The sequence below is a fragment of the Roseomonas sp. GC11 genome, from assembly GCF_024437745.1.
Taxonomy (GTDB): Bacteria; Pseudomonadota; Alphaproteobacteria; order Acetobacterales; family Acetobacteraceae; genus Pseudoroseomonas.
Genome location: NZ_JANFNY010000001.1, coordinates 1 through 56706, shown reverse-complemented (window position 1 = coordinate 56706; position 56706 = coordinate 1). Strand labels below are relative to the sequence as shown.

50 protein-coding genes and 2 tRNA genes (1 of these 52 only partly in view) are annotated in these 56706 nt (G+C 70.9%); 21 read left to right on the top strand and 31 right to left on the bottom strand.

Annotated elements, in window-relative coordinates; translation table 11 throughout:
* Both NON00_RS00265 and NON00_RS00260 read left to right on the top strand, forming a co-directional pair.
* Positions 1-443: the end of a M20 family metallopeptidase gene (locus NON00_RS00265; protein WP_256016234.1), read on the top strand. The gene continues 757 nt to the left of window position 1, outside the view; 443 of the gene's 1200 nt are visible here — the last part of the coding sequence; its start codon lies beyond the left edge, outside the window; its stop codon occupies positions 441-443.
* A 236-nt stretch (positions 444-679) separates the two neighbouring features.
* Positions 680-1660 carry a ketopantoate reductase family protein gene (locus tag NON00_RS00260; protein ID WP_256016231.1) on the top strand — a complete coding sequence of 327 codons (981 nt, stop codon included), beginning with the start codon at positions 680-682 and terminating at the stop codon, positions 1658-1660.
* Between the two features lie 112 nt (positions 1661-1772).
* Here NON00_RS00260 and NON00_RS00255 read toward each other — a convergent pair whose 3' ends face one another.
* Positions 1773-2762, bottom strand: a complete 990-nt coding sequence (locus tag NON00_RS00255; RefSeq protein ID WP_256016228.1) for a DUF429 domain-containing protein — start codon at positions 2760-2762, stop codon at positions 1773-1775.
* 14 nt (positions 2763-2776) lie between these two features.
* Here NON00_RS00255 and NON00_RS00250 point away from each other — a divergent pair, with 14 nt between their 5' ends.
* Positions 2777-3328 (top strand): cytochrome b, encoded by a 552-nt coding sequence (locus tag NON00_RS00250; RefSeq protein WP_256016225.1) that lies wholly within the window; start codon positions 2777-2779, stop codon positions 3326-3328.
* 119 nt (positions 3329-3447) lie between these two features.
* Here NON00_RS00250 and NON00_RS00245 read toward each other — a convergent pair whose 3' ends face one another.
* The gene (locus tag NON00_RS00245) at positions 3448-3654 is read right to left on the bottom strand and encodes a hypothetical protein (RefSeq protein WP_256016222.1); all 207 of its coding nucleotides are present in this window, start codon (positions 3652-3654) and stop codon (positions 3448-3450) included.
* A 133-nt stretch (positions 3655-3787) separates the two neighbouring features.
* Between NON00_RS00245 and NON00_RS00240 the strand changes: the two genes are divergently transcribed.
* Both NON00_RS00240 and NON00_RS00235 read left to right on the top strand, forming a co-directional pair.
* Positions 3788-4120 carry a DUF1491 family protein gene (locus NON00_RS00240; protein WP_256016220.1) on the top strand — a complete coding sequence of 111 codons (333 nt, stop codon included), beginning with the start codon at positions 3788-3790 and terminating at the stop codon, positions 4118-4120.
* Positions 4117-4785, top strand: a complete 669-nt coding sequence (locus tag NON00_RS00235; protein ID WP_256016218.1) for a glutathione S-transferase — start codon at positions 4117-4119, stop codon at positions 4783-4785. The genes NON00_RS00240 and NON00_RS00235 overlap by 4 nt, the downstream gene beginning before the upstream one ends.
* Before the next feature lie 108 nt (positions 4786-4893).
* Here NON00_RS00235 and NON00_RS00230 read toward each other — a convergent pair whose 3' ends face one another.
* Positions 4894-6318, bottom strand: a complete 1425-nt coding sequence (locus tag NON00_RS00230; protein ID WP_256016215.1) for a M20 family metallopeptidase — start codon at positions 6316-6318, stop codon at positions 4894-4896.
* 132 nt (positions 6319-6450) lie between these two features.
* On the opposite strand from NON00_RS00230, the gene NON00_RS00225 reads away from it, so the two are divergent.
* Positions 6451-6804 carry a flagellar basal body rod C-terminal domain-containing protein gene (locus tag NON00_RS00225; RefSeq protein WP_256016212.1) on the top strand — a complete coding sequence of 118 codons (354 nt, stop codon included), beginning with the start codon at positions 6451-6453 and terminating at the stop codon, positions 6802-6804.
* 78 nt (positions 6805-6882) lie between these two features.
* Here NON00_RS00225 and NON00_RS00220 read toward each other — a convergent pair whose 3' ends face one another.
* Positions 6883-7566: a Fe2+-dependent dioxygenase gene (locus tag NON00_RS00220; RefSeq protein ID WP_256016209.1), complete on the bottom strand. Its 684-nt coding sequence runs from the start codon at positions 7564-7566 to the stop codon at positions 6883-6885.
* A gap of 83 nt (positions 7567-7649) precedes the next feature.
* Positions 7650-9869, bottom strand: coding sequence for a TonB-dependent siderophore receptor (locus NON00_RS00215; RefSeq protein WP_256016207.1), 2220 nt, complete (start codon positions 9867-9869; stop codon positions 7650-7652).
* 134 nt (positions 9870-10003) lie between these two features.
* Here NON00_RS00215 and NON00_RS00210 point away from each other — a divergent pair, with 134 nt between their 5' ends.
* The 7 genes from NON00_RS00210 (at position 10004) to NON00_RS00180 (ending at position 16720) form a co-directional block, all read left to right on the top strand.
* Positions 10004-11293, top strand: coding sequence for an imelysin family protein (locus NON00_RS00210; protein ID WP_256016205.1), 1290 nt, complete (start codon positions 10004-10006; stop codon positions 11291-11293).
* Between the two features lie 155 nt (positions 11294-11448).
* Complete coding sequence (locus tag NON00_RS00205; RefSeq protein WP_256016203.1) at positions 11449-12825, top strand: di-heme oxidoredictase family protein; 1377 nt, start codon at positions 11449-11451, stop codon at positions 12823-12825.
* The gene (locus NON00_RS00200; protein WP_256016200.1) at positions 12825-13964 is read left to right on the top strand and encodes an imelysin family protein; all 1140 of its coding nucleotides are present in this window, start codon (positions 12825-12827) and stop codon (positions 13962-13964) included. Before NON00_RS00205 ends, NON00_RS00200 begins: the two co-directional genes overlap by 1 nt.
* 4 nt (positions 13965-13968) lie before the next feature.
* Positions 13969-15054, top strand: coding sequence for a DUF1513 domain-containing protein (locus tag NON00_RS00195; RefSeq protein WP_256016197.1), 1086 nt, complete (start codon positions 13969-13971; stop codon positions 15052-15054).
* Positions 15055-15410: 356 nt separating this feature from the next.
* Positions 15411-15614 (top strand): hypothetical protein, encoded by a 204-nt coding sequence (locus NON00_RS00190; protein ID WP_256016195.1) that lies wholly within the window; start codon positions 15411-15413, stop codon positions 15612-15614.
* A gap of 290 nt (positions 15615-15904) precedes the next feature.
* Positions 15905-16354, top strand: coding sequence for a DUF892 family protein (locus tag NON00_RS00185; protein WP_256016192.1), 450 nt, complete (start codon positions 15905-15907; stop codon positions 16352-16354).
* Positions 16355-16447: 93 nt separating this feature from the next.
* The gene (locus NON00_RS00180) at positions 16448-16720 is read left to right on the top strand and encodes a hypothetical protein (RefSeq protein WP_256016189.1); all 273 of its coding nucleotides are present in this window, start codon (positions 16448-16450) and stop codon (positions 16718-16720) included.
* 60 nt (positions 16721-16780) lie between these two features.
* Here the strand turns inward: NON00_RS00180 and NON00_RS00175 are convergent.
* From NON00_RS00175 to NON00_RS00145, 7 genes are all read right to left on the bottom strand, one after another.
* Positions 16781-16856, bottom strand: a tRNA-Lys gene (locus NON00_RS00175).
* Positions 16857-16904: 48 nt separating this feature from the next.
* A tRNA-Lys gene (locus tag NON00_RS00170) sits at positions 16905-16980 on the bottom strand.
* A 77-nt stretch (positions 16981-17057) separates the two neighbouring features.
* Complete coding sequence (gene rodA, locus NON00_RS00165) at positions 17058-18203, bottom strand: rod shape-determining protein RodA (RefSeq protein WP_256016494.1); 1146 nt, start codon at positions 18201-18203, stop codon at positions 17058-17060.
* 84 nt (positions 18204-18287) lie between these two features.
* Positions 18288-20330 (bottom strand): penicillin-binding protein 2, encoded by a 2043-nt coding sequence (gene mrdA / locus NON00_RS00160; protein WP_256016186.1) that lies wholly within the window; start codon positions 20328-20330, stop codon positions 18288-18290.
* 63 nt (positions 20331-20393) lie between these two features.
* Positions 20394-20930 (bottom strand): rod shape-determining protein MreD, encoded by a 537-nt coding sequence (locus tag NON00_RS00155; protein WP_256016183.1) that lies wholly within the window; start codon positions 20928-20930, stop codon positions 20394-20396.
* 30 nt (positions 20931-20960) lie between these two features.
* Positions 20961-21824: a rod shape-determining protein MreC gene (mreC, locus tag NON00_RS00150; RefSeq protein ID WP_256016180.1), complete on the bottom strand. Its 864-nt coding sequence runs from the start codon at positions 21822-21824 to the stop codon at positions 20961-20963.
* Positions 21825-21864: 40 nt separating this feature from the next.
* Positions 21865-22908 (bottom strand): rod shape-determining protein, encoded by a 1044-nt coding sequence (locus NON00_RS00145; RefSeq protein ID WP_256016177.1) that lies wholly within the window; start codon positions 22906-22908, stop codon positions 21865-21867.
* 185 nt (positions 22909-23093) lie between these two features.
* Here NON00_RS00145 and NON00_RS00140 point away from each other — a divergent pair, with 185 nt between their 5' ends.
* Positions 23094-23333 (top strand): YMGG-like glycine zipper-containing protein, encoded by a 240-nt coding sequence (locus tag NON00_RS00140; protein ID WP_256016175.1) that lies wholly within the window; start codon positions 23094-23096, stop codon positions 23331-23333.
* A 195-nt stretch (positions 23334-23528) separates the two neighbouring features.
* Here NON00_RS00140 and NON00_RS00135 read toward each other — a convergent pair whose 3' ends face one another.
* Positions 23529-25127: an ABC transporter substrate-binding protein gene (locus tag NON00_RS00135; RefSeq protein WP_256016173.1), complete on the bottom strand. Its 1599-nt coding sequence runs from the start codon at positions 25125-25127 to the stop codon at positions 23529-23531.
* Between the two features lie 300 nt (positions 25128-25427).
* Here NON00_RS00135 and NON00_RS00130 point away from each other — a divergent pair, with 300 nt between their 5' ends.
* Complete coding sequence (locus NON00_RS00130) at positions 25428-28883, top strand: indolepyruvate ferredoxin oxidoreductase family protein (protein ID WP_256016170.1); 3456 nt, start codon at positions 25428-25430, stop codon at positions 28881-28883.
* A gap of 39 nt (positions 28884-28922) precedes the next feature.
* On the opposite strand, the gene NON00_RS00125 is transcribed toward NON00_RS00130, so the two are convergent.
* The 4 genes from NON00_RS00125 to NON00_RS00110 are packed head-to-tail and all read right to left on the bottom strand — an operon-like array spanning position 28923 to position 34437.
* The gene (locus NON00_RS00125) at positions 28923-30863 is read right to left on the bottom strand and encodes an acetyl-CoA carboxylase biotin carboxylase subunit (RefSeq protein WP_256016167.1); all 1941 of its coding nucleotides are present in this window, start codon (positions 30861-30863) and stop codon (positions 28923-28925) included.
* Complete coding sequence (locus NON00_RS00120) at positions 30863-31654, bottom strand: enoyl-CoA hydratase-related protein (protein ID WP_256016164.1); 792 nt, start codon at positions 31652-31654, stop codon at positions 30863-30865. The genes NON00_RS00125 and NON00_RS00120 overlap by 1 nt, the downstream gene beginning before the upstream one ends.
* 7 nt (positions 31655-31661) lie before the next feature.
* Complete coding sequence (locus NON00_RS00115) at positions 31662-33269, bottom strand: carboxyl transferase domain-containing protein (protein WP_256016161.1); 1608 nt, start codon at positions 33267-33269, stop codon at positions 31662-31664.
* Between the two features lie 10 nt (positions 33270-33279).
* Positions 33280-34437 carry an isovaleryl-CoA dehydrogenase gene (locus NON00_RS00110; RefSeq protein ID WP_256016158.1) on the bottom strand — a complete coding sequence of 386 codons (1158 nt, stop codon included), beginning with the start codon at positions 34435-34437 and terminating at the stop codon, positions 33280-33282.
* A gap of 202 nt (positions 34438-34639) precedes the next feature.
* Between NON00_RS00110 and NON00_RS00105 the strand changes: the two genes are divergently transcribed.
* The 4 genes from NON00_RS00105 (at position 34640) to rocD (ending at position 37980) form a co-directional block, all read left to right on the top strand.
* Positions 34640-35233, top strand: coding sequence for a TetR/AcrR family transcriptional regulator (locus NON00_RS00105; protein WP_256016156.1), 594 nt, complete (start codon positions 34640-34642; stop codon positions 35231-35233).
* Entirely contained in the window at positions 35230-35661 is a 432-nt protein-coding gene (locus tag NON00_RS00100; RefSeq protein WP_256016153.1) for an Lrp/AsnC family transcriptional regulator, read from the top strand. The genes NON00_RS00105 and NON00_RS00100 overlap by 4 nt, the downstream gene beginning before the upstream one ends.
* Positions 35662-35798: 137 nt before the next feature.
* Positions 35799-36737 carry an arginase gene (locus NON00_RS00095; RefSeq protein WP_256016150.1) on the top strand — a complete coding sequence of 313 codons (939 nt, stop codon included), beginning with the start codon at positions 35799-35801 and terminating at the stop codon, positions 36735-36737.
* Between the two features lie 13 nt (positions 36738-36750).
* Positions 36751-37980 (top strand): ornithine--oxo-acid transaminase, encoded by a 1230-nt coding sequence (rocD, locus tag NON00_RS00090; protein ID WP_256016148.1) that lies wholly within the window; start codon positions 36751-36753, stop codon positions 37978-37980.
* Between the two features lie 191 nt (positions 37981-38171).
* On the opposite strand, the gene NON00_RS00085 is transcribed toward rocD, so the two are convergent.
* The 8 genes from NON00_RS00085 to miaA all read right to left on the bottom strand — a co-directional run bounded on the left by NON00_RS00085 (position 38172) and on the right by miaA (position 49511).
* Positions 38172-39758, bottom strand: a complete 1587-nt coding sequence (locus tag NON00_RS00085; RefSeq protein ID WP_256016146.1) for a 2-isopropylmalate synthase — start codon at positions 39756-39758, stop codon at positions 38172-38174.
* 313 nt (positions 39759-40071) lie between these two features.
* A complete protein-coding gene (locus NON00_RS00080; RefSeq protein WP_256016143.1) occupies positions 40072-42384 on the bottom strand; it encodes a methyl-accepting chemotaxis protein in 2313 nt (770 codons plus the stop codon).
* Positions 42385-42619: 235 nt separating this feature from the next.
* Positions 42620-43546 carry an allantoinase PuuE gene (gene puuE, locus NON00_RS00075; RefSeq protein WP_256016140.1) on the bottom strand — a complete coding sequence of 309 codons (927 nt, stop codon included), beginning with the start codon at positions 43544-43546 and terminating at the stop codon, positions 42620-42622.
* A 34-nt stretch (positions 43547-43580) separates the two neighbouring features.
* The gene (locus NON00_RS00070) at positions 43581-44648 is read right to left on the bottom strand and encodes a putative zinc-binding metallopeptidase (RefSeq protein WP_256016137.1); all 1068 of its coding nucleotides are present in this window, start codon (positions 44646-44648) and stop codon (positions 43581-43583) included.
* Positions 44649-44863: 215 nt separating this feature from the next.
* Complete coding sequence (gene ilvC / locus NON00_RS00065) at positions 44864-45880, bottom strand: ketol-acid reductoisomerase (protein ID WP_256016134.1); 1017 nt, start codon at positions 45878-45880, stop codon at positions 44864-44866.
* 180 nt (positions 45881-46060) lie between these two features.
* On the bottom strand, positions 46061-46585 hold the full coding sequence (gene ilvN / locus NON00_RS00060) for an acetolactate synthase small subunit (protein ID WP_256016131.1): 525 nt from the start codon (positions 46583-46585) through the stop codon (positions 46061-46063).
* A 52-nt stretch (positions 46586-46637) separates the two neighbouring features.
* A complete protein-coding gene (locus NON00_RS00055; protein WP_256016128.1) occupies positions 46638-48434 on the bottom strand; it encodes an acetolactate synthase 3 large subunit in 1797 nt (598 codons plus the stop codon).
* 60 nt (positions 48435-48494) lie between these two features.
* A complete protein-coding gene (miaA, locus tag NON00_RS00050; RefSeq protein ID WP_256016126.1) occupies positions 48495-49511 on the bottom strand; it encodes a tRNA (adenosine(37)-N6)-dimethylallyltransferase MiaA in 1017 nt (338 codons plus the stop codon).
* Positions 49512-49537: 26 nt separating this feature from the next.
* Here miaA and serB point away from each other — a divergent pair, with 26 nt between their 5' ends.
* Positions 49538-50431: a phosphoserine phosphatase SerB gene (gene serB / locus NON00_RS00045; RefSeq protein WP_256016123.1), complete on the top strand. Its 894-nt coding sequence runs from the start codon at positions 49538-49540 to the stop codon at positions 50429-50431.
* A gap of 156 nt (positions 50432-50587) precedes the next feature.
* Here the strand turns inward: serB and NON00_RS00040 are convergent, their stop codons facing one another.
* The 4 genes from NON00_RS00040 to hflK form a co-directional block, all read right to left on the bottom strand.
* A complete protein-coding gene (locus NON00_RS00040) occupies positions 50588-52120 on the bottom strand; it encodes a DegQ family serine endoprotease (protein ID WP_256016120.1) in 1533 nt (510 codons plus the stop codon).
* A gap of 203 nt (positions 52121-52323) precedes the next feature.
* A complete protein-coding gene (locus NON00_RS00035; RefSeq protein WP_256016117.1) occupies positions 52324-52515 on the bottom strand; it encodes a DUF2065 domain-containing protein in 192 nt (63 codons plus the stop codon).
* 12 nt (positions 52516-52527) lie between these two features.
* Positions 52528-53520: a protease modulator HflC gene (hflC, locus tag NON00_RS00030; RefSeq protein WP_256016115.1), complete on the bottom strand. Its 993-nt coding sequence runs from the start codon at positions 53518-53520 to the stop codon at positions 52528-52530.
* Positions 53517-54794, bottom strand: coding sequence for an FtsH protease activity modulator HflK (gene hflK, locus NON00_RS00025; RefSeq protein ID WP_256016112.1), 1278 nt, complete (start codon positions 54792-54794; stop codon positions 53517-53519). The genes hflC and hflK overlap by 4 nt, the downstream gene beginning before the upstream one ends.
* A 187-nt stretch (positions 54795-54981) precedes the next feature.
* Between hflK and NON00_RS00015 the strand changes: the two genes are divergently transcribed.
* Positions 54982-56136, top strand: a complete 1155-nt coding sequence (locus tag NON00_RS00015) for an Mrp/NBP35 family ATP-binding protein (RefSeq protein ID WP_305123130.1) — start codon at positions 54982-54984, stop codon at positions 56134-56136.
* A gap of 124 nt (positions 56137-56260) precedes the next feature.
* On the opposite strand, the gene NON00_RS00010 is transcribed toward NON00_RS00015, so the two are convergent.
* Positions 56261-56479: a hypothetical protein gene (locus NON00_RS00010; RefSeq protein ID WP_256016490.1), complete on the bottom strand. Its 219-nt coding sequence runs from the start codon at positions 56477-56479 to the stop codon at positions 56261-56263.
* 15 nt (positions 56480-56494) lie between these two features.
* A partial coding sequence (locus tag NON00_RS00005) for a hypothetical protein (RefSeq protein ID WP_256016109.1) occupies positions 56495-56706 on the bottom strand: 212 nt, incomplete at its 5' end.

Here is a 56706-nt window from a genome sequence, read left to right as displayed (position 1 = left end):
CCTACAACATCATCCCCGAGCGCGTGCACCTGAAGGGCACCGTCCGCACCCTGCACCCCGAGGCGCGTGACACGGCCGAGGCCGCGCTCCGCCGCCTGATCCAGGGCATCGAGACGGGGATGCGCGTCTCCGCCACCTTCGAATACCGCCGCATGGTGCCGCCGCTCGTGAACAGCGACCGCGTGCTGGACCCCGCGCTGCGCTCGCTGGCCGCCCAGTTCGGGGCGGAGGCGCTGGTGGAAGGCCAGCCCAGCATGGGCTCGGAGGATTTCTCCGCCTTCGCCGAGCGCGTCCCCGCCTTCCAGCTCGGCATCGGCAGCGCCGCGCCGGGCCGCAGCGACCGCCTGCACAATGCCGATTACCAGCCGGATGAGGGCTGCATCCCGGCCGGGGTCGAGGCTCTCTCCCGCATCGCGCTCGACCTGCTGAGCCAGGCCGCCTGACTGTCTGTTTGAAAACCCTTGCCGCTTATGGCCTTGAGGGGGCTTTGCCCCCTCAAACTCCCCCAGCAGGGGACAGGGTCCCCTGCACCCGCCATCCGTTTAAAATTCAGACAAATGGGTTTCCAAAGGCCTCAGGCCTTTGGTGGGGAGAGTTTGAGAGGGGCAAAGCCCCTCTCAAGAGCGGGCGATCGGTTTTCAAACGGTCTCTGAGGCATCCAGAAACTGAAAGAAATCCCATGAAGATCTGCGTGTTCGGCGCCGGGGCGATCGGCGGCCATGTGGCGGTGCGGCTGGCCATGGGCGGGGCGGAGACCAGTGTCGTCGCCCGCGGCGCCCAGCTCGCCGCCATCCGCGAGAAGGGCCTGACCACCGTGGCGCCGGATGGCACCCACACCGCCCACGTCGCCGCCGGCACCGCGGCCGAGCTCGGGCCGCAGGATGCCGTCATCGTCACCGTCAAGGCCCCCGCCCTGCCCCAGGTGGCGGAGGCTATCGCCCCGCTGCTCGGGCCGCGGACGGTGGTGGCCTTCGTGATGAACGGCATCCCCTGGTGGTATTTCGACCGCCATGGCGGGCCGCTGGATGGCCGCCGCCTGCCCGCCGTGGACCCGGGGGATGCCATCCGCCAGGCCATCGGCGTGGAGCGCACCCTGGGCGGCGTGGTCTATGCCGCCTGCACCGTCACCGAGCCGGGGGTGATCAAGGTCGAGCACGCGAACAACCGCGTCATCCTGGGCGAGGTGGATGGCAGCGCCTCCCCCCGCGCCCAGGCCATCGCCGATGTGCTGAACCGGGGCGGCATCTCCGGCGAGGTCACCCCGGCCATCCGCCGCGAGATCTGGATGAAGCTGATGGGCAACCTCGCCCAAGGGCCCTTCACCATCCTCTCGCGCCAGGGCATCGGCGGCACGCTGGCGGACCCGGCGGTGCGCGCGGCCATCAAGCGGGCCATGCAGGAATCCATGGCCATCGCCGACGCCCTCGGCCAGGGCTTCGAATTCGACCTGGAGAAGCGCCTCACCGCCTCGGCCAGGCTGGCGCACAAGCCTTCCATTCTTCAGGACCTGGAGCTGGGGCGGCCGATGGAAATCGACGCCCTGTTCCGCGTGCCGCTGGAACTGGCCCGCATGGCCGGGGTGGAAACGCCGACGCTCGACCTCTCCGTGGCCCTCGCCACCCAGGCTGCCACGGCGGCGGGGCTGTATACGCCGGCGTGACCGCCTCCCTGGGAGGGTCCGCCCTCCCAGACCCAAACGGAAAGAAAACTGGGAGGGCTCCGCCCTCCCAGACCCTCCGGCCGGGGGGACAGGGTCCCCCCGGACCCCGCCATCAGTGAAGTTCCAAACTGAAAGCGGGGTCTGGGGGGATCTTATCCCCCCAGCCTTCCGGCAACGCCGTCTGCCCCAGCACCCAGCCTTCCCAGCGGCGGACCCACGGATCATCCGGCACGAAATCCGGCCGCGCGCCATCCAGCACCGCCACGACGCAGAGCAGGCCCAGCAGGCTGTCGAAACGGTCCTCACCAGGGGCATCGGCCCCGAAGCCCTCCTCGATCGCCCGGCGCAGCGGCGCGCCGGCCCGCACCCGCAGCCGGGCCAGCGCCGCGCGCAGTTCCGGCGCGGCGGCGCGGCGCACCTCCGGCACGCGCTTGCTGCCCGACAGGCGCAGGCCGAGATGGCGCAGCGCCTCGGCCGGGTAGACCTCCGCCAGCACCGCCCGCCCCGGCGCGAGCAGCGCATGCAGCCCGCCCTGGAACGGCCAGAGCCGCAGCGGCGCCCCCACCGACAGCGCCGGCGCCAGCCAGTCCCGCCAGGCGGAGATCGCCGCCTTGCCCGTCTGGTTGGCGCCCAGCGTCCAGAACAGCGGGGCACCGGCCGGGCGCTCAGGGGTGGCGAGGTCACACCAGCGGTTCAGCGCCGCCGGCCCCGCCAGCCCCAGCGCCGCGGCATGGGCGGCGCGCGTCATGCCGCGCAGGCCGCGCGCGGGGTAGAAGGGGCGCTCCGGCCCCACCGTCGCCAGGGTGGGGCTGACCAGGAAGAAATCCGGGCTGCCCGTCAGGCCGCGCAGGAAGGCAGGGAAATCCGCCTCGCGCCGGGTGGCGGCATGGCCGCGCGGCAGGCCCAGCGGCAGGTCCAGCCCCAGCACCACCGGCACGCCCTCGGCCAGCAGGGCGGCCACCAGGGCGGCGGGGTCACCCACCGGGCGCGGCGCCTCGGCCCGCCATTCGCCCCCACGCCGCCGCGCGATGCTGACCCAGCGCTTGCGCGGGTCCATGCTCCAATCCGCATGGGCGGCGATCAACGGTGTATCATCGGCCATCGGAGGAAACCCCCATGCGCTACACCCTCACGGCCCGGCTGCTGCACTGGGGCACCGCCCTGGCCCTGCTGATGGTCGGCCTGATCGGCCTGTGGCTCGCCTGGGCCGCGCCGGAGGACGAAGCCTTCAAGCTCCGTCTTTATAACCTGCATGAAAGTTTTGGGATCAGTCTTTTCACGCTGACCCTGCTGCGGCTGCTCTGGCGCTGGCGGAATCCGCCGCCGCCCATCACCCCGCCGCTGCCGCCGGCCATGGCCCGCCTGGCCTTCGCCACCCATGCCGCGCTCTACGCGCTGCTGCTGGCCCTGCCGCTGGTGGGGCTGATGGCGACCAATGCCTGGGGCTTTCCGCTGGCGGCCTTCGGGCTGCTGCCCATCCCCAGCCCGGTGGGGAAGAATGCCGCCCTGGCCCCGCTGCTCTCCACCCTGCACACCAGGCTGGCGCTCGCGCTCGGCCTGCTGGTGGCGCTGCATGCGGGCGCCGCGCTCTGGCACCATTGGGGGCGGCGGGATGACACCCTCACCCGCATGGGCTTCCGGCGCCCCGGCGGCGGGGAGGGGATTTGAAACGCACGGGGGACTCTTGAGAGGGGCTTCGCCCCTCTCAAACTCTCCCGACCAAAGGCCTGAGGCCTTTGGAAACCCACATGGGAGTCCCACCGGGCCGCGCGGCAGCCCGGGAAAAATCAGATGGGCTTCTGGGCCTTTTCGAGGAGGCGGGCGAAGAAGCCCGGCTTCTTCGGGGCGGCGGCGGCCTGGGCGGCCTTGCTGGCCAGGGCGTCGCGCTCCTGGGCCTTCATGCTCAGCCACTTCTCCAGGCTGACGCCGGCCTTGGCCGCGCGCTTCGCCTCATAGGCCCGCTGGCCCTCGCTCATCCGAACCTGTTCCGCCATACCATCCCCCGTCCTGCCCGGGGCGGCTTTCCCCGGGGTGTCCTGGCGGGTGGATGCCGCGCCGCGCGCCGCCGGGCAAGGGGGGTTCTGCAAGCCCCTTGCAAGCGGCGCGGGCTGCGTCACCTTGTCGGGCATGGAAGCGAAAGTGAAGGCCGGGCTCTGGGCCCAGATGGCGCTGCGGCTGGCCGACATAGCGGGCCGCCCTGGCATGGTGCTGCGCAAGGGGGACCCGGATTCGGGCGGCATCCTCTGCGTGCTGCGCGGGCGGGCGGGCTGCATGGTGCTGAGCCAGGCGCGCGATGGCGAGGGCCGCCCCGCCTGGGTCCGCGGCACCGGCAAGGACCCGGTGCCCGAAGCCCAGGCCGAGGCCTATGTGGAGCGGCAGGTGAAGCGCGACCCCGATCTCTGGGTGCTGGAATTCGAGGCGCCCGACCTCCTCCCCCCCTTCGAGGCGAAGATCCTGTGAGCGAGCTGACGATCCACCACCTCAACAACTCCCGCTCCCAGCGCGTGCTGTGGCTGCTGGAGGAGCTGGAGGTGCCCTATGCGCTGAAGCTCTACCAGCGCGACCCGAAGACGATGCGCGCCCCGCCGGAGCTGCGCGCGGTGCACCCGCTGGGCCGCGCCCCGGTGCTGACCGAGGGGCCGCACACGGTGGCGGAGACGGGGGCCATCCTCGAATACATCCTGGACCGCCATGATGGCGGCCGCCTGCGCCCGGCGGCGGGGAGCGAGGCGCATCTGCGCTACCGCTACTGGCTGCATTTCGCCGAGGGCTCGGCGATGCCGCCGCTGGTGATGACGCTGATCCTGCGCCGCCTGCCGGCGCAACTGCCCATCCTGCTGCGCCCGCTGGGCCGGGCCATCTCGCGCGGGGTGGAGAAGGGCTTCCTCGGCCCGCAGGTGAGCGACAACCTGGCCCTGATGGAGGCCGCGCTGGAACAGGGCTGGTTCGCCGGCGACAGCTTCTCCGCCGCCGATATCCAGATGAGCTTCCCGGTGGAGGCCGCCGCCAGCCGCTTCGGCCTCGCGGCCTGCCCCCGCCTGGCGGCGTGGCTGGAGCGCATCCAGTCCCGCCCCGCCTATCGCCGGGCGCTGGAGCGCGGCGGGCCCTACGCCTACGCCCGCTGAGCCGCGCGCCCTGCCCTTGAGAGGGGCTTCGCCCCTCTCAACTACCCCCCCTGATGGCGGGTGCAGGGGACCCTGTCCCCTGCTGGGGGTTAAGGGGGCAAAGCCCCCTCAGGCCGTCTCCGCCATCCTGATCGGCGGCATCAGGTCTGGCGGCAGCGGGCAGACATAGGGGTGCTCATCCGTGCGCCCCTTATGATCCGCCTTGGCCGCCGCGATCAGCCCCGGGTCGCGCAGCGCATCGACGGCGACGCCGGCCATGACCTTCGCCACATGCACCATGCCCTTATGCGCCAGGGGCGACTGGCCCTGGGCCGTGAGCTGCCAGGAATGCCCCGGCGTGCCGATGGCATAGGTGGCGCCGCGCGCCTGCACCGTGGGCACCGCCCAGGAGACATCGCCCACATCGGTGGAGCCGATCATGGCCACGCCCTTGGCCTCCAGCGGCACGATCTGGTCCGCCAGCGGCACGCCGCGGCGCAGCGGCATGCCGACGCGCTTGAAGGCGCTGGCGATGTCCTCATCGCTCAGGGTCTTCTGGATCTCGGCGGCGAAGGCGCGGTCGGCCTCGTCGAAGGGCGGCGGGCCGAGGCGGTCGAGATTGGCCTGCATCGCCTTCTCCAGCGGCAGGTTGCCGAGCAGGTTGGAGACGGCGGAGACCACCTTGGTGGTGACGCTGGTTTCCGTCATCAGCGCGGCGCCATCGGCGATCTTGCGCACGCGCGCCACCAGCGCCTGCAGCCCCGGCAGGTCGTTGGAACGGATGAGGTAGCGCACCGTGGCCTTGCCCTGCACGACATTGGGCGCGATGCCGCCGGCATCGAGATAGGCATAGTGGATGCGCGCATCGCTCGGCATATGCTCGCGCATGTAGTTGACGCCGACATTCATCAGCTCGACGGCATCCAGCGCGGAACGGCCGAGATGCGGCGCGGCGGCGGCGTGGCTGGAGCGACCGGTGAAGGTGAAGTCGATGCGCGTATTGGCCAGCGAGCGCGCCTCGTTCACCGCCGCCCAGGGCGCCGGGTGCCAGGAGATGGCGATGTCCACATCCTCGAAGCAGCCTTCGCGCACCATGAAGGCCTTGGCGGCGCCGCCCTCCTCGGCCGGGCAGCCATAATAGCGGACGCGGCCCGCGATGCCATTGGCGGCCAGCCAGTCCTTCACCGCCGTGGCGGCGAGCAGCGCGCCGGCGCCGAGCAGGTTGTGGCCGCAGCCATGGCCCGCGCCATCGCCCGGCAGGGGGCGGTGCTCGGCCACGCCGGCTTCCTGCGACAGGCCCGGCAGGGCGTCATATTCGCCGAGGATGGCGATGACCGGGCCGCCCTCCCCCGCCTCGCCCATCACGGCGGTGGGGATGCCGGCCAGATTCTCGGTGATGCGGAAGCCCTTGGCCTCCAGCATCGCCTTGTGCTCGGCGCAGGAGCGGCGCTCGGCATAGGCCAGTTCGGGCATCTCCCAGACGCGGTCGGACAGGCCGATCAGGTCCTCCTGATGGGCTTCGACCAATTGCCAGATCTGTTCGCTGTTCTGCACGGGGTGTCTCCGGGGCCCATGGCGGGGGGCCAGGGGCAGGCGGGGCAGAGCCTGCGTCCGGGGGGGCGGCTTGTCGAGGGGCGGCGGCACGTCCTTCACCGGGCGTAAAGAAATGTCCCATTAAATGGGAACATGTCTCTCACAGCGATCCAACCCGGCGGCCTGACGGCCGCCACGCAAGACGCCCTCTCCGGCCTGCGACAGGCGGAGGAATTGCTCACCGATACCGCCAGCGCGGTGGTCCGGGAGAGCACCAGCACCCAGGTGAAGGTGGTCACCGGCCCGCCGCCGGATGATTACGGGGACGCGCCACAGCGCCCCTCCACCGCCGAGCCGCAGCACGAAAGCAGCGGCCCGCCGGATTTCGATGTCGCCTATCACCAGATCGCCCTGGTCCAGGCGCAGCGGGCCTATGAGGCCAATATGTCCGTGCTGAACGCGGTGGACATCATGGGGCAGCGCCTGCTGCGCAGCCTCGGGCAGTAAGCGTCAGGGTCTTTGTTCTTTTTTGAAAAAAAGAACCAAAAAACTTTTTTCTGGAAAGGGGCTCGAAGGGTCCGGGCGTTACATCTCGACCCACTGGCGCAGCAGGTTGTGGTAGGCGGCGGTGACGCCCAGGACACCCGGATGGTCGTCCGGCAGCGCGGCACGGAGCTGCATGATGGACTTGTCCATCTCATGCAGCAGGCGGCGCTGGCTGTCCTCCTTCACCAGGGACTGCGTCCAGAAGAACGAGGCCCAGCGGCTGCCGCGCGTCACCGGCTCCACCCGGTGCAGGCTGGTGGCGGGGTAGAGCACCATATCGCCGGCCGGCAGCTTCACCCGCTGCGTGCCATAGGTGTCCTCGATCACCAGCTCACCGCCCTCATACTCCTCCGGCGCGCTGAGGAAGAGGGTGGAGGACACATCCGTCCGCAGCCGCACCCCCGTGCCGGGGACGAAACGCAGCGCGCTGTCCACATGCGCCTGGAAGGTCATGCCCACGTCATAGCGGTTGAACATGGGCGGATAGACCCGCAGCGGCAGCGCCGCGCTGGTGAAGAGCGGGTTGCGCCCGAGCGCGCGCAGCACCAGCTCGCCCAGCTCCCGCGCCTGGGGCGAGCCCTCGGGCACCTGGAGATTGCGCTTGGCCTGCTGCGCCTGCTCGCCAGCGGTGACGCGGCCATCCACCCATTCGGCGGCCTCCAGCACGCGGCGGCAATGGAGGACTTCATCGGGCGTCAGAACCTGGGGGAGGTGCACCAGCATGGCGGGCTCGCTCGGGAGGAGAAAACAGGAAAGGGGAGGCCGCGCGCGGCCTCCCCCCGGTCAGCATCCGGCCTGTGCCGGGCTCAGAAGTCGGCGGCCAGGGTGAACAGCACGGTGCGCCCGGCGGCCGGCACCACGCGGGAGCCGAACAGCGCGTCATAGTTCAGCGCGTTGCCGAGGTTGTAGCCATTCACCTGCACGCGCAGATGGTCGTTGATGCGGTGCGAGACCATGGCGTCGAAGGAAAGGTTGGACGGCGCCTCGGCGGTGTTGGCGGCATTCAGGTAGACCTGGCTGCGCCACGTCACGCCACCGCCGAGCGAGAGGTTCAGCGGCTCGCCCTTGTTGATGTCATAGGTCGTCCACATCGAGGCCGCCTGTTCCGGCACATACTGGACGCGCTTGCCGACATTGGCGGCGGTGGTGGACTTGCGGGTCTCGCTGTCCATCGCCGTATAGCTGGCGTTGATCGTCCAGTTCGCCAGGATCTGGCCGGTCAGGCCAACCTCGAAGCCCTGGTTCCGCTGCTCGTCCGCGGTCTGGGTGACGGTGCCGGTGGTGGCGTCCGTCTCCGTCGCGTTCGACTTGTCGATGCGGTACAGCGCGCCATAGAGGCCGAGCCGGTCGCCGAACAGGCCAACCTTGGCGCCGATCTCATATAGCGTGTTGCGCTCCGGGTCGAGATTGGCCGTGGTCGCCGAGGCCGTGCTGGGCTGCGTCGTGTAGAGCGAGCCGGGCGGCGTCGTCGAGGTCGAGTAGGTGGCGTAGAAAGTCTGGTTCGGACGCGGCTGCCAGATGATCGAGGCGCGCGGATCGACCCGCGTGCTCTCCGGGCTCAGGCTGGTGCGCGCATTGGTGCTCAGCGTCAGCGCGTCATACTCGACCTCGTAGCGGCTGATGCGCGCGCCGGCGAGGATGGAGAGTTCCGGCGTCAGCCACAGCCGCTCGTTGAGGAAGGCGGCATAGGTGTTGATCGTGGTCTCGCGCGTGTTGTTGACGCTGCCACGGTCCATCCACAGGTCGCCATCGCCGCCATAGATCGAGGCGGTGGCGCGGGTGTTGGCGTAGTTGTAGCCGGTGCGCTGGACGTTCTCGTGCGAGAGGTCGATGCCCGCGATCAGCTCGTTCTTCAGCCCGCCCAGCGTGAAGCGCGCGGTGGCCGAGGCCACGTTCTGCAGCGCCCAGGTGTCCTGGTGGTAGGGGTTGCCCGCGCCGCTGAGCGCAACCAGCGCCGGACGGCCGGCGAAGAAGTTGGTCAGGCAGGGATTGGCGGTGGTGCTGGGGCAGGACGCGATGGAATAGGCGAAGTCGCGCTCGATGAAGCTGAGGCGCGTATCGTTCTGCAGCGTCAGCCAGTCATTGGCCTTGTGCGTCAGGTTGGCGGTGAAGGTATCCACCGTCACCTTGTCGCGGTCGCTGTCCGTGCCGTACCAGGTGGAGCGCGGCAGGCCATACTCGGTGGCCGGGCGGCCGATCGTGGTGCCCGGCTTGGTGATCACCGGAATGCCCGCATCGGTCGTGTTGTTGTACTGGTAGTGCTGGTAATGCAGAATCAGCGTCGTGTCGGTGCCGAGGCCGAGGCCGAGCGAGGGCGCGATGCCGAAGCGGCGGCTGTCCACATTGTCGCGGTCCACCACGCTGCTCGACTGGCCCATGATGTTGAGCCGCAGCGCGCTGGTCTCGCCGATCTGCTGGTTCAGGTCGATCGTGCCGCGCGCATAGGGGCCCATGCCGCCCGTCGCCGTGGCCGAGTAGCTGTTGCCCAGGTGCGGCACCCGCGTGCCCACGGCGATGCCGCCGCCCACCGCGCCCGTGCCCAGCGCGAAGCCGGACGGGCCCTTGATGACCGAGACATCCTCATAGGTGAAGGCATCGCGCGTATAGGCGCCGAAGTCGCGCAGACCGTCGATGTAGATGTCGTTCTGCGCGGCGAAGCCGCGGATGCGGAACTGGTCGCCATTGACGCCGCCATTGCCCTCGCCGATCGACGAGGTGATGCCCGGCACGTTGCGCAGCGCCTGGTCCAGCGTGGTGACGTTCTGCTGCTCCATCACCTCGCGCGGGACGACGTTGATGAGCTGCGGCGTGTCCTGCACCGTGCCCGGCAGGCGGCCGATCGGCACCTCGCGCTGGAGCGTGTTCGCCGGCGCCGCGCCCTGCACGTCCACGGAGGGAAGGGAAACCGCGTCATTCGCCGCCGGAGTGGCCGCGCCCTGCGCCAGGGCCGCGCCCGGCAGGCCAAGCGCCAGACCCGCCACCCACGCGGCCTGCCCGGCTGCCTGCTTTCCGCTCTGCCTGTTCATGCTGCTTCCTGAGAATGAGAATGCTTCGCAGCTTCTATGTGACGGGCTGTAACGGGTCAATGCCCTGCGCAGCTATCTTGCAAATGAGAGTGGCTTGCAATACCCCCGCCGCACCTAAAGACCGGAGACACGCCATGCAGCGCCGCACCCTGGCCGCCGGATTCGTCCTCCTCCCCGCCACCCTCCTGGCCGGGCAGGCCCAGGGACAACAGGGCGGGGCGCAGCAGGCGGGCGGCAGCGCCGAACAGCGCGCGGTGCTCCGCTTCTACGCCGATCTCGGGCAGGCCATGTTCGAGGATGCCCTCACCGCCGCCCGCGCCCTCCAGGCCGCGATCGGGCACTTCCTCGCCACCCCCTCGGAACAGGGCCTCGCCGCCGCCCGCCGCGCCTGGGTCGCCGCCCGCGCGCCCTACGCCCCCACCGAGGCCCTGCGCTTCGGCAACCCGGAAATGGACGAGCGCGAGGGCAATGTGAATGCCTGGCCGCTCGATGAAGGGCTGATCGACAAGGTCGATCCCCGCTACGGCACGGAAAGCGACGAGAACCCGCTCTACACCGCCAACATCATCGCCAGCCGCAGCCTCGCCTTCGCCGGCGAGACGCATGACCTCTCCACCCTGACGCCCAGGCTCCTGCGCGACCTGCACCAGGCCGCCGGGGTGGAGGCGAATGTCACCCTCGGCTACCACGCCATCGAGTTCCTGCTCTGGGGGCAGGACCTGCACGGCACCGGCCCCGGCGCGGGGGAGCGCCCCTTCACCGACTACACCACCGCCGACCATGCCGGGCGCCGCGGCCAGTATCTCCGCATCGCCGCCAGCCTCCTGGTGGAGGATCTGGAGGATATGCTGGCGCAGTGGCAGCCGGGTGGCGCCATCCGCCGGCGCCTCGCCGCCAGCCCGGCACCGCAGGGCATCGCCGGCATGGTCACCGGCATCGGCAGCCTCGCCTATGGCGAGTTGGCGGGGGAGCGCATGAAGCTCGGCCTCCTCCTGCACGACCCGGAGGAGGAGCAGGACTGCTTCTCGGACAACACCCACAACAGCCATCGCGGCAATGTGCTCGGCATGGCCGCCATCTGGCGCGGGGAATGGACGCGGCTGGATGGCACCACCCTGCGCGGCCCGAGCCTGCGCAACCTCGTGGACCGCGCCAATCGCCGCCTGCGGGAGGAGGTGGATGCCCGCTTCGCCACCACCCTCGCCGCCTTCGACGCCCTCCGCCAGCGCGCCGAGACCACCGAGGCCTATGACCAGATGCTGGCCGAGGGGAATACGGCGGGCAATGCCACCATCCAGGCCGGGATCGATGCCCTGCTGGCGCTGACCCGCAGCATCGAGCGCGTCGCGGCGGCACTGAAGCTGCCCGCCATCCGCTTCGAAGGCTCGGACAGCCTCGACGACCCGGCCAAGGTGTTCAAGTGATCCGGGGAGGCTCCGCCTCCCCAGACGACTCCATCACTCTGGGGAGGGCTCCGTCCTCCCCAGACGAACCCATCACTCTGGGGAGGGCTCCACCCTCCCCAAACGACCCTATCACTCTGGGGAGGGCTCCGCCCTCCCCAGACCCCTCCGCCGGGGTGGCAGGGCCACCCCGGACCCCGCCTTCCGTATGGGGGCTGCTGCTGGCCTGCCTCGCCCTGCCAGCGGCGGCGCAGGCACCGCGCGACGCCTTCCGCCAGCCGGACGCACCGCTCGGGCTGGAATTCCGCCTCGGGGAAAGCGTCTTCCGCCGCCTCTGGGTGGAGGCGCCCAGTTCCACCCGCCACGCCGACGGGCTGGGGCCGCTCTATAACGCCCGCTCCTGCCAGAGCTGCCATCCCCGCGCCGGGCGCGGCCCCCGGCCGGAGGGAGAGGAACCGCCCGCCGCCCTCATCCTCCGCCTCTCCGTGCCGCCCGCCACACCGGAACAACAGGCGCTGCTGGAGACCCACCGCGCCAGCACCATCCCGGATCCGTCTCTCGGCACGCAGCTCCAGCCCCTCGCCACGGCCGGGCTGCGCGGGGAAGGGCGCGTCCGACTGCGCTGGCACACGGAAGAAAAAACCCTCGCGGATGGCACCCGCATCCCGCTGCGCCGGCCGGAACCCCGGCTGGAAGGCCCCGCCGCGCCGGGGCGCAGGCTCTCCCTGCGCATGGCCCCCGCGCTGATCGGCCTCGGCCTGCTGGAACAGGTGCCCGAGGCCGCCCTCCTCGCCCTCGCCGACCCCACGGACCGCGATGGCGATGGCATCCGTGGCCGCCTCAACCGTGTCTGGAGCCAGGCGGAAGGGCGCGTCCTGCCCGGCCGCTTCGGCTGGAAGGCCGGCGAGGCCACCCTGGCCGACCAGAACGCCGCCGCCTTCTCGGCCGATCTCGGCCTCTCCACCCCGCTGCGCCCCGCCCCCTGGGGCGATTGCACCGCGGCCCAGCCGGAATGCCGCGCCGCCCCCCACGGCCTCACCCCCCACGGCCCGGCCTCGGCGGAGGAGAGCGAGGTGGAACCGCGCCTCTTCGCCCTGCTCACCCTGTTCACCCGCCATCTGGCCGTGCCGCCGCGCCCGCCGGCGCCAGGGCCAGGGGTGGCGCCAGGGGTCGGGCGGGAGGTGGCGCGGGGGGAGAAGCTGTTCGCCAGCCTCGGCTGCGGCGCCTGCCACCGCCCGCGCCTGCCGCTGCCCGATGGCCGCGCCATCGCTCCCTATACCGACCTGCTGCTGCACGACATGGGCGAGGCCCTGGCCGACCACCGCCCGGAAGGCGAGGCCGGCGGGCGGGACTGGCGCACACCGCCGCTCTGGGGCCTGGGGCGGGTGGCGGCGGTGTCCGGCCCGCCGGGGCTGCTGCATGATGGCCGGGCCCGCTCTGTGCTGGAGGCCATCCTGTGGCATGGTGGCGAGGCCCTCCCCGCCCGCGAGCGGGTGCGGGCCCTCCCCGCCGCCGACCGCGCGGCCCTGCTGGCCTTCCTGGATTCACTCTGATGCCGCTGTCCCGCCGCGCCGTCGGCCGCGCCACGCTCAGCCTCCCCTTGGGCCTCCCCTTGGGCCTCCCCTTGGGCCTCCCCCTGCTGCTGCGGGCCGGCCCCGCCCGCGCCGTGCCGGATGATGCCGCCTGCCGCGCCCTCAATCGCACGGCGGTCGAGGCGGTGCTGCTCCCCGCCCAGTCCCGCTTCACCGAGGCCACCCTGGCCCTGGCGGCGCGGCTGGACGAGCTGTCCCGCACCGCGCGGGAGGAGGCCGCCCTGGCCGCCGCGCGCGCCGCCTTCCGTGCCGCGATGCTCGCCTGGCAGGCCATCCAGCCGCTGCGTGCCGGGCCGGTGGCGCTGTTCAGCCGGCATGAGCGCATCCAGTTCTGGCCCGACCCGCGCAATGCCATCGGGCGCGACCTCGCCACCGCCATTGCCGCGCGCGACCCGGCGGCGCTGGAGGCGCGCCCCAACAGCCTGGGGCAGGTCACCACCCAGGGCCTGCCCGCCGCCGAGCGCCTGCTTTACGGGGATGAGGCGGTGGCGCGGCTGCGCGCCGGTGATGCCGAGGCCGCCTATCGCCTCGCCCTGCTGCGCGCCATCGGCGCCAATCTGGCGGAACTCGCCCGCGCCATCCTGGCCGGCTGGACGGGCGGGGAGCACCCCTTCGCCGCCGCCCTGGCCGAGCCGCGCGCCCCCTACGCCACCCCGCGCGAGGCGACGCTGGAACTCTTCAAGTTTCTGTATGCCGCCATCGAGGCGGTGGCGGACCGCAAGCTGGGCCGCGCCCTCGGCGGTTCCGCCGCAGCCGCCCGGCCGCAGGGGCTGGAATGCTGGCGCAGCAGCCTCTCCGGCCCGGCGATCCAGGCCAACCTCGCCACCGCCCGCGCGCTCTTCGACACCGCCTTCGCCCCCGCGCTGCGGGCGGGCGGGGAGGAGGCGCTGGCCGGCCTGCTCGGCCGCGCCTTCGCCCAGCTGGCGGCCAGCGCGGCGGCGCTGCCCCTGCCGCTGGAGGCCGCCCTCTCCGACCCCGCCCGGCGCGAACCCATCCAGGCCGTGCAGCGCGAGGCCGCGGCGCTCAAGGCGCTGCTCGCCCAGCGCATGTCGCCGGCGCTGGATATCCCCCTCGGCTTCAACGCCCTGGACGGGGACTGACCCGGTGCGGCGGCGCGAACTCCTCCTGGCCACGCTGCTCGCCAGCCGGCCCCTCGCGGCGCGGGCGGAGGAGGAGGGGCTGCTGCTCGGCGCCTGGCGGGAGGCGGCGTTGGGCCAGGATCATGCCGGCGCCCTCTCCCCGGCGACGGGGCGCGTGGTGCTCGACCTCGGGCTGGAGGCGCGCGCCCATGGCTTCGCCGCGCATCCCACCCGCCCCTGGGTGGTGGTCTTTGGCCGCCGCCCGGGCTGGGAGGCCCTGGCCGCCGATCTGGCGCGCGGCACGGTGACGCACAGCTTCGCCCCGCCAGAGGGCCGCCATTTCAATGGCCATGGCCTGTTCTCGCCCGATGGCCGACTGCTCTATGCCAGCGAAACCCGCATCGAGGACGGGGCGGGGCTGCTCGGCGTCTATGACGCCGCCGGGGATTTCCGCCGGGTGGCGGAATTCGCGACGGGCGGGCGCGACCCGCATGAGCTGCGCCTCTCCCCGGACGGCACGGCGCTGGTGGTGGCGAATGGCGGCATCCTGACCCACCCGGATGCGCCGCGCGCCAATCTGGACCCGGAGCATATGGACCCTTCCCTGGTCCATCTCGACCCGCGCGACGGGCGGCGCCTGTCGGTGGCGCGCTTCGCGCCGGAATGGTCACGCCTGTCCATCCGGCATCTGGCGCCGGTGCCGGGCGGCACCGCCGTGGCCATGCAGTATGAGGGCGATGAGCGCGCGCCTGTGCCGCTGCTGGCGGTGCAGCAGGGCGCCGGCCCGCTGCGCCCGCTGGATCTGCCGGAGCCGATGCGCGCCGCCTGCCGCAACTATATCGGCAGCGTCGCCACCGATGCGGCGGGGCGCGTGCTGGCCGCGACCAGCCCGCGCGGGGGTGTGGCGCTGTTCTGGGATCTGGCGGAGGGCCGGGCGCTGGGCATGGCGCGGCTGGAGGATGTCTGTGGCCTGGCGCCCGCGGCGGTGCCGGGGCGCTTCCTGCTGGCCAGCGGGCAGGGCGCGCTGGTCGAGGCGGCCCATGATGGCACGCTGCTGCGCAGCGTGCCGGGACCCCGGCGCGCCTGGGACAATCATTTGTTGAGATTATAATTCCCCCAGGATTTTTTAATTTCGTATTGCGCCCTGGCTCTCCAGCGAGCGGCAAAATGGAAAAAGTTTTTTGGTTCTTTTTTCCAAAAAAGAACATTTCTTTTCATAAATTCTTCACCCTCCCCCTACCTCACGCCCCTCAACCAAAAGTGAAGCGGCGCCCGGAATTCTTCCCGCGCCACGGCATGCAACACATTCCCGTTCTGCAAGGCCCGGAGGGGCTTTCGCTGTTGCATCGGCCCGGCCGGGCGGGCATTTGAGCCGCCCCGGACGCCGGCCCCTGTGGCGGCGCCCGGCTGGCTGCTTCCTTTTCCCTCCCCCGTGGCAGGGCCGCCGGCCCGCCCCAGGATTGTGTCATGATCAGATCCCGGCCCGTCGAGATTGACGGCCGCCTTGTCGGAATTGCCATCGCCCAGGATGGAGCGTGGCGTTTCCATGCGACGGACCCCGCCGCCAGCGCGGCGGAGGGCCAGACTTTCCCTGGCCTGCCCGAGATGCAGCGCCGTGTGCATGCCGCGGTGATCGAAAGCCGCCTGCCACCCTTGCGCCGCCCCGCCTGAGGGCGGCCCCCGGGCGCCGCCCGGCTCTTTCTGGCCGGGGGGCTCCTGGCCTTCTTCTCGTTGCGAGAGAAAGAAGAACCGGGAGGGCGCTGCCCCCCGGACCCTAACTGATAGAAAACTGGGAGGGCGCTGCCCTCCCAGACCCTCCGGCCGGGGTGGCAGGGCCACCCCGGACCCCGCCTTCCGTCTTCAAGCCCTCTTCGGACAGCCTCGGGAACGCCGGGGACATGGCCCGGTTCTGTCTCGGCACGCGCCCCCACGGCGCCCATCCATCCGAGAGGAAACAGAGCATGGTCACCACCGTTGGCACCGAAACCACCTTCCCCCGGCTGGTCCGCAACCTGCTCCTGCTGGAGCATGACGCCATCGCCGCCTATGAGCAGGCCATCGCCCGCCTCGACAACCCGGCCTTCAAGCAGCAGATCGCCGCCTTCAGGAGCGACCATGACCGGCACGTGCAGGAACTGACCCGCATCGCCGACAGCCTGGGCACCGAAGCGCCCCTGGAAGGCGACGCCAAGAAGCTCCTCACCACCGGCAAGGTCGCCCTCGCCAGCCTGCTGGGGGATAGCGCCACCCTGATGGCCATGCGCTCCAACGAGGAAGACACCATCACCGCCTATGAGCGGGCCTGCCAGCACAGCACCGTGCCAGCCGAGGCCCGGCGCCTCTTCGAGCAGGCCCTGCAGGATGAGCGTCGCCACCACGCCTGGATGGACCAGACCGCCAAAGCCGCCTGAGGCCCCTGCCCCGGCCAGCACGGAAACGGGCACGGGCAGGCATCACGCAAACGCGCCTTGCGGCGGGGGGGCTTTGCCTGCTCATCTGGGCGGGTGACGCATCATGCCCCCCCCCGTGGCGGCACCTTTCCCGATCCCGCGCCGGCATCGCTTCCGGTCTGGATCCCGAAGCTGTCAGACCTCACCCTCTGCCTGAGCGGATATCCCATCCGCATCCGCCTGCATGTCGGGCGGGCCCGGCCCTATACGCTGGAATGTGATGGGGAGGCGGAGCGGCTTTATTTCTCGCTCGGGCAGGCGCGCATCGATGCGCTGCGCAGCGCCGCATGCTGGGATGCGCGCGTGGCTCTGGCCCTGGCGGAGTAGGAGGCCCCTGGCCTCAACCCCGCGCCGTCATGTCTTGGAAAAACTGGGAAAGAGGTCCGGTGGTGGGCGCACTAGGGCTCGAACCTAGGACCCGCTGATTAAGAGTCAGCTGCTCTACCAACTGAGCTATGCGCCCGGACCGGGATGAGGCTTTTGCCTCAGAACATCCCACAAAAAGGTGGGTTGGTGGGCGCACTAGGGCTCGAACCTAGGACCCGCTGATTAAGAGTCAGCTGCTCTACCAACTGAGCTATGCGCCCCACCGGGAAGAAGCGGCGTTTGCCTCGTCTTCCGTGGGGGCGGCTTTTAGCGGATCCAGCGCGGAGCGCAACCCCTTTCATTCACGGGCTGCGCCAAATTCTGCATTTCTGTGAACCCAGACGGAGAGCAGCAGGCCGAAGCCGACCATGGTGGTCAGCATGGCCGAGCCACCATGGCTGATGAGCGGCAGCGGCACGCCGCCCACGGGGATGCTGCCCGTCACCATGGCGATGTTGACGAAGATATACAGAAAAAAATTGACCCCGAGCCCGACCGCCACCAGCCGCCCGAACTGGTGCCGGCAGCGCAGCGCGACGAGCAGGGCGAAGGCCACCACCAGCGCCAGCAGGGCCAGCACCGTCAGCGCGCCGACCAGGCCGAATTCCTCCGAGATCATGGTGAAGATGAAGTCCGTCTGCTTCTCCGGCAGGAAGTTCAGGTGGCCCTGCGTGCCCTGGAGGAAGCCCTTGCCCCAGAGCCCGCCCGAGCCCAGCGCGATCTTCGACTGGATGATGTTGTAGCCGGCGCCCAGCGGGTCGCTCTCCGGGTCGAGGAAGGTCTGGATGCGGGCGCGCTGGTAGTCGTGCAGGTGCTCATAGGCGATGGGGGCGATGCCCATGGCGGCGCCGATCAGGATGGCGAATTTCCACCACCGCACCCCGGCCGCCCAGAACACCGCGCCGCCGATCATCAGCGTGATCATGCCGGTGCCGAGGTTGGGCTGCTTCAGGATCAGCCCCACCGGCACCAGGGTCGCGATCACCGGCGGGATGAGGAAGAGCGGGTTGCCCACGCGCTCCCAGCTCGCCCGGTGGAACCAGTGGGCGAGCGCCAGGACCAGCATGATCTTCATCAGCTCGGAGGGCTGGAGCTGGATGGGGCCGAGCTCCACCCAGCGCTGCGCGCCCTTGCCCACCTGGCCATGCACCGCCACCAGCACCAGCAGGCCGAGGCCGAAGAGCCAGCCCACCCAGGAGAGCCGCGCGATCACCCGCACATCGATCATGGCGATGGAGAGCATCATCACCACGCAGAAGCCGAAGCGCAGGGCGTGGCGGCTGGCATAGGGCTCGGGCGCCCCGCCGCCGGCGGAGTAGAGCGCCACATAGCCCGCCGCCGCGATGGCGCAGAGCAGCAGGACGAAGGTCCAGGGGATCAGCCACAGCTTTTCCAGCACGCCGGCCCCGCGGTCGCGGGTCAGCAGGCGGCGCTCGAAGACCATCATGGGTGGTTCACCACAGGGTTCGGAACAGGGAGAGGCGGGACAAGGAGGGGCGGGCCACGCCGCCGCCCTGGCGAGCCGGCCTCAGCGGCGGGGCGGCGCATCGGGCCGGGAGGAATCAGAACGGGAGGGATCAGAACGGGAGGGATCAGAACGCGAAGGCTCGACGCGGGCGGCATCGGCGCGGGGGGCGGCGGGCCGGGCCGCGGGCGGGGCCTCGGCCAACTGCGGGCCGGCCGGCGCCGCCTCGGTGGTGCGGCCGGGCGCCCCGGGGGTGCCGGGCGGCTGCGCCACCGGGGTGGCCGGCTGCGGGCGCAGGCGGTTCATCACATCCACCATCACGTCCCGCGCCAGCGGCGCGGCGGCGGCGCCGCCGCTGGTGCCGTGCTCCACCACCACGGAGATGGCGTATTGCGGGTTGTCATAGGGGGCGAAGGCGACGAAGAGCGCATGCGGGCGCCATTCGCGCGGCTGGTTCTCCGCCCGATAGCCGCGCTCGCGCTGCTCGCGCGTCACGCGGCGCACCTGGGTGGAGCCGGTCTTGCCCGCCAGCACGCCATAGCCGGGGGGAAGCCTGGCGATCTTGGCGGTGCCGCCCTCCTCGTTCACCACGGCCCACATGCCCTCGCGCACCAGGCGCAGGTCGCGCTCGGGGATGCCGAGGCTCGGCCAGTCCTCCGCCCGCACGCCGCGCACCGTGCGGCCGCTGATGGCATGGGTGAGGTGCGGCTGCACGGCGCGCCCGGTGGCCAGCCGCGCCGTCATGGTGGCCAGCGAGAGCGGGGTCAGCTGATAAAAACCCTGGCCGATGCCATGCACCACCGTGTCGCCCAGGTTCCAGGGCTTGCCCTGGGCCTGGCGCCATTCGCGCGTCGGCACGAAGCCGGCCTTGGTGCCCGGCAGCTCGATCTCCAGATCGACGCCGAGGCCCAGGCGCCGCGCCATGGCGGCGATGCGGTCGATGCCGACGCGCTTGGCCACCTCATAGAAATAGACGTCGCAGGAGTTCTTCAGCCCGCCGCGCAGGTCGAGATTGCCGTGGCCGCTGCGCAGCCAGCAATGGAAGCGGCTGTCGCCCAGGTCGTAATGGCCGGGGCAGAAGATGCGCTCGCCCGGCGTCACCACCTTGGCCTCCAGCGCCGCCAGCCCGACCACCATCTTGAAGGTGGAGCCGGGGGCGTAGAGGCCGTTGGTCGTCTTGTTGATCAGCGGGGTGGAGCGGTTGCGCGTCCATTCCCGCCACTGGGTGGCGGAGATGCCGGAGCTGAACAGGTTGGGGTCGAAGCTGGGCTGGCTGGCCATGGCCAGCACCTCGCCATTGCGCGCGTCCATGACGACGACGCTGGTGCCCTCCTCGATCCGCGCGCGCACGGCCTTCTGCAGCTCGGCATCGATCGAGATCTGCACATCCTGGCCGCGCGTGCCCTCGCGCCGGTCCAGCTCGCGGATGACGCGGCCGACGGCGTTGACCTCCATCTGCACCGTGCCGGCGCGGCCGCGCAGCAGGCGGTCATGGTGCTTCTCGATGCCGGAGCGGCCGACGCGGATGCCGGGCAGGGCCAGCAGCGGGTCGCCATCGATGTCGCTTTCCGCCGGCGGGGCGACATAGCCCACCACATGCGCCAGGTGCTCGGTATAGGGGTAGAAGCGCGTGGTGCCGACATCGACGCTGATGCCCGGCAGGTCCGGCGCGTTCACCTCGATCTTCGCCATCTCCTCCCAGGAGAGGAATTCGCGCACCACGACGGGGACGAAGCGGCGGCGGCGGCGGATGTCGCGCTCGATGCGGCCGCGCTCGCTCTCGGAGAGCGGGATGATGCGGGAGAGCGTCTCCAGCGTGGCCGCCACGTCCTGGGTCTGCTCGGCGGTCAGCAGCACGCGCCAGTTGAGGTCGTTGGCGGCGATGACGCGGCCATCGCGGTCCATCACCCGGCCGCGCGGCGGGGCGAGCAGGCGGGTGGAGACACGGTTCTCCTCCGCCATGGTGGCGTAGCGCTCGCCCTCCTGCACCGTCAGCTTCTGCAGCCGGTAGGACAGGAAACCGAACAGCCCGAGCTGCCCCGCGCCCAGCAACAGGGCGCGGCGGGTGAACACGCTGCGGCGGCGCTCTTCCTCGCGCTTGCTCAATCTCCGCTCCCGCTTGTCATGCCGGCCGGCCCCCGCCTCGGGTGGCCGCCCGCGAAGCCCCTTTTAGGCCAGATCCTCGGCCCGGCGCATCGCCCGGTGGAGCCGCGTCAGCAGCGCGGCGATCGCGGGGTAGAAGCCGGCGCTGAGCGCGAACTGCACCAGCGCCGGGGCGAAGGGCGGCAGGCGGAGGTTCAGCACCGTCTGCAGCACGAAGCCCAGCGCCGCCGTGCCGGCGGCGAAGCCGGCGAAGACCAGCCATACCACCAGGAAGGACTGCCGCGCCAGGAAGCGCCGGAAGCGCAGCACCAGGCCATGCACCAGCAGCAGGCTCAGGATACCGGTGCCGAGCGGGGCGAAGCCCAGCAGATCCTGCAACAGCCCTATGCCGAAGCAGACAGGCGGCGACATGGCGGCGGGGCGGAAGACCGACCAGAAGAAGACACAGCCCAGCGCCACCGCCGGCAGGGCGGAGGGCAGCCCGACCGGCGTCGAGGTCAGGATCATCAGCAGCGCCGTGCTGACCGCCGGGAAGGCGGCCCGGGCCAGCGCGTCCAGCCGGCGCAGCAGGCCCATGGCGGGCTGCGGCCGCCCCTTCGCCATCGCGGTAGCCCTTTCCCGGCGTGGCGGCGCTCAGCGCCGCGGGCGCGGCTCCGGCCGCGCCACCGCCTCGGGCGGCAGGATGCCGGAGAGGCCGAAATCAAAGATCCGCAGCAGGTCCAGCTTGTCCAGCCGCGCGAAGAGCTCGACCTCCGGCGCGCCGCCCTCCGACCAGCGGACGACCCCCACCGGCAGCCCGGCGGGGAAGACCCCGGCCTCGGCGCTGGTCACCACGCGCTCGCCATCCTGCGGCGGCGTGCCCTCGGGCCAGTGCTGCAGGCGCGGGCGCTCGCCATTGGTGCCGGCCAGGATGGCGCGGGAGCGGCTGCCCTCCAGCACCACCGGGATGCGGCTGTTCATGTCCGTCACCAGCAGCACGCGGGCGGAGCGGTTGCCCACCTCCGTCACCCGCCCGGCGAGGCCGCGCTCATCCAGCGCCACCTGCCCCTTGCGGAGCGCGATGCCGGGCTGGAGGGAGAGCAGCACGGCGCGGGCATAGGTGCCGCCGGCATCGGCCACCACCTTGGCGGTGTGGAAGCTGGCCGGGGCCTCGGGCATGTAGCGCAGCTGCCGGCGCAGCAGGCCGTTCTCGGCCTCCAGCGCCAGGGCGGCGGCCTGCCAGCGGTGCAGCCGCTCATTCTCCTCGCGCAGGCGCGCATTCTCCTCGCGCATGGCGGCGAGGTAGCGCAGATCCTGCACGGCCTCGCGCAGCGCCGCCACCGGCTCGGACAGCACGCCGTAGATCGGCGCCAGCGCATCGGCCAGGGCCATGCGGCTGCGCTCGACCAGGACGGTGTCCGCCTTGCCCAGCAGCATCGTGCCGAAGGCGGCGGCAATCAGCACAGGCATCGTCAGGCGCGACAGCGCCTGACGCAAGGGGATGCTGAGACGGATCACGCAGCCTCCTGGCGCCCGGGCTCACCCCCGGGCGGCGTGCTCAGTACATGGAGGAGAGAACGTGGCGCAGACGCTTCATCTCATCAAGGGCGCGCCCGGTGCCCAGTGCGACGCAGGCCAGCGCGTCCTCCGCCACGGAGACGGGCAGGCCGGTGGCCTCGCGCAGCACCTGGTCCAGCCGCTGCAGCAGGGCGCCGCCGCCGGTCAGCACGATGCCCTTGTCGACGATGTCGGCGGCCAGCTCCGGCGGGGTGTTCTCCAGCGCCACCTTCACCGCCTCGACGATCTGGCTCACCGGCTCGGCGATCGCCTCGGCGATCTGGCGCTGGCTCACCACCACCTCGCGCGGGACGCCGTTCATCAGGTCGCGGCCCTTGACCTCGGTCATCGGGCCTTCCTCGCCATAGTCGGGGAAGGCGGCGGCGCCGATTTCCATCTTGATGCGCTCGGCCGTGCTCTCGCCGATCAGCAGGTTAAACTGGCGGCGGATATAGCTGATGATCGCCTCGTCCAGCTTGTCGCCGCCCACGCGCACGCTGCGGGCATAGACGATGCCGCCCAGGCTGATCACCGCCACCTCGGTGGTGCCGCCGCCGATATCGACGATCATGGAGCCGGAAGGCTCGGTCACCGGCAGGCCGGCGCCGATCGCGGCGGCCATCGGCTCCTCGATCAGCAGCACCTTGCGCGCGCCGGCGCTCTCCGCGCTCTCCTGGATGGCGCGGCGCTCGACGGCGGTGGAGCCGGAAGGCACACAGACAATGATCATCGGGCTGGCAAAGCCGCGGCGGTTGTGCACCTTGCGGATGAAATGCTTGATCATCTCCTCCGCCACCTCGAAATCGGCGATGACGCCGTCGCGCAGCGGCCGGATGGCGGCAATGTTACCGGGCGTGCGGCCGAGCATCTGCTTGGCTTCCTCGCCCACCGCCAATACCTGCTTGCGGCCGCGGATATCCGCGATGGCGACGACCGACGGCTCATTCAGCACGATGCCCCGACCCTTGACATAGACCAGCGTATTGGCCGTGCCGAGATCGATGGCCATGTCGGCGGAGAGGAAGCCGAACAGGCGAGAGAACATGCAGCGAACCTTCCAAGGTCAATCAGCCAGGGTGCCCCGCGTCTTTCCGCGCCTGGGGCGAAGGGCGCCGTGGCTTACCGTCCCAGGCGCCAAGGCTCAAGCGGCAATCCGCGCGCCGGGGCGCAACCTTCGCGGGCCTGCTGCGTTACAGGCGCATCCGAGCGTGAACTCCGAGGAACGCACCCATGCGTAAGACCACCCTTGCCCTCCTGGCCCTGGCCAGCCTTGGCCTCAGCGCCTGCGGCTATTCCACGGGCGACCGTGCGGCCTCCGGCGGCCTGCTCGGCGCGGGCGCCGGCGCGGCCATCGGCTCCCTCTCCGGCAATGCCGGCGCGGGCGCCCTGATCGGCGGTGCCGCCGGCGCCCTCGGCGGCGCCGTCACCAGCCCCAACCAGGTCAATCTCGGCCGCCCCGCCTGGCGCTGAGCCTTTCCTGGGGAGGCTCCGCCTCCCCAGACAGGGTTTTTTTGTTCTCTGGGGAGGCTCCGCCTCCCCAGACCCCTCCGCCGGGGTGGCACGGCCACCCCGGACCCCGCGATCCGTTGGCGCTTTCTGATGGCGGGGTCCGGGGGGACCCTGTCCCCCCGGCGGGGGTTCAGGGGGCGGAGCCCCCTGCCCTCTTCAGGCGGGCCGGATATTCCAGAAGGTGGCGAAGCCGCCGAGCATGCCCGTCAGGCTCGTGCGGTACGCGGTCGGCTGGATGTAGTTTCCCAGCGGATAATAAGGCACCTCTTCCAGGCTGATCTTCTGGATCTCCCGGCAGATGGCCTGCTGCGCCGCGAGATCGGGCGCCGCGAACCAGGATTGCCGCAAGGCTTCCGTGCGCGGGCTGACGGACCAGCCCGGATAGGCCGTGCCATTGCCGCGCAGCGCCAGATGCACCGCCGGGTTCAGCCAGTCCGTCCCGGCCCAGGAGCTGACGAAGGCGTTCCACCCGCCCTGTTCCGGCGGGTCCTTGCGGTTGCGGCGGGCGAGCAGCGTGCCCCAGTCGGTGGCGAGGTAGTCCACATTCATGCCGGCACGGCGCAGCATATCGGCCGCCACCTCGCCCTGTGCCTTCAGACCCACCGAGTCCGCCGGCACCAGGAGGACAACCTTCTCCCCCTTGTAGCCGGCGGCGGCGAGGTCGCGCTTCACGTTCTCGTAATTCCGCTCGCCTTCCAGGAAGCCCAGCCCCTCGCTGCTGGCCATCGGCGTGCCGGGGGCGAAATAGCCCAGCGGCGTGCGGTACATGCCAGGGTCGGCCCCGGTGATCGCCTCCATGAAGGCGCGCTGGTCCACCGCGCCGAACAGCGCGCGGCGGATCGCCGGGTTGTCGAAAGGCGGCTGGAGGTGGTTGACGCGCAGCATCGTCACCATCCCCGTCGGGTCGGGCACCGAGACACGCACCTGCCGGTTGCGCTTCAGCAGCGGCAGCATGTCGTGATAGGCGTATTCCATCCAGTCCTGCTCATTGGCCAGCAGGGCATTGGCCGCCGTGGCGGCATCGGGCTGGGTGGTCCACACCACGCGGTCGAAATGCACCTGCTTCGGGCCGGAGGTCCAGTTCGCCACCCCCTCCCCGCGCGGCTGGTAGCGCTCGAACCGCGCATAGACATTGCGCGCGCCGGGAACCCGCTCCTCCGCCACATAGCGGAAGGGGCCGGAGCCGATGACCTCCGGGATCTGCTTGAACGGGTCGGTCTCCGCCAGCCGCGCCGGCATCATGGCCGGCATGGGCGAGCCCGGCTTGCCCAGCGCCATGGGCAGCAGCGGGAAGGGCCGCTTCAGCCGGAAGCGGATGCTGCGGTCATCCGGGGCGGAGAGCTCGTCGGTCGCGGCCATCAGCGCCTCGCCGAAGGGGTCGCGCCGGGCATAGCGGCGGATGGAGGCCACGCAGTCGCGCGCCAGCACCTTCTCCCCGTCATGCCAGAGCAGGCCCTCGCGCAGCGTCAGCGTCCAGAGCCGCCCTTCCTCCTCCACCACATGCCCCGCCACCATCTGCGGATGCACGTTGAAATCGGTGTCCACGCCATACAGCGTGTCAAAGACGAGATAGCCGTGGTTCCGGCTGACATAGGCGGTGGAATAGACGGGGTCGAGATAGGCGAGGTCGAGCTGCGGGATGAAGCGCAGCGTGGTGGCGCCGGCGGCACGCACCAGGGCGGGCGCGGCGACGGTACCCAGGGAGGCACCGAGGCTTGCGGTCCCCAGGCCCTGCAGGAAATTGCGGCGCAGCATGGGCGGTTCCTTCTGTCAGGGACCGGCGTTGTTCTCCCGGAGGCCGCACCATGGCCCTGGCGGGGGCCTTCTGGCAACCGCGCGATCTGAAGAAGTTTCGTGTATCGCACAGCGATCCGGCAAAAAATCCTGCCGGATGAGGCACCGATGCTGCGCTGCTTCGGAAGATGCTTCGCCGCCGCCTGCCCTAGGCTTTCCGCCAACGAGAACAGGGAGGAAGGGAGCGTCCGCGCCCCCTGCGCGGCGCCCCCTCCGCCCGGCCATGCCGAACGGCGTGGCTGGCAGGGAGGTCCGCACCCAATGCTTGATGCCGCCATCGGTCCCGCCACGCGCCCGGGCAACACCACGGCCCGGCATTACCTCTCCGGGCTGCAGGCGCTGGCCCGCCTGCCGCTGCTGCAACGCCAGCGCGATGCCGCGGCGGGGCTGAACACGGCGGGCTTCGTCTCCGGCTACCGCGGCTCGCCGCTCGGCGGGCTGGACCAGGCGCTGTGGAAGCTCCGCCCCGAACTCGACGCCGCCACCATCCGCTTCCTGCCCGGGCTGAACGAGGATCTGGCGGCCACCGCCGTCTGGGGCACGCAGCAGGTCGGGCTCTTCCCCGGCGCGCGCCACCAGGGCGTCTTCGCCCTGTGGTATGGCAAGGGGCCGGGCGCCGACCGCAGCGTGGATGTCTTCAAGCACGCCAATGCCGCCGGCACCGCCCCCTTCGGCGGTGTGCTGGCCGTGGTGGGGGATGACCACGGCGCCAAATCCTCCACCCTGCCGCACCAGAGCGACCACATCTTCGCCGCCAGCATGATCCCCGTGCTGAACCCGGCCACGGTGCAGGAGATCATCGAATTCGGCCTGCATGGCTGGGCCATGTCGCGCTTCACCGGCAGCTGGGTGGCGCTGAAGGCGGTGTCCGACACGGTGGAAAGCTCGGCCGCGCTGAACCTCGACCCCTTCGCCATCGCGCCCCATATCCCGGCCGACATCGCCTTGCCGCCGGACGGGCTGAACATCCGCTGGCCCGATACGCCGATGGCGCAGGAATACCGCCTGCAGCGCTTCAAGCCCTATGCCGCCATGGCCTATGCCCGGCTGAACGGGCTGAACCGCGTGGTGCTGGACAGCCCGCGCGCCCGCTTCGGCATCGCCAGCACCGGCAAGTCCTGGCTCGATGTGTGCCAGGCCCTCGCCATGCTCGGCATCGACGACGCCCGGGCCGCCGCCCTCGGCCTGCGCCTCTTCAAGGTCGGCATGCCCTGGCCGCTGGATGCCGAGGGCACGCGCCACTTCGCCGAGGGGCTGGAGGAAATCCTCGTCGTCGAGGAAAAGCGCCAGCTCATCGAATACCAGCTGAAGGAACAGCTCTACAACTGGCGGGAGGATGTCCGCCCCCGCGTCATCGGCAAATACGCCGACCAGGGCGAATGGGATCTTCCTGTCCATGACTGGCAGCTTCCCGCCGCCGGGGAATTGTCCCCGGCGCTGATCGCCCGCGTCATCGCCCGCCGCCTCGCCCGCATCGCCCCGGATGCGGAGGTCGCCGCCCGTGCCGCCGCGCTCGAACAGAATGGCGGCGCGGCCACGCCGCTGGCCCTGCGCCCGCCGCATTACTGCAGCGGCTGCCCGCACAGCCGCTCCACCCGCGTGCCGGAGGGCAGCCACGCCCTCGCCGGCATCGGCTGCCACTACATGGCCCTCTGGCTGAACCCGGAGCAGACCCGCACCTTCAGCCAGATGGGCGGCGAGGGCGTGGCCTGGGCCGGCATGGCCCCCTTCACCGAGATGCCGCATATCTTCGTCAATCTCGGCGATGGGACCTATACCCATTCGGGCGTGCTGGCGGTGCGGCAGGCCGTCGCGGCGAAGCTTTCCATCACCTACAAGATTCTTTTCAATGATGCCGTCGCCATGACCGGCGGGCAGAAGGCGGAAGGCGGCTTCACCATCCCGCAGATCGTCGCGCAGCTCCAGGCGGAGGGCGTGCGCCGCATCGCCATCCTGGCCGAGGACCCGGCGCGCCACGCCGGCACGCGCTGGCCCGCCGGCGCCACCCTCCACCCCCGCGCCGATCTCGACGCCGTCCAGCAGGAACTGAAGAAAATCCAGGGCGTCACCGCGCTCATCTTCGATCAGGTCTGCGCCACCGAGAAGCGCCGCCGCCGCAAGCGCGGCCTGATGCCGGACCCGGGCCGGCGCGTCGTCATCCATGACCGCGTCTGCGAAGGCTGCGGCGATTGCAGCAGGGAATCCAACTGCCTCTCCGTCGTGCCGGTGGAAACCGAATTCGGCACCAAGCGCGCCATCGACCAATCCACCTGCAACAAGGATCTCTCCTGCCGCGATGGCTTCTGCCCCAGCTTCGTCACGCTGGAAGGCGGCCGCCCCCGCGCCGCCCGCGCCCTCGCCGGCAGCCTCCCCTTCCCCGCCGGCCTGCCGGAACCGCCGCAGCCGGCGCTGGAGGCGCCCTATGGCATCCTCGTCGCCGGCATCGGCGGCACCGGCGTGGTGACCATCGGCGCCCTGCTCGGCACCGCCGCGGCGCTGGAGGGCAAGGGCGTCACCGCCCTCGACATGGCCGGGCTGGCGCAGAAGGGCGGCCCCGTCTGGTCCCATATCCGCATCGCCCGGCGCCAGGAGGAGCTGCACGCCGCCCGCATCGCCGAGGGCGAGGCCGATCTTCTCCTGGCCTGCGACATGGTGGTGGCCGGCCTGCCGGATTCCGTCGCCCGGCTGCGCCCCGGCACCACCCGCGCCGTGGTGAATGCCGACATCGCCCCCACCAGCGAGACGGTGCGCGGCTTCGCCCGCCAGTCCCGCGCCGGCGATGCCACCGCCGCCCCCGCCCTGCCCGCCGGGGAACTGCGCACCCGCCTCGCCGCCACGGCGCAGGTGGAATTCCTCCCGGCCACGCGGCTGGCCACGGCGCTCTTCGGGGACTCCCTGGCGGCCAATCTCTTCATCATGGGCTATGCCTGCCAGCGCGGCTGGCTGCCCGTCTCCCCCGCCACGCTGCTGCGCGCCATCGAGATCAACGATGCCGCCGTGCCGATGAACAAGGCCGCCTTCGCCTGGGGGCGCAAGGCCGCGCTCGACCTCGAGGCCGTGCAGGCCCTCGCCACCCCGCGCGAAAAACTGAGCCAGACACTGGAAGACATCGTGGCCAGGCGCGTGGCGGAACTGACGGAATACCAGGATACCGGCCTCGCTGGCCGCTACGCCGCTCTCGTCGCGCGGGCCCGCGCCGCCGAGGCCAGCCGCGCCCCCGGCCAGCACGGCTTCGCCGAGGCGGTGGCCCGCCATCTCTACACCCTGATGGCGGTGAAGGATGAATACGAGGTCGCCCGCCTCTACACCCGGACGGATTTCCTGGAGCAGGTGAAAGGACAATATGAGGAAGCACCGCGCATCGTCTTTCACCTCGCCCCGCCTTTGCTGGGCGCGAAGAAGCGCGCCTTCGGGGCCTGGGTGCTGCCGCTCTTCCGCCTGCTGGCCCGCGCCAAAGGGCTGCGCGGGCGCTGGTGCGACCCCTTCGGGCACACCGCCGAACGGAAGCAGGATCGCGCGCTTCTCGCCGGGCATATCGCCACGCTAGAAAAAATCTTTTGCGAGATGACGGCGGAAAACCACGCCCTCGCCGTGCGGATCGCGGCGCTGCCGGGGCTCATCCGGGGCTATGGGGCGGTGCGGGAACGCCATGTCGAACAGGCGATGCAGCGGCGGGCAAGCCTGCTGAAAGAGTGGGATCAGGGGCTCCGCCCCTGAAACCCCGCCGGGGGGACAGGGTCCCCCCGGACCCCGCCATCAGTCAGGGCGAAGCGTGACCAGGACAGCGCCTTCCTCGACCATCAGGCCGGGGGAGACGCGCAGGCTCTCCACCACACCGGCACGCGGGGCGGGGAGCGTCAGTTCGGTTTTCATCGCTTCCAGCACCAGCAACGGGGCACCGCGCGCCACCGCCTGCCCCGCCTCCACCAGCACGCGGATCACCCGGCCGGGGATGGGGGCGCGCAGGCTGCCCTCGCCGGCGGCCTCGCCGGCGGCGGGCGCCAGCAGGTCCGGCACGCGGAAGCCATGCACCCGCCCGCCCAGCCAGAGCCACAGCGCATCGCCCTGCCAGCGCACCGCCCAGCCCTGCCGGTGGCCATCCAGCCGCACCGCATCCGGCCCGTCCGGCACCACCGCCATGCCCTCCACCCGCAGCCCACAACCGGGCAGCGGCGCCACCGCCAGGCGGCGGATCTCCGCCCCCTCGGCCAGGGCCAGCGGCGCCGCGGCCGCCGGGCCATTCAGCCGCCAGCCCGGCAGGGCCAGCCAGGGCGCGGCCCCACCCGGCGCATCGCGCTGCCACAGCGCCAGCGCCGCCGCCGCCCAGGCCTCCGGCGGCGCGGGCGGCGGGGCCTCCAGCAACGCGGGATGGCGCGCGATGAAGCCCGTATCCAGCTCCGCCGCCGCGAAACCGGGATGCGCCGCGATGCCGCGCAGCAGGTCGAGATTGCTCCGCACCCCGCCCACCGCACAGCCCGCCAGCGCCGCGCGCAGCCGCGCCAGCGCCACCGCGCGATCCTCGCCCCAGGCGATGATCTTCGCCAGCATCGGGTCGTAATAGGGCGTGACGGCATCGCCCTCCTCGACGCCGCTATCCACCCGCACCCCCTCGCCCCGCGGCAGGCGCAGCAGGCCGAGGCGGCCGGTGGCCGGCAGGAAATCGCGCGCCGGGTCCTCGGCATAAAGCCGCATTTCGATGGCGTGGCCGCGCAACAGCACCGCCTCCTGCCGCAGCGGCAGCGCCTCGCCATCAGCGACGCGGATCTGCCATTCGACGAGATCCAGCCCGGTGATGGCCTCGGTGACGGGGTGCTCCACCTGGAGCCGCGTGTTCATCTCCATGAAGAAGAACCCGTCGCCCTCGGCGATGAACTCCACCGTGCCGGCGCCGACATAGCCCACCGCCCGCGCCGCCGCCACGGCGGCCTCGCCCATCGCCGCGCGGCGGGCCGGGTCGAGGCCCGGGGCCGGCGCCTCCTCCACCACTTTCTGGTGGCGGCGCTGCAACGAGCAATCCCGCTCGAAGAGATGCAGGACATGGCCATGCGTATCGGCGAAGACCTGCACCTCGATATGGCGCGGTTGCTGCAGATATTTCTCGAGCAGCACACGGGAATCGCCGAAGGCCGCCTGCGCCTCGCGCTGCGCGCTTTCCAGCGCGGCGGGGAAGGCGGCGGCATCGGCGGCCACCTTCATCCCCTTGCCGCCGCCGCCCGCGCTGGCCTTGATCAACACCGGCCAGCCGATGCGCGCCGCCTCGGCCGCCAGCACCTCCGGCGCCTGTGCCTCCCCGTGATAGCCGGGCACCAGCGGCACCCCGGCCGCCTGCATCAGCGCCTTGGCCCGCGCCTTGTCGCCCATGGCGGCGATCGCCTCCGGCGGCGGGCCGATGAAGACCAGCCCGGCCTCCGCGCAGGCCCGCGCGAAAGCGGCATTCTCCGAGAGGAAGCCATAGCCCGGATGCACCGCCCAGGCCCCGCTGCGCCGCGCCGCCGCGATCAGCGCCGGGATGCTGAGATAGCTCTGCGCCGCGGCGGCGGGGCCGATCGGCAGCGCCTCATCCGCCAGCCGCACATGCCGCGCCCCCGCATCCGCCTCCGAATAGACGGCCACCGACAGAAAACCGAGGCGCCGCGCCGTGGCGATGATGCGGCAGGCGATTTCTCCCCTGTTGGCGACAAGGATCTTGCGCGGCATCAGCCTTCCCCCCGGGTCCAGTCGGGGGCGCGGCGGGCCAGGAAGGCGGCGATGCCCTCCTGCCCCTCGGCCGAGGCGCGGCGGGCGGCGATGCGCCGCGCCGTCTCGGCGGAATAGGCCGCATCCACCCCCCGCGCCTCGGCGAGGAAGACCAGCTCCTTCGCCGCCGCCACGGCGCCCGGCGCGTTGCGCAGCAGGGTCCTGGCCATCTCCGCCCCGGCGGCCTCCAGCTCCGCCTCCGACACCACCGCGTGCAGCAGGCCGATCTCCTGCGCCCGCGCGGCGCCGAAGACCTCGGCGGTCAGCGCATAGCGCCGCATCTGCCGGGCGCCGATGGCGGCGATGACATAGGGGCTGATGGTGGCGGGCGTCAGCCCCAGCTTCACCTCGCTGAGGCAGAAGCGCGCATGCTCGCTGCCCAGCGCGATATCGCAGCAGGCGACGAGGCCGATGCCGCCGCCATAGGCCGCGCCCTGCACCAGGGCGATGCTCGGCTTCGGCAGGCGGTCCAGCCGGTGCAGCATGGCCGCCATGGCGGCGGCGCCGGCCTCGTTCTCCGCCTCCGTCTGGGTGGCGGCGCGGCGCATCCAGTCCAGATCGGCGCCGGCGGAGAAACTGGCGCCGCTGCTGGCCAGCACCACCACACGCACCGCGTCATCGCCGGCGAGGCGGTCCAGCGCCGCCGTCAGCTCGGCGATCAGCGCATCGTCGAAGGCATTGTGGCGCTCCGGCCGGTTCAGCCGCAGCGTGACGATGCCGTGGGCATCACGGGTTTCGATCAGGGCGTTCATCACGGCCTCACATGCGGAACAGGCCGAAGCGCGTCGGCGGGATGGGGTCCTGGGCGGCGACCGCCAGGGCCAGGCCCAGCAGGTCGCGCGTCGCGGCCGGGTCGATCACGCCATCATCCCAAAGCCGGGCGCTGGCGTAATAGGGGTGGCCCTGGGTCTCGTACTGCGCGCGGATCGGCGCCTTGAAGTCTTCTTCCTGTTCCGGGCTCCAGGCTTCGCCGCGCGCCTCCAGCGCATCCCGCCGCAGCGTGGCGAGGACGGAGGCGGCCTGTTCGCCGCCCATGACGCCGATGCGCGCATTCGGCCACATCCACAGGAAGCGCGGCGCATAGGCGCGGCCGCACATGCCGTAATTTCCGGCGCCGAAGCTGCCGCCGGTGATGACGGTGAATTTTGGAACCTCCGCCGTGGCCACGGCATTCACCATCTTGGCGCCGTCCTTGGCGATGCCGCCCGCCTCGTATTTGCGGCCGACCATGAAGCCCGCGATGTTCTGCAGGAAGAGCAGCGGAATGCCGCGCTGCGCGCAGAGCTCGATGAAATGCGCCCCCTTCTGCGCGCTCTCCGAGAAGAGGATGCCATTGTTGGCGACGATGCCGACGGGATAGCCCCAGATGCGGCAGAACCCCGTCACCAGCGTCGGGCCGTAGAGGCGGCGGAATTCGTCGAACGCGCTGCCATCGGCGAGGCGGGCGATGATCTCGCGCGCCTCCACCGGCTGGCGCAGGCTGCGCGGCGCCAGGGCATGCAGGTCCGCCACCGGGTAGAGCGGCGGGCGCGGCGGCGCATCGGGCGCATAGGCCGGCACCACCGGCCGCAGCCCGGCGATGATGCGGCGGGCGATGCCGATGGCGTGGGCATCATCCTCCGCGATGTGGTCGGTGACGCCGGAGACGCGGCTGTGCAGTTCCGCCCCGCCGAGATCCTCGGCGGAGACGATCTCGCCCGTCGCCGCCTTCACCAGCGGCGGGCCGCCGAGGAAGATGGTGCCCTGGTTGCGGACGATGATGCTCTCATCGCACATGGCCGGCACATAGGCGCCGCCGGCGGTGCAGGAGCCCATGACCAGGGCGATCTGCGGGATGCCCGCCGCCGACATGCGCGCCTGATTGTAGAAGATGCGGCCGAAATGGTCGCGGTCGGGGAAGACCTCGTCCTGGTTGGGCAGGTTGGCGCCGCCGGAATCGACGAGGTAGAGGCAGGGCAGGCGGTTCTGCTCCGCGATCTCCTGGGCGCGCAGATGCTTCTTCACCGTCAGCGGATAGTAGGTGCCGCCCTTCACCGTGGCGTCGTTCGCCACGATCATGCAGGCACGGCCGCTGACCATGCCGATGCCGGCGATCAGCCCGGCCGAGGGCACTTCGCCGCCATACATCCCGAGCGCCGCCAGCTGGCCGATTTCGAGGAAGGGCGAGCCACGGTCCAGCAGCGCCTCGACGCGGTCGCGCGGCAGCAGCTTGCCGCGCGCGGTGTGGCGCTGCCGCGCCGCCTCGCCACCGCCGGCGCGGATGCGCGCGGCCGTGGCGTTGAGATCCTCCACCAGCGCGCGCATGGCTTCGGCATTGCCGCGCGCCTCGGGCGCGGCGGGGTCGAGGCTGGTCTCCAGCACGGGCATGGCGCCTTCCTCACTCCGTCTCGGCGAAGAGTTCGCGGCCGATCAGCATGCGGCGGATTTCGCTGGTGCCGGCGCCGATCTCGTAGAGCTTGGCATCGCGCAGCAGGCGGCCGGTGGCATAGTCGTTGATGTAGCCATTGCCGCCGAGGCACTGGATGGCCTCCAGCGCCAGGGCCGTGGCGCGCTCGGCGGCGTAGAGGATGGCGCCGGCCGAGTCCTTGCGCGTCACCTGGCCATGGTCGCAGGCGCGGGCGACGGTGTAGACATAGGCGCGGGCCGCGTTCATCTGCGTGTACATGTCGGCCAGCTTGCCCTGCATCAGCTGGAACTCGCCGATGGGGCGGCCGAATTGCCGGCGCTGATGCACATAGGGCAGCACCACGTCGAGACAGGCGCGCATGATGCCGAGCGGCCCGCCCGCCAGCACGGCGCGCTCGTAGTCCAGCCCGCTCATCAGGATGCTGACGCCCTGGCCCTCCTCGCCCAGGCGGTTTTCCAGCGGCACGCGGCAATCCTGGAAGACCAGCTCGCCGGTGTTGGAGCCGCGCATGCCGAGCTTGTCCAGCTTCCGCCCGACGGAGAAGCCCGGGAACCCCTTCTCCACCAGGAAGGCGCTGATGCCGCGCGGGCCGGGGGTGGGGTCGGTGCGGGCATAGACCACCAGCACATCGGCATCCGGCCCGTTGGTGATCCACATCTTGCCGCCGTTCAGCCGGTAATGGTCCTCCTGGCGCTCGGCGCGCAGGCGCATGCTGACGACATCGGAGCCGGCTTCCGGCTCGGACATGGCGAGGGCGCCGACATGCTCGCCGCTGATCAGCTTCGGCAGGTAGCGCGCGCGCTGCGCGGCATTGCCGTGGCGGCGGATCTGGTTGACGCAGAGATTGGAGTGGGCGCCGTAGGACAGCCCGACCGCGGCGGAGGCGCGGCTGATTTCCTCCATGGCGATGACGTGTTCGAGATAGCCCAGCCCGGCGCCGCCCTGCCCCTCCTCCACGGTGATGCCGAGCAGGCCGAGTTCCCCGAATTTGCGCCAGAGATCGGCGGGGAAGTCGTTGGCGGCATCGATGGCGGCGGCGCGCGGGGCGATCTCGCGGGCGGCGAAGGCGCGGATCTGGTCGCGCAGCGCCGCCACGGCCTCGCCCAGGCCGAAATCCAGCTCCTGCATCGGCGTGTTCCTCCTGCGGGCCGTGTCCCCGGCCCTGGAAACGAACATACGTTCGTTTCTGATGGACAGGCAAGCGCCTTGTGCCTAGGGAGTGGGTCGTTACTCCCTGACAGAAAACCCACTGGCAGAAAAAAGAAGGGGGTCAGGGGGAATTCCTTCCCCCTGCCTTCACTGTTCCTGGTTTTTCCCCCGAGGTCTCCCCATGGCGCGCATCCCCGGCTCTGATGGCCGCCGCACCGCGGCGCTGATCCGCGCGGCGGGGCTGGCGCTGATCCACCGGCATGGCTACGAGGCGATGAGCCTGCGGCAGCTGGCCGCCGAGGTGGGGCTGCAACCGGCCTCGCTCTACAATCATTTCCCGACGAAGCAGGCGCTGCTGCATGGGTTGATCCATGACCACATGGAGGCCCTGCTCTCCTCCACCGCCGCCGCCCTCTCGGCGGCTGCCCCGGACCCGCTCAGCCGGCTGCGCGCCTTCATCGCCCATCACCTGCTGTACCACCTGGAAAAGAAGCCCGAGGTCTTCATCGCCAATTTCGAGCTGCGCGCGCTGGAGGGGGAGAATCTGCGCGCCATCCTGGCGCTGCGCCGCCGCTATGAGATGCTGCTGACCGACATCCTGGAGGCGGGCATGGCGGCCGGGGTGCTGCGTCCGGGGGATGCACAGATCGCCGCCTATGCCATCCTGGCCATGCTGACCGGCGCCTGCACCTGGTACAGGCCGGAGGGGCGGCTGACGCGGGGGGAGATCGTGCGCATCCATACCGACCTGATCCTGCACGGCCACGCCGCATGACGGTGCTGGACGAGACGGACCGCGCCCTGCTGGCGCTGCTGCGCGCCGATGCCCGGCAGCCGCTGACCAGCCTGGCCGCTGCGCTGGACCTGTCGCGCGCCACGGTGAAGGCGCGGATCGAGCGGCTGGTGGAGCGCGGGGTGATCCAGGGCTTCACCGTGGTGCTGCGGCGGGAGGCGGAGCTGGCGCCCATCCGCGCCATCACCCTGGTGGAGATCGAGGGCAATGCGACGGAGCGGGTGACGCGCAAATTGCAGGGCCTGCCGCAGGTGGCGGCGATCCACGCCACCAATGGCCGGTGGGATCTGGTGCTGGAGATCGAGGTGGCGAGCCTGGAGGCTTTCGACGCCACGCTGCGCGAGATCCGGCATATCGAGGGCGTGGCGAACAGCGAGAGCAACCTGCTGCTGGCCCGGCGCAAGGGCTGACGATCTGCGCAATAAGACCGCGCAATCCGCGCGGCCTGAGGCACAGATCGCGCTCTTCTCCCACTCGTTTTCGCGCATTCCGCCCCGGCATAGTTCCGCCTCCCCCGTCCTGGCGCACGGGTGGCATGGAGGTGGCAATGGAGCGTTCGGGCCGGTTCCCGGTGATGTTCGGCGCGGCGATGGACCTGGGGGCCAGCCGTCGCGGCGCCGCCGCGGGGCCCGCGGCGTTGCGCCATGCGGGGCTGCTGCGGGCGCTCGGCCCCGGCGCGCGGGATGGCGGGGACCTGCCCCGCCCCGCCCCGCTGCCCGGCTTTTCCCACATCCAGCCGGCGCACCAGCCCGCGCACCACCTGGACGAGATCGCCGCCTGGGCGCGCGCGGTGCAGGCGCGGGCGGAGGGCATCCTGGCCGAGGGCGGCCTGCCCGTGCTGCTCGGCGGCGACCACAGCCTGCCGCTCGGCTCGGTGGCGGCCAGCGCGCGCCACGCGGCGGCGCTGGGGCGGCCGCTCTTCGTGCTGTGGATCGACGCGCATGGGGATTTCAACACCCCCGCCACCTCGCCCAGCGGCAATGTGCACGGCATGACCCTGGCCGCGCTCTGCGGCGAACCGGGCCTCGGCCCCGTCTGGGGCGCCGCCGCGCCGCCGCCGGTCGATCCGCGCCGCGTGCAGATCCTCGGCGCGCGCGACCTCGACGATGCGGAGGCGGAACTGCTCGCGGCGCGCGGCGCCGGGCTCACCGCCATGCCGGTGCTGCGCGCCGGCGGGGTGGCGGCGGCGCTGCTGCCCTTCCTCGCCCATGTGGCGGCGGAGGGCGGGCTGCTCCACCTCAGCTTCGACGTGGATGCGCTGGACCCGGAGCTGGCCCCCGGCGTCGGCACCCCCGTCCCCGCCGGGATGAGCCTGGCCGAGGCCGCCACCGCCCTCGCTTTGGTGCGGGAGAGCGGCTGCCTCGCCGCGCTCGACATCGTGGAGCTGAACCCGGCGCTCGACCGGGATGCGTGCAGCGCCCACCTGACCGTCGCCCTGATGACGGAGCTTTTCCCCCCGCCCCACCGCGCACGACGCGCCGCCTGACAGGAGGCTTGCCATGTCCCTCACCCTGCCCGCCCCCGCCGCGACCGCCGGCTTCATCGCCACCGAGCAGGCGCTGGGGGCGCAGAACTACAAGCCGCTGGACGTGGTGCTGACGCGCGGCCAGGGCATCTGGGTGTGGGATGTGGAGGGGCGGCGCTACATGGACTGCCTCTCCGCCTATTCGGCGGTGAACCAGGGGCATTGCCACCCGCGCATCCTGGCCGCGATGGTCGAGCAGGCGGGGCGCCTCACCCTCACCTCCCGCGCCTTCCGCAACGACCAGCTGGCGCTGTTCTACGAGGAGATCGCGGCGCTCACCGGCTCCCACAAGGTGCTGCCGATGAACAGCGGCGCGGAGGCGGTGGAGACGGCGCTGAAATCCGTCCGCAAATGGGGCTACGAGGTGAAGGGCGTGCCGGAGGGGCAGGCGGAAATTCTGGTCTGTGACGAGAATTTCCATGGCCGCACCCTGGGCATTGTCGGCTTCTCCACCGACCCGGAGGCGCGCGGGCATTTCGGCCCCTTCGCGCCCGGCTTCCGCGTCATCCCCTTCGGCGACGCGGCGGCGCTGGAGGCGGCCATCACCCCCAACACCGTGGCCTTCCTGGTGGAGCCGATCCAGGGCGAGGCCGGGGTGCGCATCCCCCCCGCCGGCTATTTCCGCCAGGTGCGGGAGATCTGCACCCGCCACGATGTCACGCTGATCCTGGACGAGATCCAGACCGGCCTCGGCCGCACCGGCCGCCTGCTGGCGGAGGAGCATGAGGGGATCGAGGCGGATGTGACCCTGGTGGGCAAGGCGCTCTCGGGCGGGTTCTACCCGGTCTCGGCGGTGCTTTCGAACTCGGCGGTGCTCGGGGTGCTGAAGCCGGGGCAGCATGGTTCCACCTTCGGCGGCAACCCGCTGGCCTGCGCCGTGGCGCGCATGGCGCTGCGCGTGCTGACGGAGGAAGGGATGATCGCGAATGCCGCCCAGCAGGGGGCGCATTTCCAGGCGGGGCTGCGCGGCATCCGCAGCGACATCATCCGCGAGGTGCGCGGGCGCGGGCTGATGATGGCGGTGGAGCTTCACCCGGAGGCGGGCGGCGCCCGGCGCTACTGCGAGAAGCTGCGGGAGCGCGGCATCCTGGCCAAGGACACCCATGACCACACCATCCGCATCGCCCCGCCCCTGGTGATCACGCGCGATCAGGTGGAATGGGCGGTGGAGCAGTTTGACGGGGTGCTGGGCGGAGAAGCCTAGCCTTGGGGAGGCGCTGCCTCCCCAAACCCCTCCGCTGGAGGGACAGGGTCCCCCCAGACCCCGCCTTCAGGGGGCGCCAACTGACCGCGGGGTCCGGGGTGGCCGTGCCACCCCGGCGGGGGTCCAGGGGGCAGCGCCCCCTGGCTTTGCCCCTGGCTTTGCCCCCTGGCCTTTGCCCCCTGGCCTTTGCCTCAGGCCGGCGTGCGCATGATCTCCGGCGGCGCGGTGCGGGCGCGCTTGGCCAGCAGCTTGTTCAGCGCGTGGATATAGGCGCGGGCCGAGGCGATGATGGTATCCGTATCCGCGCCCTGGCCATCCACCAGCTTGCCATCCTCCTCCAGGCGCACGGTGACGCGCGCCTGCGCATCCGTGCCACCGGTGACGGACTGCACGGCATAGAGCTTCAGGTTGGCCTTGTGCGGCACCACCTGCTGCAGGGCGTTGAAGGTGGCATCCACGGCGCCATCGCCACCGGCCACGCCATCGCAGGCCTCGCCATCCACTTCCAGCGCCACGCTGGCGGTCGGGCGGGTGCCCAGGCCGGTGGCCACCGTCAGCGCCAGCAGCTTCACGCGGGTCTGGGCGCGCATCACCTCGTCATCCACCAGGGCGACGATATCCTCGTCGTAGACGGACTTCTTGCGGTCGGCCAGGTCCTTGAAGCGGCGGAAGGCGTCGTTCAGCTGGTTGTCGCCCAGGGTGTAGCCCAGGCTGGCCAGCTTGTCGCGGAAGGCGGCGCGGCCGGAATGCTTGCCCAGCACCAGGGAGTTGGTGGCCCAGCCCACGCTCTCCGGCGTCATGATCTCGTAGGTGGTCTTGTCCTTCAGCACGCCATCCTGGTGGATGCCGCTCTCATGCGCGAAGGCGTTGCGGCCGACGATCGCCTTGTTGGGCTGCACGTCGAAGCTGGTGATGGTGGCCAGCAGGCGGCTGGTCTTCAGGATGTTCTGGGTGACGATATTGGTCGTGTAGGGCAGCACATCGGCGCGGGTGCGCAGCGCCATGGCCACCTCCTCCAGCGCGGCATTGCCGGCGCGCTCGCCGATGCCGTTGATGGTGGCCTCCACCTGCCGCGCCCCGGCGCCCAGCGCCGCCAGCGTATTGGCCACCGCCAGCCCCAGATCGTCATGGTTGTGGGCGGAGAAGATCACGCCCTCCGCGCCCGGCACGCGCGCGCGCAGCATGGCGAAGATGCGGGCGATATCCTCCGGCACGGCATAGCCGACCGTGTCGGGGATGTTGATGGTGGTGGCGCCGGCCTTGATCGCGGCCTCGACGCAGCGGCACAGGAAATCCGGGTCGGTGCGGCTGCCATCCTCGGCCGACCACTCGACATCGGCCACATGGTTGCGCGCCAGGGCGACGGACTTGCTGATGGCCTCCAGCACCTCCTCGCGGCTCATGCGCAGCTTGACGCGCATATGCAGGTCGGAGGTGGAGAGGAAGGTGTGGATGCGCTGGCGGGCGGCGGGCTTCACCGCCTCCACCGCGCGCAGGATGTCGCCGGGGGCGGAGCGCGACAGGCCGCAGACCACCGGCCCGTCCTTGGCGAAGCGCTGGGCGATGGACTGCACGCTCTCGAAATCGCCCTGGCTGGCGATGGGGAAGCCGGCCTCCATGACATCCACGCCCAGCTCGGCCAGGGCCTCGGCCATGCGCAGCTTCTCCTCCAGGTTCATGGAGAAGCCGGGGGACTGCTCGCCATCGCGCAGCGTGGTGTCGAAGACGATGACGCGGTTGGCGTCGATGCTGCCGAAGCTCGGGTGGTTGATGGCCATGGGGGCGTTCCTTCGTTCTGACTTATGCCGTGCCGCGAGAGGCGCGCGTGGCGCCTGAGGGGGGTGCCCCCCGGGGTCTATCCCCTGAGCGATGCCGGCAGGTCAGCCGGGCGTCACGCCCAGGGGCGGCTAAGTCGAAGGAGAAGGAGGCCGGAAAGCGCGCGCGCGGTGACGGCGGCGGGGCCGTTCATCAGCACGGAAAGGCGCGCGGTGGCGTTCATGCTCGCGACGATAGGCAGGGCGCGGGACGGGGGCAAGCGGTTTCTCGGCCCCCGCCCGTTTTTGCTCCACCTGTCCCGCCCAGGCCCCGCCCTCACGCCGCGCGCACGGAGCGAAGGAATTCATCCGCCTTGCTGCGCAGGGCCGCCGCCTGGCCCGAGAGCCCGCCCGCGGCCTCCAGCACCGAGGCCGCGGCCTGCCCCGTCTCCGAGGCGGCGGCGCTGACATCGCCGATGCGGCGGCTGACGGCCTGCGTGCCGTCCGAGACCTGGGCGGCGCTGCGGGCGATCTCCTGCGTGGCGGCGGATTGCTCCTCCACCGCGGCGGCGATGGTGGCGGTCACCTGGTTCATCCGCTCCACCGTGGCGCCGATGCCGCGCAGCGCCGCCACCGCCTGGGCGGTGCTGCCCTGGATGGACTGGATCTGGCTGGAAATCTCCTCCGTCGCCTTGGCCGTCTGGCTGGCGAGGTTCTTCACCTCGCTGGCGACGACGGCGAAGCCCTTCCCCGCCTCCCCCGCCCGCGCCGCCTCGATGGTGGCGTTGAGGGCGAGCAGGTTGGTCTGCCCGGCGATGTTGCTGATCAGCTCCACCACCTCGCCGATGCGCTCGGCGGCCTCGGAGAGGCTGCGGATGGTGGCATCGGCGCGGCGTGTCTCCTCCGCCGCGTCGCGCGCCACGGTGGCGCCGCTCTGCACCTGCCGCGTCACCTCGGCCACGCTGGCGGCCAGCTCCTCGGCGCTGGCGGCCACGGCCTGCACGCTGCTGCCGGCCTGCTCGCTGGCGCTGGCCACGGCCGTGGCCTCCTCGCCCGAGCGGCGGGCGCTGCCGCTCATGCCGCGCGCGGACTCCTGCAACTCGGTGGCGGAGCGCGCCACGGCGGCCACCACCGCGCCCACCTCCGCCTCGAAGCTCTCGGCGAGGCGTGCCTGGGCGGTGACGACGGACCAGCTCAGCATCGGGCCGAGATACTGCCCGCGCGCATCGCGGATGGCGGTGGCGCGGAGCGAGAGCACCTCCTCCCCCAGCCGGATCTGCCCGGCATAGGGCAGGCGCGCGGGGTCGGCGAGCAGGGCGCGCAGCGGCTGCGGGTTGCGCGGGTCGTTGAGCACGTCGATGCTCTGCCCCTCCAGCTCGGCCACCTTGCAGGCCAGCGCCTTCTCCATCCGCGCCAGCTCCGCCTTGCTGGTGGCGTTGGCGTAGGTGATGCGCAGCGCCCCACCCGGCTCGCACACCATGACGCCGAGCGGCACCTGCTCCAGCATCTGCCCCTGGGCGAAGGCGCGGGTGACGGTGGCCTGCAGGCTGCGCAGCGCCCCGGCGATGATGCCGATCTCGTCCCTGCGGCCCTCGCCGGCGATCTTCTCCGTCACCTCGCCGCGCGCCAGGGCGGCGACCATGGCGGAGAGCGCGTTCAGCGGCCGGCCGATGGCGCGGGCATTCATCAGGCCGAGGCCGATCAGCAGCGCCGCCATCACCGCGCTGACCAGCGGCATGGCCATGCGCGCCATCTCCAGGCTGGCATTCAGGCGCGCGACGGTGGTTTGCTCCTCGATCTCCATCGCCGAGGCGGCGGCCTCCAGGGCGGCCTCCATCCTTTCGCGGTTGGGCACCACGCCGGTGCGGCGCAGCATCTCAATCGCGTCCAGCGAGGCCAGAACCCCCTCCGCCAGGACCGCCATCTGCTCCGCCTGCGCCGTCAGCGGGCGCAGATCGACCGGGTTGGGCGGCAGGTTGGCCAGGGGCCGCAGATAGACGCGCATCTGCTGCGCGGCGCTGATGACACGCCGCCTGCGCGCCTCATCCGCCATGCTCAACTCCTCCAGCAGGGCGATGCGGATATCCGTGGCGGCGCGGTTCAGGGCCAGCAGGCGCTGGCGCCGCTCGTCGCGCTCGGGCGAGGCGGGCGCGAATTCCATCTCGCCCGCCGCCAGTTCGAAGCGGCGCTCATACTCCCGGCCGGTGGCGAAGAAGCGGTCCCGTGTCGCCAGCAGCTGCCGCCGCTCGGCGATCACGCGCTGCCGCACCTCGCCATATTCCCGGAAGCGCTCCAGACCATCGCGCAGCGCTGCCTGAACGGCAGGGCTGGTGGCATCGCGCAGCGCCTCGCGGGCAAGGTTTTCGGCCTTTGCCATCGCTTGCGCACCGAGCCCCTCCGCCCTGTCAAGATCCCGCGGCATGTCGGCGTTGATGACGTCCCGCAGATGCACGCGGGCTTCGTTCACCACGACCTCGATATGGATCAGGCGGCTGCTCACCTGATCCGCCGTCACCTCCTGCGCGAAATTCTCCTCGATCTGGCCGAGCGCATTCCAGACGACGGCAATCATGCCACCCAGCAGCAGCAGCGGCAGGATGGCGGCAAGCGCGAGCTTCCGCCCGACGCTGAGATTGGCCAACAGGGTCATTTTGCCTCCACAACAGGATGCCGCTATGCAGCAAGACTGATGAAGGCAAAGTTAAGCGCGAGAGACGCAGCCGGTTACCGCAGTTCCGGCCAACGGGCGATGCAGAGGAGTTGAAAAACAACGCGTTCTTTTTTGAAAAAAAGAACCAAAAAACTTTTCAGCCCCGCACCCCGCCCGGCCGGGCGGGCGGGATGCGATAACGGGGGGAAGTGTTTTTTATTCGGGAAAATAAGAATCAGGCCGCCGGCGGATGCACGGAAAGCCAGTGCCGCGCGATCTCCTCCCGCGTCGCCACCCAGACATCGGGGCAGGCCGCCACATGCTCCAGGAAGCGCGCCAGCGCCGCCGCGCGGCCCGGACGGCCCACCAGCCGGCAATGCAGGCCAACACTCATCATCTTCGGGGCCGTCCGGCCCTCCTCGCGCAGGAAATCGAGCGCATCCGTCAAATGCTGCGTGAAGCCGTCATTCGCCGTGAAGCCGGGCGGCACGGCGAACTTCATGTCATTGTTGTCCAGCGTATAGGGCAGGATCAGCAGCGGCTTGCCGGCCACTGTCACGTAATAGGGCAGGTCGTCATCATAAGCATCGCTGTCGTAGAGAAAGCCGCCCTGCTCGGCCACCAGGCGCCGCGTCTGCTCGCTGATGCGCCCCGTATACCAGCCCACCGGCGGGCGGCCGGTGATGCGGTCGATCGTCTCGACGCAATCGGCGATGTGGCGGCGCTCCGTCTCCTCATCGACATGCTGGTAGTTGATCCAGCGCCAGCCATGGCTGGCCACCTCATGCCCCGCCTCGACAAAGGCCCGGCCCACCGCGGGGTTCAGCTCCAGCGCGCGGCCAACGGCATAGACGGTCAATTTCATGTGATGGCGGGCGAACATCCGCAGCACCCGCCACACACCCGCCCGCGCGCCATAATCGAACTGGCTCTCCTTGCCGATATCGCGCATCCCGAGCACCGGAACCCCGCCCGGCGTCTCATTGAGATAAATCTCGCTGCCGGCATCGCCGTTCAGCACCGTGTTCTCACCCCCTTCCTCATAATTGAGGACGAAGGAGAGCGCGACGCGCGCCCCATTGGGCCATTTCGGGTCCGGCGGCGTGGCGCCGTAGCCGACGAAATCGCGGGGATAGCAGCTTTCGGGTGCGAGCTTGGTCATGGCCCCGCCAGCCTGCGGCGGCGCGCGGCGGCGGTCAATCACCCCAGCGCTGGCCATGCACCAGCGCCTGGATGAAGGCCAGCTTCCGCACCACCACCGGGGACAGCACGAAGGGATAGAGGTCCGGCGTGCCCATGCAGCGGTTGAGGCTGTTCACCGCCGCCGTCAGCGGCACCCAGGCCTCCATCAGCGGCGCGATCCGCGTGGCGCGATAGGGGTCGACATCCACCTCCGCCGCCAGCTCCCCCCCCGGGTCCACCCGCGGCGCGATGCCCAGGCCGAAGGCCCGCGCCATTTCCAGCGTGTCCACGATGTGCAGGTAATGCGCCCAGGTCTCGGCGAAATCCTCCCAGGGATGGGCGGTGGCATAGGCGCTGACGAAATGCTCCTGCCAGTCGGCCGGCGGGCCCTCGGCATAATGGCGTTGCAGGGCAGTGCCGTAATCCTGGCCGTCATCGCCGAAAACGGCGCGGCACTCCGCCAGCCGCCCGCCATCGCGCACCAGGCGGTCCCAGAAGTAATGCCCGGATTCATGGCGGAAATGGCCGAGCAGCGTGCGGTAGGGCTCGCCCATGGCGGTGCGGCGGCGGGTGCGCTCGGCATCATCCGCCTCGGCCAGGGCCAGGGTGATCAGGCCATTGTCATGCCCCGTGATCACGCGCGGCGCATCCCAGGCCGGCGGGTCGGCCAGCACGTCGAAGGCCAGGCCCGTCTCCGGCGCCTCGTCCCGGTTCCGCAGCGGCAGGCCGAGGCGCAGGAAGCCATAGACGGCCCGCCGCTCCGCCGCCTGGATCTTCCGCCAGCCCTCCAGCCGCCCGGCGCAGGACAGGTCCGGGATGGTGCGGTTGTGCCGGCAGGCGAGGCAGAATTCCTCCCCGCTCTCCAGCGGCACCAGCCAGTTGCAGGCCCCATGCGCGGCATTGGCGCAGAACCGGAAAAGCCGCCCCGGCTCGGCCCGCGCGCGCCAGGCCCCCCCCTCCGCCTCCAGGGCGGAAAGGCGGTTCGGCCACGGCAGATAGCCAAGCGCGGAACCACAGCGCTCGCAGCGCGTATTCTCGAAATACAGGGTCTGCCCGCACACCTCGCAGGTGAACAGCCGCATCGCGCATTCTCTCCCTTCGGGGCGGTGTTGCAACGGAGACGCCGCGAGGCGGTTGCAGCAAACAAAAAAGAGGCGCGGGGGAAAGAATTCCCCCACACCCCCTTCTTTTTTCTTTCAGTGGCCGGTCAGGGCCGAAACGCGGTCGCCACACACAGCCAGTACTCCGGCCCAGTGAAGCGTCCCGCCTCCCAACCCGACGGCGGCAGCCTGAAAAATTAATTCCTGGACTTGTCGACCAGGGCGCCCTTGGTGATCCAGGGCATCATGCCGCGCAGCTTGGTGCCGACTTCCTCGATCGGGTGCTCCGCCATGCGGCGGCGCGTCGCCTTGAAGGAGGCCTGGTTGACCTTGTTCTCCAGCATCCAGTCGCGGGTGAACTTGCCGCTCTGGATGTCGTTCAGCACGCGCTTCATCTCGGCCTTCGTCTCCGGCGTGATGATGCGCGGGCCCGTCACATACTCGCCATACTCGGCGGTGTTGCTGATGGAATAGTTCATGTTGGCGATGCCGCCCTCATAGATGAGGTCGACGATCAGCTTCACCTCGTGGAGGCACTCGAAATAGGCCATCTCCGGGGCGTAGCCGGCTTCCACCAGCGTCTCGAAGCCGGCCTTGATCAGCTCGACCAGGCCGCCGCAGAGCACGACCTGCTCGCCGAACAGGTCGGTCTCGCACTCTTCCTTGAAAGTCGTCTCGATGATGCCCGAGCGGCCACCGCCAACGGCGCAGGCATAGGAGAGCGCGATCTCCAGCGCATTGCCCGAGGGGTTCTGGTGCACGGCCACGAGGCAGGGCACGCCGCCGCCCTTCTGGTACTCGCCGCGCACGGTGTGGCCGGGGCCCTTCGGCGCGATCATGAAGACGTCGATATCGGCGCGCGGCTCGATCAGGTTGAAATGCACGTTCAGGCCATGCGCGAAGGCCAGCGCCGCGCCGGGGCGCAGATTCTCGTGCAGGTGGTCGCGGTAGAGGTCGCCCTGGCCTTCATCGGGGGTCAGCACCATCACCACATCGGCCCACTTGGCGGCCTCGGCGGGGGGCAGGACCTTGAAGCCGGCGGCCTCGGCCTTCTTCGCGGAGGCGCCGGGGCGCAGGCCGATCACGACCTCGGCCACACCGGAATCCCGCATGTTCATGGCATGGGCATGGCCCTGGCTGCCGAAGCCGATGACGGCGACCTTCTTGCCCTTGATCAGGCCCACATCGGCATCACGATCGTAATAGACGCGCATCTCGCGTACTCCCCCGTTCAGGTTCCAACTCTTTGCGAGAGGGGCGCCGCCCCTCTCGCGCTCTCCCCGCCAGGACGCTGAGCGTCCTGGACCTCCCACAGAAGGCGGGGGCCCCCAGAGAAAATTGGGGTGGCCCTGCCACACCGGCGGGGGTCCAGGGGGCAGCGCCCCCTGGCCGCGTTAAACGGAAATGCTGCCTGTCCCGCGCGCGATGGCAACGGCACCGGTGCGCGACACCTCAGCCAGCCCCAGCGGGCGCATCAGGTTGATGAAGGCATCGAGCTTGTCCGCATTGCCCGTCATCTCGAAGACGAAGCTCTCCGTGGTGGCGTCCACCACGCGGGCGCGGAAGGCATCGGCGAGGCGCAGCGCCTCCATCCGCGCCTCACCGGTGCCGACCACCTTGATCAGCGCCAGCTCGCGCGTCAGGTGCGGCCCCTCCAGCGTCAGATCCGCCACCTTGTGGACGGGCACCAGACGGTCCAGCTGCGCCTTGATCTGCTCGATCACCATCTCCGTGCCGGAGGTGACGATGGTGATGCGCGAGAGCCGGCCCTCGGCATCGACGGGCGCCACGGTCAGGCTGTCGATGTTGTAGCCGCGGCCGGAAAAGAGGCCGATGACGCGCGCCAGGACGCCCGCCTCGTTCTCCACCAGCACCGCGATGGTCGCGGCGCGATGCGCCATATGGGAAGGATCGGACATGCGGGTCCCTGCGAATTCTTCAGCGTGACACAGCGAAGGGGAAAGGCGGCGCTCAGACCAGCGCCGTGCCCTCATCCGTCACCCCGGCGCCGCCGGTGATCTGGTTCGAGGCCAGCAGCATCTCGTTATGCGCGGCGCCCGAGGGGATCATGGGGAAGACGTTTTCCTTCTCGTCCACGCAGATATCGGCGATCACCGGGCGGTCGATGGCGATCATCTCGCGGATCACGCGGTCGAGGTCGTCGCTGCTCTCGGCGCGCAGGCCGACGCCGTGGAAGCTCTCCGCCAGCTTCACGAAATCCGGCAGGGCGGAGGAATAGCTCTCCGAGTAGCGGCCGCCATGCAGCAGCTCCTGCCACTGGCGCACCATGCCCATATACTGGTTGTTGAGAATGAACACCTTCACCGGCAGGCGGTACTGGGCGAGGGTCGACATCTCCTGGATGTTCATCAGGATCGAGGCCTCGCCGGCGATGTCGATCACCAGCGCGTCGGGGTGGGCGACCTGCACGCCCATCGCCGCCGGCAGGCCATAGCCCATGGTGCCGAGGCCGCCCGAGGTCATCCAGCGGTTCGGCTTCTCGAAGCCGAAATACTGGGCCGCCCACATCTGGTGCTGGCCGACCTCGGTGGTGATGAAGGTCTCCTTGCCGCTCTCGCGTGTCAGCTCGAAGAGGCGCTTCACCGCGTGCTGCGGCTTGATGATGCGGCCTTCCTGGACGTAGCGCAGGCAGTCCCGCCCGCGCCACTGGTCGATCTGGCGCCACCACTCGGCCAGGGCCGGGCGATCCTGCGGCGCGGCATCGGCCTCCCAGGCGGCGATCAGCGCGCGCAGCACGGCCGCCGCATCGCCCACCACCGGCACCTCGACCTTGACGTTCTTGTTGATCGAGGAGGGGTCGATATCGGCGTGGATCTTCTTCGAGTTGGGCGCGAAGGCGTTGAGCCGCCCGGTCACGCGGTCATCGAAGCGGGCGCCGATGTTGAACATCACGTCGCACCCGTGCATGGCGAGATTCGCCTCGTAGGTGCCGTGCATGCCCAGCATGCCGAGGAATTGCGGGTCGCTCGCCGGGTAGGCGCCGAGGCCCATCAGCGTGTTGGTGCAGGGAAAGCCCGTCATCCGCACGAACTTCGTCAGCAGCGCGGAGGCTTCCGGCCCGGCATTGATGACGCCGCCACCGGCATAGACGATGGGGCGCTTCGCCCCCTTCAGCAGGGCCACGGCCTTGGCGATCTGCGCCGCATCCGGCTCCACCTGCGGGCGGTAGGAGCGGTGCTCGGTCTCCGGCGCCGGCTTGTAGGGGCCCTTGCCGATCAGGATATCCTTCGGCAGGTCGATCACCACCGGGCCGGGGCGGCCGGAGCGCGCCACATAGAAGGCCTCGTGCACCGTCTCGGCCAGCCGGTCGATGTTCTTGACCAGGTAGTTGTGCTTGGTCGCCGGGCGGGTGATGCCGGTGGTGTCCGCCTCCTGGAAGGCGTCATTGCCGATCAGATGCGTCGGCACCTGCCCGGTGAGGCAGACGAGGGGGATGCTGTCCAGCAGCGCATCCACCAGCCCCGTCACCGCATTGGTGGCGCCCGGGCCGGAGGTCACCAGCACGCAGCCCACCTTGCCGGTGGAGCGGGCATAGCCCTCCGCCGCATGCACCGCCGCCTGCTCATGCCGCACCAGGATGTGGCGGATGGCGTTCTGCTGGAAAATGGCGTCGTAGATCGGCAGCACGGCGCCGCCCGGATAGCCGAAGATCACATCGACGCCCTGCTCCTTCAGCGCGCGCAGGACGATCTCGGCACCCGTCAGGGACTGGGTGTCGGATGCGGCGGGAAGGGTGGCGGAGGACATGATCTGACGGGCTTTCCTGCGGGTTTGCCTTGCCGGCTGGTTTCGGGCCGGGCCACCCCTCTACGCCGCTCCTCCGCCCGCGTCAACGCGAGAACAAACAAACGCGAAAATTTCCGCGCTTTCGCTTTCTGAAAATTGCTTTAGCCCCGTCACCCGCGCATGGATCGTATGCATATGGCTCGGATCGGAAATCTTCTGATGCCGGAACCATGTCGCCTGCCGCTTGGTGTATTGCCCGATGGCGAGGCAGGCCCGCTCCCCCGCCTCCGCCAGCGTCATCCGCCCCGCCAGCGCGGCGGCGATCTCCGGCACGCCATGCGCGCGCATCGCCGGCAGGGCCGGGTCCAGCCCGCGCGCCAGCAGCGCCCGCACCTCCTCCACCGCCCCGGCCTGCATCATCACCTCCCAGCGGCGGCGGATGGCGGCGCGCAGCGCCTCGCGCGGCGGGTCCAGCAGCAGCGCGGCGAAACGCCAGGGGGCGGGGCCGTGCTCTTCCGCCTGCCCCCCTGCCTGCCCCGCCGCCTGCCCCTGCGCCTGCCACGCCGCCAGCCCGCGCCCCGTGCCGCGCCACACCTCCCAGGCGCGCGCCAGCCGCTGGCTGTCGCTCGGGCGCAACCGCGCCGCCGTCTCCGGGTCCACCGCGGCCAGCCGGGCATGCAGCGCCGCCGGCCCCTCCCCCGCCAGCAGCCCGCGCGCCTCGGCCCGCGCCGCCTCCGGAATCGGTGGAATCTCAGCGATGCCCGCGACCAGGGCGCGGAAATACATCCCCGTGCCACCGCACAGGATAGGCAGCCGCCCCGCCGCCCGCGCCACCGCCATCTCGGCCAGCGCCCGGCCCCGCCACCAGGCGGCGCTCGCCGCCGCCGCCGGGTCGCGCTCGCCATAGAGGCGGTGCGGCGCCTGGGCCTGCTCCGCAGCACTCGGCTGCGCCGTCAGGATCTCCAGCCCGGCATAGACCTGCATGCTGTCCGTATTGATGACCGTGCCGCCCAGCCGCTCCGCCAGCCCCAGCGCCAGGGCGGATTTGCCGCTCGCCGTCGGCCCCGCCACCAGCAGGGCGAAAGGTTGATCCGTCATGCGCGGACAGGCATGGTCCGCCCCCCATGCAGCATGTGCTCACCCTGATCGCGCCCGCCGGCCAACTGCCCGCGGCGCTCCTTCCCACGGTCCGCGCGGCCCTCACCGGCCTCGGCGCCCATCTCGGCCAGCCGGACTGGCTCGCCGAGGCCGAGGCGCTGGACCTGCCCTTCGGCAACCTCGCGCCCGAACAGGCCGAGGCCGCGGCGCGCGCCACCCTCGGCGCCGGCGCGCCCGTCGACGTCATCGCCCAGCCCGCCGAAGGCCGCCGCAAGCGCCTGCTGGTGGCCGATATGGACAGCACCATCGTCACCAGCGAAACCCTGGACGAGCTGGCCGCCTATGCCGGGCTGAAGGACCGCGTGGCCGAGATCACCCGCCGCTCGATGAACGGCGAGATGGATTTCGCCACCGCCCTGCGCGAGCGCGTCGCCCTGCTCCAGGGCCTCGGCCTCGCGGCGCTGGAAGAAACCTGGAAGCAGACGGAGCTTATGCCCGGCGCGCGCGAGCTGGTGGGCACCATGGTGGCCCATGGCGCGCATTGCGCCCTGGCCTCGGGCGGGTTCACCTTCTTCACCGGGCGCGTCGCCGCGCGGGTGGGCTTCACCAGCCATCATGCCAATGTGCTGGAGGATGATGGCACCGCCCTCACCGGCCGCGTCGCGGAGCCCATCTTCGACCGCGATGCCAAGCTGACGACCCTGAAAAAGCTGGCGGCGGAGCTGGGCCTGCCGCTCTCCGCCACCCTCGCCGTCGGCGATGGCGCCAACGACCTCGCCATGATCGGCGCCGCCGGCCTCGGCGTGGCCTACCACGCCAAGCCGGTCGTCGCGGCTGCGGCCCGCGTGCGGGTGGATCATAACAACCTCAGGGCTCTCCTCTTCGCCCAGGGCTACCGCGCCAGCGCCTTCGTTTCCTAGGGCAACAGGCAGAAAAAAAGGCCGGGGGAATGAATTCCCCCGGACCCCCTTCTTTTTTCTGTCCGTTTTGGGCGAGACGGGCACGCGCACAACAGCCACCCCGGCCCCATGCAGCGCCCCGCCTCTCCGCCAGACGGCGGCAGCCCGAAAGAAAAATCAGCCGGGGCTGCCGCTGCGCTCGGGTTGCAGGCGCAGGGGGACGAAGCGCTGGCCCTGGCCATTCTCGATCAGCATCAGCGCGCTCGGCCGGTTCTGCTTGCGCAGGCGGGCGATCTGCTCCTGCACCTCCTGCGGCGAGGCAACGCGGTTCTGCTGCACCTCGACGATCAGGTCGCCGGCGCTGATGCCACGCTCCGCCGCGCTGCTGCCCGGGGCGACATCCGTCACCACCACGCCGCGCGCGTCATCGCGCAGGCTGAAACGCTCCTTCGTCTCGGGCGAGATCGGCGCGACCTTCAGGCCCAGGCCCGAAAGCTCGATCGTGCTGCCCGGCTTGGCCTGCTGCGGGGCGGGGCTGGCGCTGGCCACCTGCTGGTCCGCCGGCAGCTCGGCCACCGTCACATCCAGGTTCTGCTCCCGGCCACCGCGCCAGACGGTGACAGGCGCCTTGGTGCCCACCGGCGTCTCGGCCACGATGCGCGGCAGGTTGCGCATCTCCCGCACATCCTGGTTGTTGAAGCGCAGGATGACATCGCCATTCTGCACGCCACCCTTGGCGGCCGGGCCATCCTCCTGCGCCCGCGCCACCAGCGCGCCGCGCGGGCCGCCCTGGAGGCCGAGGCTCTCGGCGATCTCCTCCGTCACCTGCTGGATGTTCACGCCCAGCCAGCCGCGCCGCACCTTGCCGCTGTCACGCAGCTGCGCCACCACGCCCTTGGCCAGGTTGGCCGGAATGGCGAAGCCGATGCCGATCGAGCCGCCGGAGGGGGAGACGATGGCGGTGTTGATGCCGATCACCTCGCCCTTCACATTGAACAGCGGGCCGCCGGAATTGCCGCGGTTGATGGCGGCATCCGTCTGGATGAAGTCGTCATAAGGGCCGGCATTGATGTTGCGGCCGCGCGCCGAGACGATGCCCGAGGTGACGGAACCGCCAAAGCCCAGCGGATTGCCGATGGCCAGCACCCAGTCGCCCACCTCGGCGCTGTCCGAGTCGCCGAAGGGCACGGCGGGCAGCGGCTTGTCGGTCTTGACGCGCAGCACGGCGAGGTCGGTGCGGCTGTCGGCGCCCACCAGCTCGGCCTTCAGCGTCGTGTTGTCCTGCAGCACGACGTTGATCTCGTCCGCGCCATCGATGACGTGGTTGTTCGTCACGATGATGCCGGAGGAATCGATGACGAAGCCGGAACCCTGGCTCTGCGCCCGGCGCGGCGGCTGGCCCGGGCGGCTGCCCGGCGGCCGGTTGCGCTCGAAGAAGTCGCGGAACAGCTCCTCGAAGGGGCTGCCCGGCGGGGCCTGGGGCATCTCCGGCGCGTCAGGGCGGTTGCCCCGCGCCTGGATGGTCTGGCTGGTCTGGATATTGACCACGGCTGGCAGGAGCCGGCGGGCCAGCGGCGCGAAACTCTCCGGCGTGGTGTGCACCGAGCCCTGCGCCGGCGCCGCCGGAGCCGGCTGGGCCAGTGCCACGAAGGGCGTGGAGAGCGGCGCCGCGGCAACCGTGGCACTCAGCAGTAGGGTGGCGAGACGCATCGGGCAAACCTCGCTTGCGACAATCATTGTCAGGGCCGGATGGCCCGGTCATCCCGACATAAGGCGGGGCCACCGGGACCGGAAGGGCAGGCAAGGCCCAGCATAAGGGAAAAGCTGTTACAAAAAGCCTCGCACCCTTGCGCTGCCGCGCTTTTCCCCGCCCGGCCTCGCGGCGGCGGGGAAAAGAGGGGCGCGCGGGCGGCTCAGCCCACCAGCAGCGTGGCCAGGGCCACGCCGGCCACCGCCGCCGCCAGCCCCGTCCAGCGCAGCCGCTCCGGCGGCAGCAGCGCCAGATTCGCCACCGCCCGCTGCATGGCGCCGGGAAAGACCGCGTAGAGCAGCCCCTCCAGCGCCAGCACCACCCCCACCCCGGCCAGGAGTTGCGTCAGGCTCAAACCGGACGCCCCTTATTCCGTGGGGCGCGCCGGGGCGGGTGCCGCACCGGCCGGGTCCGTGGGCGCGGCCGCCGGGGCCGCAGCGCCCGGCTGTGACCCAGGCAGGGGCGCCGCCGGGGCGGGCGTCACCCCCGGCAGCGGCAGGCCCGGCTGGCTCTGCCGGAAATAGCGGAAGAATTCCGAATCCGGCGTCAGCACCAGCCGCGTCTCACCGCCCGAGAAAGCCTCGCGATAGGCCTGCATGGCGCGGTAGAAATTGTAGAAATCCGGATCGCGCTGGAACGCCTCGGCGAAGAGGCGGATCGCCTCCTGCTCGCCCTGGCCGCGCAGCGCATCGGCCTGGGCCTGGCTCTCGGCCAGGATCACCGTCCGCTCGCGCTCCGCCCCGGCGCGGATGCGCGCCGCCACCTCGGCACCCTCGGCGCGCGCCTCGCGCGCCACGCGCTCACGCTCCGTCTGCATCCGGCCCAGGATGGCCTGCGTGTTCTCCGGCGGCAGGTCGGCGCGGCGGATGCGCACATCCTCCACCCCCACGCCGAAGCGCCGCGCCTCCTCATTCACCTGCCGGCGGATCTCACCCATGATCCGCGCGCGGTCGGAGGACAGCACGGCCAGCAGCGGCTCATTGCCCAGCACGCGCCGCATCGCCGAGACGACGATGGAGGAGAGCCGCCCCCGGATGCCGCCTTCCTGCGCGCCCGCCGTCTGGAAGAACAGCAGCGGGTCGATGACGCGGAAGCGCGTGAAGCTGTCCACGATCAGCCGGCGCTGGTCGCCCAGGATCACCTCCTCGCCCGGCGCGTCGAAATCGAGCAGCCGCCGGTCGAAGCTGATGACCGCCTGGATGAAGGGAACCTTGAAATGCAGCCCCGGCTCGTTGATCACCCGCACCGGCTGGCCGAACTGGGTGATCAGCACCTGCTCCGTCTGGTGCACGGTGAAGGGCGCATTGGTGGCGGCCAGCAGCGCGATGGCGGCGACACCCGCCAGGATCAGGCGCTTCATCGGCCGCCTCCCTGCCCGGGCCGGCCCATCGGCGTGGCACCCGGCGCCCCGGCGGGCGGCCCGGCGGGAATGCCAGAGGGAATCCCGGCGGGGGCCAGCGCCTGCGGCGGCACCGGCGCGCGCGGCGCGCCATCGAGCGGCAGATAGGGCACCACGCCCTGCAGCCGGTCATCCACCACCAGCTTCGGGTTGCGGCGCAGGATCTCCTCCATCGTCTCCATGTAGATGCGGCGCACCGTCACATCCTTCGCCACCTGATAGGCGGAGAGCACGCTGGTGAAGCGCGCCGCCTCACCGCGGGCCCGGGCGATCTGGCTTTCCTTGTAGCCCTCGGCCTCCTGCAGCATGCGCTGCCCCTCGCCGCGGGCGCGCGGGATGATGTCGTTGCGGTAGGCCTCGGCCTCGTTGCGCTGGCGCTCACGGTCGGCATTGGCGCGCTGCACGTCGCGGAAGGTGTCGATCACCTCCGCCGGCGGGTCCACCTTCAGCAGCTGCACCTGCGTCAGCTCGATGCCCGAACCATACTGGTCGAGGATGAACTGCACCCCGCTGCGCACCCGCGTCTCGATATCGGCGCGCGCCTCGGTCAGGGCGGGCTGGATCGGCGTCTGGCCCACCACCTCGCGCATCACGCTCTCCGCCGCCGACTTCACCGTCTGGTCAGGGTTGCGCGTGTTGAACAGATAGGCCCCGGCATCGCGGATCCGCCAGAACACCGCGAAGTGGATGTCGATGATGTTTTCATCGCCCGTCAGCATCAGGCTCTCGGCCTGCACATCGGCGGCCGGGGTCGGGCGCAGCTGCGGGCTGTCATTCGGCGCGCGGAAGCCGATGTCGATGCGGTTGATGCGCGTCACCCGCGGCGTCGTCACGCTCTCCACCGGCCAGGGGATGCGGTAGTTCAGGCCCGGCTGCGTCACCCGGCTGAAGGCGCCGAAGCGCATCACCACGCCCTGCTCATCCGGCTGCACGCGGTAGAAGCCGCTGGCGCCCCAGGCCAGCAGCACCACGGCCGCGCCCAGCGCCAGCCAGCGCCCGCCGCCCGCGCCGCCCGGCAGGAACTGGCGCAGCGCCTCCTGCGCCTGGCGGATCACCTCATCCAGGTCCGGCCCGCCAGAGCCACCACCGCCAGGGCCGCCGCCACCAGGCCCGCGCCCATTGCCACGGCCGCCCCCGCCGCCGCCCTGGGGCGGCTGCCCCCAGGGTCCGCCGGGGCGTGGATTGCCCCAAGGGCTGCCTCCAGGGCCGGATCCGCCACTCGAATTCCAGGGCATTATGCCTCGCGCTCCCCTCTGCCTGTGCTCCCGGCCCCGGCAGTTTCTGCGGACGCTTGCGCACGGGACGTGCATGAGCGACAGGGCCAGACCATATGTCGCCCTGTCCGGGCCGGGCGCAATGCATCCGCATCATTCCCGGCGAGGGCGGGGCCGATATTGTCCGCGTTGGAGGGGTTTTCAAGCGATGTCAGAGACTCTGGCGGCCGCCGTGCGCACCGCCCTGGCCGGGGTGACGGACCCGGAGACGGGGCTGGACGTGGTCTCCTCCGGGATGCTGCAAGGGCTTTCGGCGCGGGACGGGCTGGTGCAGTTCGCCCTCGCCGTGCCGCGTGAGCGCGCCCGCGCGCTGGAGCCGCTGCGCGCCAGCGCCGAGCGCGCCGCCGCCGCCGTGCCGGGCGTGCTCTCCGCCACCTGCGTGCTGACGGCGCATCGCGACATGCCGGCCCCCGCCGCCAGGGATGGCCAGGGGCATGGCCACGCCCATGGCGGCGGCACCGCCCGCGCCACCCGCCCCGCCCCGGGCCAGGGCGGCAATCCGGGCGGCGGCCTGCTGCTGCCCGAGATCGGCGCCATCATCGCCATCGCCTCGGGCAAGGGAGGCGTCGGCAAGTCCACCACCGCCGTCAACCTCGCCGTGGCGCTGGCCGCCGGCGGGCTGCGCGTCGGCCTGCTGGATGCCGATATCTACGGCCCCTCCCTGCCCCAGATGCTCGGCACGCGGGAGAAGCCCCGCGCCAGCGAGGGGCGCATCCAGCCCATCGCCCATTGGGGGCTGAAGGCCATGTCCATCGGCTTCCTCGTCGAGGAGGAGACCCCGATGATCTGGCGCGGCCCGATGGTGATGGGCGCGCTGGAGCAGATGCTGGGCCAGGTGGAATGGGGCGCGCTGGACGTGCTGGTGGTGGACATGCCCCCCGGCACCGGCGACGCGCAGCTCACCATCAGCCAGCGCGTGCCGCTGGCCGGGGCCGTCATCGTCTCCACCCCGCAGGATGTGGCGCTGATCGACGCCCGCCGCGGCATCCGCATGTTCGAGAAGGTGAACGTGCCGGTGCTCGGGCTGGTGGAGAACATGTCCTATTACTGCTGCCCGAATTGCGGCCACACGGCCCATATCTTCGGCCATGGCGGCGCCCGCGCCGAGGCGGAGCGGATGGGCGTGGAATTCCTGGGCGAATTGCCGCTGAAGCTGGAAATCCGCGAACTGGCCGATGCGGGCACGCCCATCGTCGCCGCCCGGCCGGAGAGCCATGAGGCCGCCGCCTACCGCGCCATCGCCGCGCGCCTGCGCCAGAAGCTGGGGCAGAAGCAGAGCGGGCCGAAGATTATTGTGGAATAGAATTTTCTTTTTCTGAAGAAAAAGAAACAAAAAGACTTTCTGTCAGTTTGGCGTCCCGCCTCAGGCCACAGGCGGGACGCTTTCTGAAAAAATTTTTTTGGTTCTTTTTTTAAAAAAAGAACGCTTAACCGGCCTGCCGGCTCCGCCCCATGCGGTAGCCCAGCCACAGCACGGCGACGAGCAGCAGCGCCAGGGCGGCGTCATGCAGCAGGAAGGTAAACACCGCCCAGATCAGCCCGAGAATGGCCCAGGCCAGCCACAGCCCGAAGGAAATGGCGGCCAGCGCCATCATCAGCGGGAAGCCGATCAACAGCCCCAGCACGAACAGCATCAGCAAGCCCATCGGCACGCCCCTTTCTCACGCCCGGCCCTTGCGCGGGGCGGGCGGTGCCGGGCGTGGGGCGGTGGCGCGCCCCAGGGCGAAGCCTCCCACCCCCACCAGCAGCAGCAGCGCCCCCAGATCCCCCACAAAGGCCACCGCCAGCGGAACCCCCACCAGCAGCACCGCCACACAGATGAGCACGGCCATCCAGCGGCGCCAGGGGAAATCGCGCAGCCTCTGCCCGAGGC

Coding starts and splice junctions, on each gene's coding strand:
- NON00_RS00260 (WP_256016231.1), top strand. CDS start 680: ATGAAGATCTGCGTGTTCGGCGCCGGGGCGATCGGCGGCCATGTGGCG.
- NON00_RS00255 (WP_256016228.1), bottom strand. CDS start 2,762: ATGGCCGATGATACACCGTTGATCGCCGCCCATGCGGATTGGAGCATG.
- NON00_RS00250 (WP_256016225.1), top strand. CDS start 2,777: ATGCGCTACACCCTCACGGCCCGGCTGCTGCACTGGGGCACCGCCCTG.
- NON00_RS00245 (WP_256016222.1), bottom strand. CDS start 3,654: ATGGCGGAACAGGTTCGGATGAGCGAGGGCCAGCGGGCCTATGAGGCG.
- NON00_RS00240 (WP_256016220.1), top strand. CDS start 3,788: ATGGAAGCGAAAGTGAAGGCCGGGCTCTGGGCCCAGATGGCGCTGCGG.
- NON00_RS00225 (WP_256016212.1), top strand. CDS start 6,451: ATGTCTCTCACAGCGATCCAACCCGGCGGCCTGACGGCCGCCACGCAA.
- NON00_RS00220 (WP_256016209.1), bottom strand. CDS start 7,566: ATGCTGGTGCACCTCCCCCAGGTTCTGACGCCCGATGAAGTCCTCCAT.
- NON00_RS00215 (WP_256016207.1), bottom strand. CDS start 9,869: ATGAACAGGCAGAGCGGAAAGCAGGCAGCCGGGCAGGCCGCGTGGGTG.
- NON00_RS00210 (WP_256016205.1), top strand. CDS start 10,004: ATGCAGCGCCGCACCCTGGCCGCCGGATTCGTCCTCCTCCCCGCCACC.
- NON00_RS00200 (WP_256016200.1), top strand. CDS start 12,825: ATGCCGCTGTCCCGCCGCGCCGTCGGCCGCGCCACGCTCAGCCTCCCC.
- NON00_RS00190 (WP_256016195.1), top strand. CDS start 15,411: ATGATCAGATCCCGGCCCGTCGAGATTGACGGCCGCCTTGTCGGAATT.
- NON00_RS00185 (WP_256016192.1), top strand. CDS start 15,905: ATGGTCACCACCGTTGGCACCGAAACCACCTTCCCCCGGCTGGTCCGC.
- rodA (WP_256016494.1), bottom strand. CDS start 18,203: ATGGTCTTCGAGCGCCGCCTGCTGACCCGCGACCGCGGGGCCGGCGTG.
- NON00_RS00155 (WP_256016183.1), bottom strand. CDS start 20,930: ATGGCGAAGGGGCGGCCGCAGCCCGCCATGGGCCTGCTGCGCCGGCTG.
- NON00_RS00145 (WP_256016177.1), bottom strand. CDS start 22,908: ATGTTCTCTCGCCTGTTCGGCTTCCTCTCCGCCGACATGGCCATCGAT.
- NON00_RS00140 (WP_256016175.1), top strand. CDS start 23,094: ATGCGTAAGACCACCCTTGCCCTCCTGGCCCTGGCCAGCCTTGGCCTC.
- NON00_RS00135 (WP_256016173.1), bottom strand. CDS start 25,127: ATGCTGCGCCGCAATTTCCTGCAGGGCCTGGGGACCGCAAGCCTCGGT.
- NON00_RS00130 (WP_256016170.1), top strand. CDS start 25,428: ATGCTTGATGCCGCCATCGGTCCCGCCACGCGCCCGGGCAACACCACG.
- NON00_RS00125 (WP_256016167.1), bottom strand. CDS start 30,863: ATGCCGCGCAAGATCCTTGTCGCCAACAGGGGAGAAATCGCCTGCCGC.
- NON00_RS00120 (WP_256016164.1), bottom strand. CDS start 31,654: ATGAACGCCCTGATCGAAACCCGTGATGCCCACGGCATCGTCACGCTG.
- NON00_RS00115 (WP_256016161.1), bottom strand. CDS start 33,269: ATGCCCGTGCTGGAGACCAGCCTCGACCCCGCCGCGCCCGAGGCGCGC.
- NON00_RS00110 (WP_256016158.1), bottom strand. CDS start 34,437: ATGCAGGAGCTGGATTTCGGCCTGGGCGAGGCCGTGGCGGCGCTGCGC.
- NON00_RS00105 (WP_256016156.1), top strand. CDS start 34,640: ATGGCGCGCATCCCCGGCTCTGATGGCCGCCGCACCGCGGCGCTGATC.
- NON00_RS00100 (WP_256016153.1), top strand. CDS start 35,230: ATGACGGTGCTGGACGAGACGGACCGCGCCCTGCTGGCGCTGCTGCGC.
- NON00_RS00095 (WP_256016150.1), top strand. CDS start 35,799: ATGGAGCGTTCGGGCCGGTTCCCGGTGATGTTCGGCGCGGCGATGGAC.
- rocD (WP_256016148.1), top strand. CDS start 36,751: ATGTCCCTCACCCTGCCCGCCCCCGCCGCGACCGCCGGCTTCATCGCC.
- NON00_RS00085 (WP_256016146.1), bottom strand. CDS start 39,758: ATGGCCATCAACCACCCGAGCTTCGGCAGCATCGACGCCAACCGCGTC.
- NON00_RS00080 (WP_256016143.1), bottom strand. CDS start 42,384: ATGACCCTGTTGGCCAATCTCAGCGTCGGGCGGAAGCTCGCGCTTGCC.
- puuE (WP_256016140.1), bottom strand. CDS start 43,546: ATGACCAAGCTCGCACCCGAAAGCTGCTATCCCCGCGATTTCGTCGGC.
- NON00_RS00070 (WP_256016137.1), bottom strand. CDS start 44,648: ATGCGGCTGTTCACCTGCGAGGTGTGCGGGCAGACCCTGTATTTCGAG.
- ilvC (WP_256016134.1), bottom strand. CDS start 45,880: ATGCGCGTCTATTACGATCGTGATGCCGATGTGGGCCTGATCAAGGGC.
- ilvN (WP_256016131.1), bottom strand. CDS start 46,585: ATGTCCGATCCTTCCCATATGGCGCATCGCGCCGCGACCATCGCGGTG.
- NON00_RS00055 (WP_256016128.1), bottom strand. CDS start 48,434: ATGTCCTCCGCCACCCTTCCCGCCGCATCCGACACCCAGTCCCTGACG.
- miaA (WP_256016126.1), bottom strand. CDS start 49,511: ATGACGGATCAACCTTTCGCCCTGCTGGTGGCGGGGCCGACGGCGAGC.
- serB (WP_256016123.1), top strand. CDS start 49,538: ATGCAGCATGTGCTCACCCTGATCGCGCCCGCCGGCCAACTGCCCGCG.
- NON00_RS00040 (WP_256016120.1), bottom strand. CDS start 52,120: ATGCGTCTCGCCACCCTACTGCTGAGTGCCACGGTTGCCGCGGCGCCG.
- hflC (WP_256016115.1), bottom strand. CDS start 53,520: ATGAAGCGCCTGATCCTGGCGGGTGTCGCCGCCATCGCGCTGCTGGCC.
- hflK (WP_256016112.1), bottom strand. CDS start 54,794: ATGCCCTGGAATTCGAGTGGCGGATCCGGCCCTGGAGGCAGCCCTTGG.
- NON00_RS00015 (WP_305123130.1), top strand. CDS start 54,982: ATGTCAGAGACTCTGGCGGCCGCCGTGCGCACCGCCCTGGCCGGGGTG.
- NON00_RS00010 (WP_256016490.1), bottom strand. CDS start 56,479: ATGGGCTTGCTGATGCTGTTCGTGCTGGGGCTGTTGATCGGCTTCCCG.